Raw genomic sequence first — 57,671 nt, 5'->3', positions numbered from 1 at the left:
CGTTTTCTCGGCGACGCGTGGTTTCTCGGCAGCCTTGGTCACCTCGGCGAACCCGGGACGCCCGGTGCCGATGAAGGCGACCAGCCAGGACGCCACCGCGGCGAACCGGTTGCGGAAGCCGACCAGGTAGAACAGGTGCACGGCGAGCCACATGACCCAGGCGATCAGGCCGCGGAAGGTGATCTTGTCGTTCAGCTTGGTCACCGCGCTGAACCGGCTGATCACCGCCATGCTGCCCTTGTCCCAGTACTTGAACGCGGTGCCCGCCTGCTTCTTTCGGCGAATGATGTCCGCGGCGTGCCTGCCCTCCTGCATGGCCACCGGCGACTGGCCCGGGTAGCCGTTCAAGGAGGTCATGTCGCCGATGGCGTAGATGTCGGCGTAGCCGCCGACGGTCAGGTCCGGATTGATCAACAGCCTTCCGGCCCGGTCGGTCTCGACGCCGGTGGCCTCGGCGAGCACCTTCGCGAACCCGCCGACCTGCACGCCCGCCGACCAGACGATGGTCTCGGCCGCGATGCCGCGCTCGACGCCGCTCTTGTCCTTGACCGTGACCTTGCCCGCTTCGATGTCGGTGACGAAGGTGCCGAGCAGCACGTCGACGCCGGAACGGGTCAACGATTTCTTCGCGTACTCCGACAGCCCGCCGCCGAACGGGGGCAGCACCTCACCGGCGCCCTCGACCAGGGTGACCGAAACCTCTTGGTGGTAGTACCTTTTCGCGAGTTCCTTCAGCTGACCGGCCACCTCGACGCCGGTCGCGCCCGCGCCGACCACGACGAAGCTCAGCAGCCTGCGCCTGGTCTCCTCGTCGGCGCCCGCGGCCTCGGCGAAGACCCGCTGGATCTGTGCGCGCAGGAGTTTGGCGTCGTCGATGGTCTTGAGCGAGAAGGTCTTCTCGGCGAAATCGTCACGGCCGAAGTAGGACTGGCTGGCGCCGGTGGCGGCGATCAGCGAGCCGTACCGGATCCGGCGCTGCTCGCCGTCGTGCTCATAGGTGACGATCGCCTTGTCCGGATCGATGGCGACGACTTTGCCGAGGCGCACGTCCGCCTCGCGGTGGCGGCGCAGAATGGAGGCGATCGGCGGCGCGATCTCCTCCGATGCCAGCACACCGGTCGCTACCTGGTACAACAACGGTTGGAACAGGTGCTCCGGCGTGCTGGAGATCAGCACGTAATCGATACCCGACTTGGCAAGTTGCTTGGCGGCGGAAAGTCCGCCGAACCCCGATCCGACGATGACGACACCCGCGGTTTCGATTCCCGCATCCACGTACTGCATGACAGCCTCCTTCTCTCATTACCAACCGTCATCGGGAACGAAGATATTTCAGGAGTTAGGGCGCATAATTCAGATGACTCTTATCTCGATCCGTCATTAATCGGAGGCGCTGTGGAACTTCGGCAGCTCACCTACTTCGTGGCCGTCTGCGAGGAGCTCAGCTTCAGCGGAGCGGCCGCGAGGTGCTTTATCTCACAGTCCGCGATCAGCCATCAGATCTCCCGGCTCGAGCGTGATCTCGGCGTGCAGTTGTTCGAGCGCTCGACAAGATCGGTGGTGGCCACCGACGCCACCGCACGGCTACTTCCCCTTGCGAAACAGATGCTCAGCCTCGAGTCCGCCATCCGGGCGGCCGTGCGCACCGTCGGCCCGCGGATCCGGCTCGCCGCGAACATGTCCTTCGCGACCCGATCGCTGTCCGCGATCGCCGGCGCCCGCGCGACGCACCCCGAGGCGGAGATCGAGTTCGTGATCAAGCCGTTCCGGCAGCGGATCACCGCGGTGGCCGACGGCGACTGCGATCTCGCGCTCATCCGCGGCAGCGTCGATCAGCCCGGGCTGGAGGTGGAGCAGCTGTGGGTGGAGGATCTGGTGATCGCCACCTCCAGCGCCCACCCGCTGGCCACCAGGGAGACGGTGACGCTGTCGGATCTGAGCAGGTATCCGCTGCTGCTGCCGCCAGAGCAGGAACAGGTGTTGTTGCACACCGTGATTCGATCCGCGTTCGCCGAGCTGCCGACCGGGCCGACGTTCGGCCCGCCGATTCCGCCCGACCACACCGCGACCCTGGAGCTGATCAACCGGCCCGACGCGTGGACGGTGCTGTACGCGGAGAGTTCCACCGAGGGCCTGGTGGTGCTGAAACTGGCCGAGCAGAAGCTCCGCATTCCGGTCTCGGCGGTGCTGCGCAGCGATGTGCGCCGCTCGCCGATTCTCACCACGCTGCTCGCCGGGTTGCACCGGCCTTGATCGACAGCGAACGACCCCGAGCGTGAACTCGGGGTCGTTCGTCCTGAATCATGCGGTGTCCCTGCCGGTTCCGGTCAGGCGTTCTCCCTGGCGAAGCTGCGGGCGCCGATCACCATGAGCACCAGCGCAACCGCGACAGTGACGCCGGTGCCGAGGTAGACGTCGGTGCTGCCGAAGTCGCCGCGGAACAGCGCCCGCGCGGCATCCACGGTGTGCGAGAACGGGTTTGCCTTCGCGATGTAGCGCAGCCAGTTCGGTCCGACGGCCATCGGCAGCAGGATTCCGGACAGCAGCATGATCGGCAGGGTCAGGGTGTTGAGCACCGAGGCGAGCGTGCCCTCGTCCCTGGCCCACAGGCCCAGCGCGTAGGACGCGGCCGCGAGACCGGCGGCCATCACCGCGATCAGCAGCACCGACAGCACCAAACCCAGTGGGTCCGGCCGCAATCCGAAGGCCAGCACCGCCACCGCGACCAGGATCAGGGCCTGCACGATCAGCACCACCATGTCCTTGAGCACCCGGCCGAGCAACAGCGCTCCCCGGTCGGCGGGGGTAACCCGTTGCCGCTCCACGACACCCGCGCGCAACTCCGAGATGATCGCGAATCCGGCATACAGCGAACCCATCAGCCCGGTCTGGATGACCAGGGCCGGCGTGAGGATCTTCCATGGGTCGACGTCGGTCCCGAGCGCGGGCGCGACGCCCTTGATCAACGGGCCGAACAGCACCAGATACAGCACCGGCTGCGACAGGCCGATCAGCACCCACATCGGGTTGCGCAGATTGCTGCGCAGCTGAGACCAGAAGATCAGCCCGGTGTCGCGGGCGAACCTCATGACCGATTCCCTTCGCGCAGTGAACGTCCGGTGAGGGTGAGAAACACATCGTCGAGGCTCGGCCGCTTCACCGTGATCGCGCCCGGCGTGATCCCCCGCTCGTCCAATGCCCGCAGCAGGGGCACCACGGCGGCGTCGCCGCGCTCGACGGTCAGGTGCACCACCGTCGCGCCCGCGTCCTCGGCTCGAACCCCCGACCGGACGTCGAGCGCCGCTTCGGCCACCCGCAGCGCGAGATCGGCTTGCTCGCCGGCGATTTCGACGCTGACCACGTCGCCGGAGATGCGGCGCTTGAGTTCGTCGGGCGTGCCCTCGGCGACGATCTCGCCGTGATCCATCACCAGCAGCCAGTCACAGAGCGCGTCGGCCTCCTCCAGATAGTGCGTCGTGAGCACGATGGTGGTGCCCCGATCCCGCAGTCCCCGAATGTGTTCCCACAGATTGGCCCGGCTCTGCGGATCCAGTCCGCTGGTCGGCTCGTCCAGATAGATCAGCGTCGGGCCGTGCACCAGACCGAGCGCGATGTCCACCCGGCGACGCTGCCCGCCGGACAGCTGTGCGCACTTGCGCCCGCCGAGTCCGTCCAGGTCCAGCGCGGCGAGCAGCTCCTCGGCACTGCGCGCCGCCTGAGGCTTGCTCAGGCCGAAAAGCCTTGCCTGGAGGATCAATTCATCGATCACGAGTTCGAGATCGTTGGTCATGTTGCCCTGCGCGACATACCCGATCCGCGACCGCACCAGTCGCGCCTCGGTCCGTAGGTCCGCGCCGGAGACGCTCGCCTCGCCGGCGGTCGGCGCGATCAGCGTGCTGAGCATCCGCAGGGTGGTCGTCTTGCCCGCGCCGTTCGGGCCGAGGAGACCGAGGATTTCGCCGTCGCGCACGGCGAAATCGACCCCCTTGACCGCCTCGACGGGACCGGTTCCGGTGTTGAAGGTTCGGGCGAGCCCACGCACCTCGATGACCGCGGTACGTGTGCGGCCACGAACGGTGTCGATCGTTTCCACACCGCTTACGGTAGGAACGATCGACCAAATAGTCAAGCTTTACTATTCACGCTTGATCATGACAGCGGCGGTTCCCAGGTGCTCATCGCTGCGTTCCCCCCGCCCCACGCGTCGAGCTCACCGGTTTCGATGCGCTCCAACGTCTTTCGTGACCAGTTCAGGTCCGCCCGGATGTGGTCGGCGGACAGGCGCATCGCGTCGGCCACGTGGTGCGGCTCGGACTCCGCGGGATTGCCGCTGCCGGCCAGGATCCGCGCCACCTCCCGCTCGGTGAAGGCCAACTCGGCCTCGAACTTGAGAATCCGGCTGCTCAACGCGGCGATGACCTCGTCGCGCGGCGCGGCCGGAAAGAGTGCGACCGCGGCGAAGTACGGGTTCTTCGGCTGCTCGGCGGAGTACAACGACGCGCGCAGCATCTCGCCGAACTCCTTCTCCCCCTCGCTGGTGAGCCGATACGTGGTCCGCTCCGGGCGAGCGCCGTCCTGGGCGACCCCCTCGACCGCGATCAGCCCGTCGCGCTGCAGGGTGTTCAGCGCACCGTAGATCGACCCCGGCTTCACATTCGCCCAGTCGTCGGCATGCCAGGACAGCAACTCACGCCGAACGTCATACCCATGCACCGGTTGCAACAGCCGGACGATCGCGAGCACCAGCATCCGGGTGGTAGGAACAGCCATACTCGCAGGCTATCGCACCCGCGGCGGCCGATCGGAACGCCTTCCCGCACAGCATGTTCCGGATACACGAACGGCCCCCCGGGCCGAAGCCGGAGGGCCGTTCGATCGAGCTGTCGCGACTCAGCCCTTGTGGGCCTTGACCGCTTCGGTCAGCTGCGGGGCGACGTTGAACAGGTCACCCACGATGCCGTAGTCCGCGATCTCGAAGATCGGGGCCTCTTCGTCCTTGTTGACCGCGACGATGGTCTTCGAGGTCTGCATGCCCGCCCGGTGCTGGATGGCGCCGGAGATGCCGAGGGCGATGTAGAGCTGCGGCGAGACCGTCTTACCGGTCTGGCCGACCTGGAACTGACCCGGGTAGTAGCCCGAGTCGACCGCGGCGCGCGAGGCGCCGACGGCGGCACCGAGCGAGTCGGCCAGTTCCTCGACGACCGAGAACTTCTCGGCGGAACCGACACCGCGACCACCGGAGACGACGATGTTCGCCTCGGTGAGCTCGGGACGGTCGCCGGCGACGATCGGCTCGCGCGCGGTCACCTTGACCACGCCGTCTTCCTGCGCGGGCACCTCGACGGTGACCTTCTCGCCGGCGCCGGCCTGCGCGGAGGCCTCGATGGCGCCCGGGCGCACCGAGATCACCGGCACGTCGCCGGTGGCCTTCGCGTCGACGGTGAACGCGCCACCGAAGATGGAGTGCACGGCGGTGCCGTCCGACTTCACGTCGATCACGTCGACCAGCAGGCCGGAGCCGATGCGGGCGGCGAGGCGGCCCGACACCTCCTTGCCCTCGGCCGAGGCGGCGACGATGACGGCGGCCGGGGAGACCTGCTCGGTCAGCGCGGCGAGCACGTCGATCTTCGGGGTGAGCAGGTAGTTCTCCACGTCGTCGGACTCGGCGATGTAGATCTTCTCCGCACCGGCCGCGGCGAGCGCCTCGGCCAGCTTCTCGCCGGTACCCGCGGTGCCGAGCACCACGGCGGCCGGCTCGCCCAGGTTGCGGGCGGCGGTCAGGAGCTCGGTGCTGACCTTCTTGATCGCACCGTCCGCGTGCTCGATGAGCACAAGTACTTCAGCCATTTGTGTTCTCTCCTAAGCAGTCTCAGACCGGCGGGATCAGATGATCTTCTGACCGACGAGGTACTGGGCGATCTTGGTGCCGCCGTCGCCTTCGTCCGCGATCTTCTCGCCCGCGGTACGCGGCGGCTTCGGGGTGGCGCCGGTGACGGTGCTGCCCGCGTTCGCGACACCGACGGTCGACGGGTCGACGCCCAGGTCGGCCAGCGTGAAGGTCTGCACTTCCTTCTTCTTCGCGGCCATGATGCCCTTGAAGGAGGGGAAGCGCGGCTCGTTGATCTTCTCGGTCACGCTGACGATGGCCGGGAGGGTGGCCTCCAGCTTGAACACGCCATCGTCGGTCTCGCGCTCGCCGGTGACCTTGTCCCCGTCGACGGTGAGCTTGCGCAGGTGCGTGAGCTGGGGCAGGCCGAGGTATTCGGCGATGATCGCGGGGACCGCACCGGCGCGACCGTCGGTCGCCTCGTTGCCCGCGATGACCAGCTCGACACCTTCGACCTGGCCGAGCGCGCTCGCCAGCACCCACGCGGTCTGCACGGCGTCGGAGCCGTGGATCGCCGGGTCGTTGATGTGGATGGCCTTGTCGGCGCCCATGGACAGCGCCTTGCGGATGGCCTCGGTGGCCCGGTCCGGACCGGCGGCCAGGACGGTGACCTCGCCGCCCTGCGCCTCCTTGATCAGCAGCGCTTCCTCGACGGCGCGCTCGTTGATCTCGTCGAGGACGGCGTCGGCGGCTTCGCGATCGAGGGTGTAGTCACCATCGGTCAGCTTGCGCTCGGACCAGGTGTCGGGAACCTGCTTGATGAGTACGACGATGTTCGGCATCGGTCTTCGTCGACCTCCTGTTCTGGTTACACGTATGGAGTGGTCGCACAGGCGGCGCCGTACGTCCGTGTGAGTAGCTCAGGGCGTGACACTACCCTACGTTAAGTTACTCGTGGGTAACTTAACCGCTTCTCTCTCACAACGCCAGCCCCGGCGATATCGTGCCGGGCTGGAGCCCGCCCGCGCGGCCGCCGCGGAACGGCCCATCCACACTGGGTAGGGGCATCCCGGTGACCGGGTGCGGGTATCCCGCAAACCTTCAGTACCAGTAACGTCGGAATGATGAGCGAGGCTGTGATCCCTGCCGCAGTGGACGACCCGACGGGCATGACCGGCGCCCCGGCGACCACCATCGGCGCCGTCGAACCGCTGCCGTTGACCGGCGAACGGACCGTCCCCGGCATTGCCGAGGAGAACTACTGGTTCCGCAGACACGAGATCGCCTATGCCCGCCTGCTCGACCGCTGCGCCGGAAAGACCGTGCTGGAGGCCGGATCCGGCGAAGGCTACGGCGCGGACATGATCGCCTCGGTGGCCACCAAGGTCACCGGCGTGGACTACGACACCGGCGCGGTCGAGCACGTGCGCGCGCGGTACCCGAGGGTGGAGATGATCCAGGGCAACCTGGCCGCGCTGCCGCTGCCCGACGCCTCGGTCGACGTCGTGGTGAATTTCCAAGTGATCGAACACCTTTGGGATCAGGGCCAGTTCCTGCGCGAGTGCCTGCGGGTGCTGCGTCCCGGCGGCGAGCTGCTGATCAGCACGCCGAACCGGATCACCTTCTCCCCCGGCCGCGACACCCCGCTCAATCCGTTCCACACCCGTGAGCTGAACGCCGCCGAGCTGACCGAACTGCTGGTCGACGCGGGCTTCGAGGTCACGCAGATGACCGGCGTGCACCACGGCCCGAGCCTGAAGGCGTTGGACGCCAAGCACGGCGGTTCGTTCATCGACGCGCAGATCGAGCGCGCGCTGGCCGGCGAACCGTGGCCCGCCGACCTCACCGCCGACGTCGCCGCGGTCACCATCGATGACTTCACCCTGATCGCCGACGACATCGACGCGAGCCTCGACCTGGTCGCCATCGCGGTGAAGCCGTGAGCGAGGCGGTTCCCGGCCAGTTCAGCTTGGTCCTGCACTCCCATCTGCCCTGGTTCGCCCATCACGGCCGCTGGCCGGTCGGCGAGGAATGGCTCTACCAATCCTGGGCCGCGTCTTACCTTCCGGTCGCCGAGGTGCTGAGAACGCTTGCCGCCGAAGGACGTTCGCATCTGCTCAGTCTCGGCATCACGCCGGTGCTGGCGGCCCAGCTGGACGACCCGCACTGCCTGGCCGGCATGCATCACTGGCTCGGCAACTGGCAGCTGCGCGCCGACGAGGCGGCGATGGCCGGCAACCTCGCCCTCGGCCGGCACGAACATCGTTTGGCCACAGCGGCTTTGGCCGATTTCGAGGAACGCTGGCGGCACGGCGCCGCGCCGGTCTGGCGGGAGCTGATCGACGCCGAAACCATCGAGTTGCTCGGCGGCCCGCTGGCACACCCGTTCCAGCCGCTACTCGATCCGCGGCTGCGTCAGTTCCAGCTCACCGAGGGATTGAGCGACGCACGCCATCGCTGGGGCCACACGCCGACCGGCATCTGGGCACCGGAATGCGGCTACACGCCGGGCATGGAAATCGGTTACGCCGACGCCGGTGTGACCCATTTCATGGTCGACGGTCCCGCATTGCGCGGCGATACGACCCTCGGCCGCCCGGTGCGCGAGTCCGACGTGGTCGCGTTCGGCCGCGACCTGCAGGTGAGCTACCGGGTGTGGTCGCCGAAATCGGGCTACCCGGGGCAGAGCGCCTACCGTGACTTTCATCACTACGACCACGCGACGGGTCTCAAGCCGTCCCGGGTCACCGGCAAGACCGTGGCCGGTCCGGACAAGGCCCCGTACGACCCGGAACTCGCGGCCGCCGCGATCGGCCGCGACGTCGACGACTTCGTGCAGACCGTGCGCGAGCGACTGATCAGCGAATCCGCCCGGATCGGCAGGCCAGCGCTGGTGGTGGCCGCGTTCGACACCGAGCTGTTCGGTCACTGGTGGCACGAGGGCCCGCAGTGGTTGGCCCAGGTGTTGCGGGCACTGCCCGAGGCCGGCGTCGACGTTGGCACGCTGGCCGATGCGCGGGAGCGCGGATTCGTCGGGGAGCCGGTGCCATTGGCCGATTCGTCCTGGGGCTCGGGCAAGGACTGGCGGGTCTGGGCCGGGGATCAGGTGCGGGATCTGGTCGAACTCAACGACGACATCGTGCGGCTCACCCTGGACACGGTCGACAAGATGCGCCCGGCCGACGGCGGTGCGCCCGCGCTGCGCGACAACGTCGCCGATCAGTTGCTGCGCGAGGCCATTCTCACCGTGTCCAGCGACTGGGCGTTCATGGTCAGCAAGGACTCCGCCGCGGGGTACGCGCGCGACCGCGCGCACCGGCACGCGCATGCCGTGCGGGAGATCGCGGCCGCCGTCGGAGCGGGTCAACTCGCGAAAGCACAGCAGTTGGCGGCAGGATGGGGGTCGGCTGACGGACTCTTCCCCGGTGTGGACGCGCGACGACTCGGGAGCGCCGGGTCCGGAGGAAGCTTCGCCGCGGCTGCCGAGCACGCCGCGTCCAGCGCAGAAGGACATGCATGAAGATCTTGATGGTGTCGTGGGAGTACCCGCCGGTCGTGGTCGGCGGGTTGGGCAGGCATGTGCACCACCTGGCGACCGAGCTGGCCGTCGCCGGTCACGAGGTGGTCGTGCTGGCCCGCCGTCCCTCCGGCACCGACTCCTCGACCCATCCCACGCACTCGTTCATCGCCGAGGGTGTGCTGGTGGTCGCGGTCGCGGAGGACCCGCCGGTCTTCGATTTCGGCGAGGACATGCTGGCCTGGACGCTGGCCATGGGGCACGCGATGGTGCGGGCAGGCATCGCGCTGGGCAAGCCGGGCATCGGTGACGGCTGGGTGCCCGACGTGGTGCACGCGCACGACTGGCTGGTCGCGCACCCCGGCATCGCGCTGGCCGAGTACTACGACGTGCCGCTGGTGTCCACCATTCACGCCACCGAGGCCGGGCGGCACAGCGGCTGGGTCGCGGGCAAGGTCAACCGGCAGGTGCATTCGGTCGAGTGGTGGCTGGCCAACGAATCCGACGCGCTGATCACCTGCTCGACCTCGATGCAGGACGAGGTGGAACGTCTCTACGGCCCGGAGCGGGTGCCGATGACGGTGATCCGCAACGGAATCGACGTGGGCGCGTGGACCTTTCGGCCGCGCTCGCCGCGCACCGGACCGCCGCGGCTGCTCTATGTCGGCCGGCTCGAATACGAGAAGGGCGTGCAGGACGCGATCGCCGCGCTCCCGCGTATCCGCCGCGCCCACCCCGGCACCACGCTCACCATCGCGGGCATCGGCACCCAGTTCGAGTGGCTGCGCGAGCGCGCCCGGGTGCACCGGGTGGCCCGCGCGGTGAACTTCGCCGGCCAGCTCGACCACGCCCAGCTGCTGAGCTGGCTGCACGGCGCCGACGCCATTGTGCTGCCGAGCCGCTACGAACCCTTCGGCATCGTCGCGCTCGAGGCCGCCGCCGCGGGCACCCCGCTGATCACCTCGACCGCGGGCGGACTCGGCGAGGCGGTCATCGACGGCGTCACCGGCGCCTCGTTCGCGCCCGCCGACGTGGACGGCCTGGTCGACGCGGCCCGCGCAACCCTCGACGATCCGGTCGCCGCCCAGGACCGCGCCTATGCCGCCCGCGAACGCCTCACCGCCGATTTCGCCTGGGACGTCGTCGCCGCGGAAACCGCGCAGGTCTATCACTCGGCCAAGCGCCGCGTCCGCAATCCGCTCGGCCGGCCGAGCATCGTCGAACGCCCACTCCCCGAGCGCGACCCGAAGCCGCTCTAGGCGTCCATCTTCTTGATGATGCGCTGGATGGTGAGCCACGTGCGCGTGGTCAGGTGCTTGCCGTAGGTCTTTTCGAGCCAGCCCATGTATTCCGGGGTCTTGCCGGATTCGCGGTTGTCGATCACCGCGAGGAACGCGCCGCACGGTACGTCGTAACCGACGATCCGGGTGAGCGGGTCGAGCTGACCGGGCAGCTCGCCGGGCTTCAGCTCGCGGTCCTTGGCGAACGTGGCCACCAGGTAGGTGCCGCGCTCGTGGGTGAGGCCCGGGAACGGGTCGGTGTCGAGCAACGCTTGCAGCTCGTCGCGCGTGCGGATGATCGTGCCGCCGGCGATGCCGAGTTCGGCACTGAGCGCCTGCTGGATCCGGTCCTCGAGCGCGCCGACATCGGTCTCGGTGCTGCGGAACACGATATTGCCACTCGACAGCACCGACGCGACCCGGTCGAACCCGAGCCGCTCGAACACGCCACGCAACTTGTCGTTGGTCATGTTCGGGTTGCCCGGGCCGATCCCGCGCAGCAGGGCAGCGTAGCGGTTCACGCCGTCTTCGCGCCGTTCTTCTTGCGCTCGATATCTTCCAGCGCCGCAAGGTATTGCGCCCGCTCCTCGGCGCTCGCCTCCCAGGCGGCCTTGCGATTCTTGACCACCTTGGCGGGCGCGCCGACGGCGATGCTGTAGTCCGGGATATCCCCCTTGACCACCGCGTGCGCGCCGAGCACGCAGCCGCGGCCGACGCGCGTCTCGCGCAGCACCGTCACCTTGGCCGCGATCCAGGTGTCCGGGCCGATCCGGACAGGGCTCTTCACGATGCCCTGGTCCTTGATCGGCAGGGTGATGTCGTCCATCTTGTGGTCGAAATCGCAGATGTAGCACCAGTCCGCGACCAGCGTCGATTCGCCGATCTCGATGTCGAGGTAGGTGTTGACCACGTTGTCCTTGCCGAACACCACCTTGTCGCCGATGCGCAGCGAACCCTCGTGGCAGCGAATGGCATTGCCATCGCCGATGTGCACCCAGCGGCCGATCTCCATCCGGCCCAGCTCGGGCGTCGCGTGCACCTCGACCCGCTTGCCGAGGAAGACCATGCCGCGCAACACGATGTGCGGGTTGGACAGCCGGAACTTGAGCAGCCGGTAATAGCGCACCAGGTACCAGGGCGTGTACGCCCGGTTCGCGAGCACCCAGCGCAGCGACGCCACGGTCAGAAAGCGCGCCTGCTGCGGATCCCGGCGGCGCGATCCCCGCCAGCGCGAGCGCAGCGGTGCGCCCCACATGCTCGTCACGAACGGATCTCCTGTCGTGGTCCAACGGCTGGTCGCCACGTCAGCGGCGACGGGTAGAGCATAACGGGCGCGGTCCGGCCCGATCCGGCCACCGACCGGACCGCAACGGCAGGACTCGGAACACGCGCGCGAGCCGCTCCCGTACAGTGACTGCTGCGCCGAGGGCGGCGCCCCCCGAATCCACACGCGTACACCCGAACCGGGTCGCTCCAGAGTTGTGGGTCGGCACGCTTTAGTCTCGTGCGAGCGGAAACGACGACAGGAGTGCAGCAGGTGCGAAGCGGCGTACTGGCTAGTTCCAGGTGGCGGCCGTCCCGGGTGCGGGTTGTTGCGTCGCTGGCCGCGGTCGGTGCGCTGGCCCTGACCGGCTGCGGCACCGATGTCGACGACATCGCGGTCGGTCCGGGCAAGGGCTGGCCCGCCGCGTACCACGACGGCCGCAACGGCGGCAGCAGCCCGGTGACCGGCGCCAAGAAGATCGCGCTGAGCTGGACGCGCCCGATCGGCGGGCCGATCGCCGAGCCGGTCACCATCGGCCCCGACGGGCAGATGTTCCTGACCACGAACACGCCGACCTGCACCCTCTACTCCTTCCAGATGGCCACCGGCCGTAAGCGTTTCTGCAGCGGGCTCGGTCCCACGGCGATCGCGACACCGTCGGTGGTGGACGGCATGACGAACGTCTATGTCGGCGACGACAAGGACAACGTCGGCGCGGTGATCTCGTTCAACTACCTCGGCCAGCCGCGGTGGCGCACGACGGTGGCCGGGGCCCCGGTCTCGACCCAGTTCACCGGCGACGGAAACCTGTTGACCGTCACCCAATCCGGGCAGGTCGACGTGCTCTCCCGGCAGACCGGCCAGCGCGTCGTGTCCACCGTGCAGTTGCTCGGCCAGCCGGACTTCCTGAACAACCCGAACCTCGGCTGGCCCGCCGCCGGGCAGGGCCTCGACGAATGCCGGGTCGGCGAGCCGCAGTGCCCGGTCGCGAACATCTCCGCGGTCGACACCGCGACCGGCCGCTTCTTCGTCACGGTATGGAAGCCGGGCCAGCCGACCGCAGCGCTGGTCGCGCTTCGGTACGCGGACAACAAGATCCAGCAGGAATGGAGCGCCGACCTGCTCTTCGGCGGCAGCGCCACCAGCCCGACGCTGTCCGCCGACGGCAAGACGGTCTACGTGGGTGACAACACGAACCGGCTGATGGCGGTGAACGCGGCCGACGGGCGCACCAAGTGGGTGCAGCCGCTGGAATTCACTCCGCGCGGCGGCATTTCGGTGTCCAGTGACGGCCTGATCATTCCGTCCGGCGACGAGGGCTACCTGTTCGCCCTGCGGGACAAGGGTGACGCGGCCGAAGTCGCTTGGGAGCGCAAGGATCTCGATCTGCGCGGCACCCCGGTGCAGACCGCGGGCGGCACCGGCTACACCGCTGCGGCGATCGGTGCCGGACTGAACCTCATCACCTTCGACACCAAGACCGGCTCGACCATCGACTCCGATGTGCTCCCCGGCGCGCAGGGCAGCACCACCGGTACCTCGGTCGGCGCCAACGGCGAGGTCATCGTCGCCACCCGGATCGGCGAGCTGTTCGTGTTCAAGCCCGAGCGCTGACCGCACGCGGGGTCGCGGCGACGGCGGTACACAGGAAGGCCGTCGGGGTGCGCCCGATTCGGGTGATCACCAGGGTGAACGGCCGGGTGCCCTGGGGCTTGAGGGCGCGGCGGAGTTTGTCCGGGTCCACATCGACGCCGCGCACCAGGATTTCCAGGGGGCCGCAGTCGTGGCGGCGGAGTTCGGCGCGGAGGGTCTTCTCGCGGTAGTCGAGGCGATCGAGGACACGGAAGCCGCGGGTTCCCGGCGGGACGGCGTTGCCGGTGAGATAGGCGATACGTGGATCCAGTTGCCAGAGACCGTGTTTCGCCGCGTAGTGGCGGACGAGTCCGGCGCGGACGACGGCGCCGTCGGGATCGACGATCCAGTCGCCGGGCTCCTGGTCGGGGAGATCGTCCGGTTCCGCGTCGGTGAGGGTGAAAGATGTTCCGGCCGAGGCCGATACGGTCGCCCGGCGCGTGACCGCGGGGTCGGACAGGCCGGCCGACCAGAGGCAGGCCTCGCGCACCGCGCCGTCCAGGGAGACCACCTCGATCTCCCCGGACCAGTCGAGCCGGTCGAAATCCAGTCCGGGCGCGCACTTCACGGCGATATCACGGTCGGGGTAGGCGGCGAGCAGGTCCGGCAGCGGCGGTTGCAGCTTGGCCGGGTCGTGCGTGCGCTTCCCGTCCGCTCGCCGCGCGGGGTCGGCGATGACGACGGTGTCCCTGCTCACCGGCACGAGCGCGTCGGCCTTGGCGAGCAACACATTTCGGCGATCGGCCAGGTTGTGCGCGGCCATGGCCAACCGCGTGTCATCCAGATCGCTGCCGATGACCGCGGGACACACTCGGGCAAGTTCGGCCAGCTCCGCGCCGATCGAGCAGGTCACGTCGTGCACGGCCCGCCCGGCCAGCCGAACGGCCCGCTGCCGGGCGACCAGCGTCGGGGTCGCCTGCTGCAACGCGTCGTCGGTGAACAACCAGTCCCGCGCGTCGGCGAGCTTCACCCCCGCCTTGCGCCGCAGCCGCACCGTCTCGACCAGCGCGGCCGCCCGGTCACCGTACGCACGCCGCACCCACGCCAGATCGCGCAGGTGCGACGCCTGGGTCAGCTCCAGCCGATCCACCTCGGTCAGCGCGGCGATGCCCGCCGGACCGCCGAGGTAGGCGACATCCTCGCGGCTGAAGCCGTAGCCCACTTACTTGGCAGACGAGCCGGGCTTCACGCCGGTGATCATCGCGTTGTAGAAGAACTGACGCGGCACCACCCGGCGCATGACGTTCTCGTCCAGCCAGCTCAGGCGCAGCCACGCCTTGTACATGGCCAGGCGGTAGCCCATGGTCAGCTTCTCGTCCGGCACGGCCGCCTCGAAGGTGCGCACCGGCCAGCCCCACAGTGCCGCCGCGAACTCTTCGGTGGACGCCTTCACGTCGACCGCGCCCGCGGCGGCGGCCATCCGCTCCAGCTCGCTCGGGTCGAACGTGTGCAGGTCGACGACCGCCTCGAGCGCGGCGGCCCGGGAGGACTCGTCCAGCTCGGTCTGCGGCCGCCGCCAGCCGGACAGCTGCGGCAGCTTGGTGACGGTGGTGGTGGCCTTCCAGGTGATCCGGCCGAGCCAACGAGCGTAGAAGTTGCCCGCGGTGGTCGGCTCGCCGGCGAAGACGAAGCGGCCGCCGGGCTTGAGCACGCGCAGGCATTCCTTCAGCGCGAGTTCGACATCGGGGATGTGGTGCAGCACCGCGTGCCCGCACACGAGGTCGAAGGTGTCGTCCTCGTACGGGATGGTCTCGGCGTCGGCGACCCGGCCGTCCACGTCCAGGCCGAGGTGCTCGGCGTTGCGCAGCGCGACCTTCACCATGCCGGGCGACAGGTCGGTGACCGAGCCGGACTTGGCCACGCCGCCCTGCATCAGGTTCAGCAGGAAGAAGCCGGTGCCACAACCGAGTTCGAGCGCGCGCTCGTACGGCAGCGGCGCCGGGCCGACGGCCGCGTCGAACCGGCCGCGGGCGTAGTCGATGCAGCGTTCGTCATACGAAATCGACCATTTGTCGTCGTAGGTCTCGGCTTCCCAGTCGTGATAGAGCACCTGGGCGAGCTTCGTATCCTTGCGAGCTGCTTCGACCTCCGCCTCGGTGGCGTGCGGGTTAGGCGCGGGGTCGTCGGGACGTACCGTCATGGAGGCCAAGCCTACCCAAACCCGCTGGCCCGGCCTGCTGTCGGCCCATGGTTTCCGGTCACAGCTGGACCAGCGGCCAGATAGGAACCTGTTCCCATCAGGTGATCTTCGACAAACCGCTGCTCAGACCCGCACAAACCGGGCCGCGAAGATCACCGCCGGGACCGCTCAGCGACCGACGAAAGCCGCCGAGCCTGGGCCGTCGGCGAGGTAGGACCCGGTGCCGATCCGGCGGTCCTCGGTGCCGAACAGATCGGACCATTCGGTCTGCGCCCGGTCGAGCCCGTGCGGGCCTGCCTCGAACACCGCCTTCGCGGCGGCGAGGGCGCGCGCCGGGCCGTCGGTGAACCGCTGCGCCCAGTTCAACGCGGCGGTGTACACATCGTCGGGCGGCACGACCTCGTCCACCAGACCGAGCGTGCGCGCCTCCTCGGCCTCGACGAAGCGACCGCTGTAGACGAGGTCCCTGGCCGGTCCAGGACCGATCAGCAGCGACAGCCGCCGGATCCCGGCCAGCGGGATCAGCCCGGCCTTGATCTGCGGCAGGCCGAGCTTGACGTTGTCGCCGATGATCCGCCGATCCGCGCCGAGCGCGAGTTCGAGGCCGCCACCCAGGCAGTAGCCGGTGATCGCGGCGACGGTCGGCTGCGGCAGCCGGGCCAGGCAGCCCAGATCGCGTTGCAGATCCCCCGCCATCGCGCGGGCCTGGTCCGCGCTCAGCCCGGCCAGCTCGGTCAGGTCGTCGCCCGCCGAGAAGACGCGCTCGTCGCCGTAGAGCAGGACCGCGGCCACCGTCGGGTCCGCGGCCACCGTGTCCGCCGCTCGCGCCAGCTCCCGCACCAGCTGCGCGTTCACCAGGTTCATCGGCGGGCGAGCGATCCGGAGGACGGCGACGCGGCGCGCGGGAGCACCCTCGAGCAGATCCAGGGTCACGAATTCGGCCATGGGACGCCACGCTACCGGCCGGGCGCCGCCCTACTTGCGCACGGATCCCTTGAGCCTGCTCGCATCCGGGAGACCGGCGAAGTAGCGCTCACCATCCGGGAAACTGAGCATGCGCTCGCCGGTATCGGCCGACAGCACCGGCATGATCGGCTCGATGGCCGGCTCGGCGGCGAAAATCTCGGCGGTGGAACCGAATTCACCGAGCGCGTCCAATTGCGACCAGGTGGGCGGCAGCAGGATGTCGGTACCGGCCCGCCAGCGCCGCAGCGCCTCGGCCGGGGTGCGCCACTGCACCTCCGCCGCCTCGGAGGTGGCGCCGTCGGCCAGCTGCCCCTGCGGCAGCACGGCCACGAAGAACCTGGTGTCGTAGCGGCGCGGCTCGACCACCGGGGTGATCCAATTCGCCCACGGCCGAAGCAGATCCGCGCGCAGCACGAGGTGCTCCGCGGCCAGGAAACCGGCCAGGGACAGTTCGCGGCGCTCCAGCTTGCCCCGGGCGTCGCGGTAGCCGGTGGTGTCGGAGACGACGGTGTCGGCGGTCGGGCCGGCCAGCAGCACACCGCATTCCTCGAACGTCTCCCGCACGGCGGCGCAGACCAGCGCCTTGGCCCGCGGCTCGGTGGTGGCGAAACGCTCGGCCCACCAGGCGGGTTCGGGCCCGGCCCAGGCGATGTCGGCGGTGCCGTCGGCGGGGTCGACGCCGCCGCCGGGGAACACGGTCATCCCCGCCGCGAAGGCCATCGCGCCCACCCTGCGCTGCAGGAAGATCTCCGGACCGGATGCGCCGTCGCGCACCAGCATCACCGTCGACGCGTCCTTGGGCGACGGAGCCTGAGAGTCACCAGGCACTTTTGTCTCACTCACTCCTGCACCATAACGCGCGCCCGGTGAGCGCCGTCACGGGCAGCGGGTCAGCGGTGGCGGTGCTTTCCGGCGCGACGCGCGCGGCGGGCGAAGTAGCGGCCGTCCACCCGGTCGAGCGCGATCGCCTGACGGAAGGCGTCACTGAGGTTCTCCGAGGTGAGGACGTCGGTGAGCAAACCTTGCGCGATCACTTCGCCCTCGTTGAGCAACAGGCCGTGGGTGAAGCCCGGCGGGATCTCCTCGACGTGGTGGGTGACCAGCACGATGGCGGGGGCGTCCGGGTCGGCGGCGAGATCGCCGAGCCGTTCCACCAGTTCCTCGCGGCCGCCGAGGTCGAGACCGGCGGCGGGTTCGTCCAGCAGCAGCAGTTCCGGGTCGGTCATCAGCGCGCGGGCGATCATCACCCGCTTGCGCTCGCCCTCCGACAGCGTGCCGTAGGTGCGGTCCGAAAGGTGTTCGGCGCCTAGGCTTTCCAGCATGTTGATGGCACGGTCGGTGTCGACGTCGTCGTAGCGTTCGCGCCAGCGGCCGAGCACCGCGTAGCCGGCCGACACCACCAGGTCGCTGACCTTCTCGTCGCGCGGTACCCGCCCGGCCACCGCGGCGGAGGACAGGCCGATCCGCGGCCGCAGCTCGCTGATGTCCACCTTGCCGAGCACCTCACCGAGCAGATGGGCGATGCCCGAGGTCGGGTGCATCTCGGCGGCGGCCATGCGGAGCAGTGAGGTCTTGCCCGCGCCGTTGGGGCCGAGCACGACCCAGCGTTCGTCGAGCTCGACCTGCCAGGTGACCGGGCCGACGAGCGTGTGGCCCGAGCGGCGAACGGTGACGTCGGTGAAATCGATGAGCAGATCGGGATCCGGTTGCGGCACGCGGTCCATCTTGGCCCACCCGCCCGGCTACTCGCCAACGCGGGCGGGTGTGAAAAGCGTGTCGCCCGGGTCAGCGGCGACGGCCGAGCGCGAAGAACTCGCGAAGCCGCTGGTCGTCGGGTTGATCCGGATTATGTTGGCCCTCGTCGTCCGACTTGTGTAGCAGCCGGGCAACGATGAGTGCCAAGGGAACCGACAGGAGCACCCACAGGGCGAGAATCACCAGCAGCGTCGTCATAGCTGGTCCTTCCTTCGGTCGGCAAGGCCGCGATGCCGATAATCCAGCCTCCGCCCGGGTGGCTCGGCGGGGGTAGGGCACAACGTCCTCGGTGAAGTTGCATAGAGAGATACCCCGTTCGACCCCGCGCGACGCACTTTCGGCGCGGGTGTTTTCCAGCGGTTACCAGGATCGGGCCTGCGCCGCGATCACCGTCATCGAGCCGGGCGCCACCTCGGTGAACCCGGCGTCGCGCACCGCCACCGCCGTGCCGCGCGCGACCTCATCGGTCAACTCTTTCCATTGTCGCGCATCGGCTTCTCTTACGGAGCAACGGAATTCGAGTTCGGCCCAGTGCAGCGCCCGCTCCGCGCTCAGCGCACCCGCCAGCAACATGCTGGCGTGCCCCACCTGGGCGGCCGCCTTGCCCAGCGTCATGCCCAGTCGCGAATCAACCCACAGCACCGGCGATTCCGGGTCGGCGGGCCCCGGATCGTCGTGCTCGAGGTCGGTGCCGCCGATCTGCAACCGCCGGATCCGCGGGTCGACGTCGCCCACCGGTCCGGGCACGAACGCGCGCGCCTGCGCACCGTCGACCTCGACCGTGACGCCGTCCACCTCGTTCGCCGCGAGCCACTGGGCACCCCGCGCCCGCCGGCTCACCTTGCGGATGCGCGAACGCTTCCAGGCCAGGTAGCGCTCGGCCCATTCGCCGCCGGGACCGACCCGCGGGTCCAGGCACAGCGCGACCGACGCGGTGGCCGCCGCGGCGAGCAGCGCGCTGCGCGGCGGCGGATCGACCTTGGGCAGGTGCAGCACGATCTGCATCGCCTGCACCAGGGCCGGGTCGTCGGGGTCACCCGCCCCGCCGTAGCCCTGCGCGAGTTCCGCGTGCCGGACACGGAACCCCGCCGCATCGAATCGCACCGGCTGCTCAGGGTTTTCCAGGGCATCCCGGACTCCGGCACCACATTCCGGGATGCTCGACATCACTCCACCTTGATCGTCATCGAAAACTTTTGCGCCGGTTCGATTCCCTGCTCCCACGGCCGCAGATAATCCATGGAGAGCTTGGTGCTGCCCGCGGCCTTACCGACGAAGGTCCATACCGAACCACCGCCGGAACCGGGCGCCACCGGCACGTTCGGGTCCGGCTTGAACCCCGGATCGCCCTGCGCCTGAAGCAGATTCGCGTCCAGCTCGGTGATCTGCCACAGGTATCCGGTCGACGGATTCGCGGGCAGCGTCACCACCAGCGACTGGCCGACGGCGAGCGTTCGCTCCTGCCCGTTGTCGGCCTCGGTGACCGTGACCGCGGCGGGCCCGGGCGCCGACGTCGGCGCGGCCGTGGCACTCGCCCCCGAGTCGGTCGAATCGTTCTTGCCGCACCCGACAACAGCCAATCCGAGCAGCAGCACAAGCAGAGATTTCCGCAACGCACCCTCCGATTTCGCCCGACGATCCTGGTCCGCGCCAGCCTACCGACGGCGACCGGCGAACCAGGCCATCGACACCGGCGCACCCGGCGGCGTCGCGGTCACTGGTCGAGCGGCACGCGACGGATCAGTCCGTCGCGCGCGTCCGCGGCCTCCACCTCGTGCCGGGTGACGCCGAGGATGTACAGCACGGCATCCAGGTAGGGATGCGACAGCGCGGTATCGGCGATCTCGCGCAGCGCGGGCTTGGCATTGAACGCCACGCCGAGCCCGGCCGCGTTGAGCATGTCGATGTCGTTGGCGCCGTCGCCGACCGCGACCGTCTGCTCCATCGGCACGCCCGCCTCGGCCGCGAACTTGCGCAACGCGGTGGCCTTCGCGGCACGGTCGACGATCTCGCCGACCACCCGTCCGGTCAGCTTGCCGCCCTTGATCTCCAGGGTGTTGGCCTGCACGAAGTCCAGCTCGAGTTCGTGCGCCAGCGGCTCGATCACCTGCCGGAAACCACCCGACACCACACCGCAGCGGAAGCCGAGCCTGCGCAAGGTGCGAATGGTGGTGCGCGCGCCGGGCGTCAGTTCGATCTGGTCGGCCACCTCCTCGATCACCGACTCGTCCAGCCCCGCGAGCGTCGCGACCCGCTGCCGCAGCGATTCGCCGAAGTCGATCTCGCCGCGCATGGCGGATTCGGTGACCTTGCGGACCTCCTCCTCCACGCCCGCGTGCGCGGCGAGCATCTCGATCACCTCACCCTGGATGAGCGTCGAGTCGACGTCGAACACGATGAGCCGCTTGGCCCGACGGGCCAGCCCGGCCCGCTCCACCGCGATGTCCACCTGTTCGGCGACCGCGACCTCGGCCAGCGCCGTGCGCAGCCGCGAGTCGGTGTCCGCACCGGTGTCGGTCGCAGTGACCAGCAGCTCCATGCCGGTGACCGGGTAGTCCGCGATGCCGCGGATGGTGTCGATATTGGCGCCGAGCGTGGCCAGCTGCCGCGACACCGCGCTGAACGCGTGTGCGGTCACCGGGGCGCCGAGGATGACCACCGCGTGGGTGGACATGGGCTCGCGGCCGATCGCCGCGTCCACCTCCACGTCGACGTGCACGCCGACGGTGTTCATCGCCTCTTCGAGCTCGTCCTGCAACGACTCCGGATCACCCGGACAGGTGACCAGCACGCCAAGGGTCAGCCGCCCCCGAATGACGACCTGCTCGACATCCAGCAGGCTCACGTGGTGCCGCGACATCGCCGCGAGCAGCACGGACGTCACACCGGGACGGTCGGGTCCGGTGACGGTGACGAGAACGGTGGTGTCGGCCAACTGATCCACTCCAGGCTAGAAGTTGCGCTTGACCTCGTTGTCACGTCGCTCCGGTACTGCACAAACGAGTGTGCACCCGCTGTCACCAGCAGGTGCACACTCGTGGGGGTAACTGAAATTCCTACTTGGTGGCCACGGCGCCTTCGTGGACGTCCGTGGCGTGCTTGCCCGAGCCCCAGCCGACGTGCGCCTCGGCGCGCATCCGCTCGACCATGTGCGGGTAGTGCAGCTCGAACGCAGGCCGCTCGGACCGGATCCGTGGCAGCTCGTAGAAGTTGTGCCGCGGCGGCGGGCAGGTGGTCGCCCATTCGAGCGAGTTGCCGTAACCCCACGGGTCGTCCACGGTGACCACCTCGCCGTAGCGGAAGCTCTTGAAGACGTTCCAGATGAACGGCAGCATCGAGGCGCCCAGGATGAACGCGCCGATGGTGGAGATCGTGTTCAGCGTGGTGAAACCGTCGCTGGGCAGGTAGTCGGCGTAGCGACGCGGCATGCCCTCGGCACCCAGCCAGTGCTGCACCAGGAACGTGGTGTGGAAGCCGACGAACGTGGTCCAGAAGTGCCACTTGCCCAGGCGCTCGTCCATCATCCGGCCGGTGATCTTCGGGAACCAGAAGTAGATGCCGGCGAAGGTGGCGAACACGATGGTGCCGAAGAGCACGTAGTGGAAGTGCGCGACGACGAAGTACGAGTCGGTGACGTGGAAGTCCAGCGGCGGGCTGGCCAGGATGACGCCGGACAGACCACCGAAGAGGAAGGTCACCAGGAAGCCGATCGACCACAGCATCGGCGTCTCGAAGGTCAACTGCCCGCGCCACATGGTGCCGATCCAGTTGAAGAACTTCACCCCGGTCGGCACCGCGATCAGGAACGTCATGAACGAGAAGTACGGCAGCAGCACGGCGCCGGTGGCGTACATGTGGTGCGCCCACACCGCGATCGACAGCGCGGCGATGCCGAGCGTCGCGTAGACCAGCGTGGTGTACCCGAAGATCGGCTTGCGCGAGAACACCGGGAAGATCTCGGACACGATGCCGAAGAACGGCAGCGCGATGATGTACACCTCGGGATGTCCGAAGAACCAGAACAGGTGCTGGTAGAGCAGCACGCCGCCGGTGGCCGGGTCGTAGATGTGGCCACCGAGGTGCCGGTCATAGGCGAGGCCGAACAGCGCGGCGGTCAGCAGCGGGAAGGCAAGCAGGACAAGCACGCTGGTGACGGCGATGTTCCAGGTGAAGATCGGCAGCCGGAACATGGTCATGCCGGGGGCACGCAGGCAGACCACGGTGGTCAGCATGTTGACGCCGCCGAGGATGGTGCCGAGACCGGACACGGCCAGGCCGAGGATCCAGAGGTCGGCGCCGACGCCCGGCGAGTGCAGGATGTCGGTCAGCGGGGTGTAGGCGGTCCAGCCGAAGTCGGCGGCGCCACCCGGGGTGATGAAGCCCGCGGTCGCCATCGTGCCGCCGAACAGGTACAGCCAGTAGCTGAACGCGTTCAGTCGCGGGAAAGCGACGTCGGGGGCGCCGATCTGCAACGGCAGCACGATGTTCGCGAACCCGAACACGATCGCGGTCGCGTAGAACAGCAGCATGATCGTGCCGTGCATGGTGAACAGCTGGTTGAACTGCTCGGGCGAGAGGAACTGCAGGCCGGGACGGGCCAGCTCGGCGCGCATCATCAGCGCCATCAGGCCACCGACGAGGAAGAAGCTCATCGCGGTCACCAGGTACATGACCCCGAGCACCTTGGGGTCGGTGGTGGTGACCATCTTGTAGAGATACGAACCCTTGGGCCCGGTCCGTGCCGGATACGGCCGAGTCGCTTCCAACTGCTGGACTGGCTGGGGCTCTACCGCAGTCACTGATCCTCCTGAAGGTGCCTTTAGGTTCGCTCCGCAGGCTCCGCTGCTTGCATCCATCCCCGTGTCGGAACAGACGACAGTTCGCTTGCGCTCCTGGAATCGTAAACCGTGCTGCCGCAGCAATCCGCACGGGTCCTACTCTGTGTCGTATTTCGTTGGTCCGGAGGTACCGACGGCAGCGATGAGTTTCGTTCGCGGCAGGCGTCTCTATCGGTGACCAGTGTTCCATCCCTGTCCAGGAGACCAGCGATGACCGACCAGAACCAGCCCAAGCCCGGCGATCCCTGTTGGATCGACCTCTACACCTCCGACCTCGACCGCAGCATCGCCTTCTATGGCGAGCTGTTCGGCTGGACCGCCGAGCGCGCCGAGGAGTTCGGCGGCTACGTCACCTTCCGGCAGGACGGCCGCGCGGTCGCGGGAGCCATGGGGCACACCGAGGGTGACGCCGAGGCGCCCGAGCAGTGGACCATCTATCTCGCCAGCACCGACATCCAGGCGACCACGGATCGGGCGGTCGCGCGCGGCGGCAGCGTGGTGGTGCCGCCGATGCCGGTGGGTGAGCTCGGCAGCATGGCCGTGCTCGGCGACGCGGGCGGGGTGGGCGTCGGCGTCTGGCAGGCGGGCACGTTCCACGGCATCGAGACCAATGCCATGGTCACGGGCGGAAAATGGGGCGACAACGAGGGCGTTCCGTCCTGGTTCGAGCTGCACACCGGCGCCTACGCCACCGCGCTGGACTTCTACCGCGACGTCTTCGGCTGGCAGGACCCGTTCACCATCTCCGACGCCGACGAGTTCCGCTACACCACTATTCATTCGGACAGCCCGATGCTGGGTGGCGTGCTCGACGCGTCGGCGTTCCTGCCCGCGGGCGTGCCGGGCGCCTGGACCGTGTACTTCGGCGCGAACGATGTGGACAAGACGGTCGCCAAGGTGGTCGAGCTGGGCGGCGCGGTCGTGCGGCCGCCCGAGGACAGTGAATTCGGCAGGCTGGCGACAGTAACCGATGTCACCGGTGCGCGGTTCAGCATCGGCGGGGACCGGGCCTGAACCGGCGGCCGCGCGGATCTCCCTGTCCGACAGCAGGTTTCCGCGCGGCCGGGTACGCGGATCGGCACGGACCCCCGGTCGTGGCGCGCGGCGGCACTGACCTGTCCCGCTCCGCCGCCGCTCACGCATGTACCCTCACCCGCATGCCGCTGAGCGCCTTCGTTCGCACCCGAAACCGCACAGCTTCACCCCGGTCCGGCACCGCCCGCGTGGCGCGCCGGACGGTCGCCGTCGCCGCGTTGTGCGCGACCGTGGTCGCGGCGGGCTGCTCCAGCAAGCCCGACGACGCGAGCAGCATCGTGCGCACCACCACGAACATCGCCGGCGCGGGCGTCATCGGGCTCGAGCGGGACACCACCAAGGCCTGCGCCCTGCCGAGCGCGCCCGACCCGGCCGCAGGCAGCACCCGCACGGTCACCCACGCCGCCGGGGTCTCCGAGGTGCCCGCCGACCCGCAGCGCATCGTCGTGCTCACCACCTCCGCGCTGGACGCGGTGTGCGCGGTCGGCCTGTGGGAGCGCGTGGTCGGCGCGGTCACCCTCGACGGACCGGACCCGCAGCCCGCCTACCTCGGCACCGGCGTGCTGAAGATCCCCGGCGTCGGCACCGCCGCCCAGCCCGATCCCGCGCTGATCGCCGACCTGCACCCCGATCTCATCCTCGGCGATATCCCCACCGCCACAACGAGTTACGAGGCGCTCCGGGCGATCGCCCCCACCGTGCTGGTCGGCGCGAACAATAGCTGGCAGGCCGAATTCACCGCGCTCGCAGCGGGATTGGGCCGCAAGACGGCCGCGGACACCGCGCTGGAGAACTACCGCACCGAGGCGACCGACATCGGCAACGCGATCTCCGCCAATCAGACCCAGGCCTCGCTGCTGCGATTCACCGCCGATACCAACGAGGTTCAGGGCAGCGACAGCTTCGCGGGCCAGGTCGTCGGCGATGTCGGCGTGCAACGGCCGACCGCGCAGCGCGGACCGTCGTTCACGGTCGAACCGGACCAGTTCGCCACCAAGGTGGAGGGTGACCTGATCTACGTGATCCTCGCCGGTGCGGCGGGCAAGGAGCACGGCGAGAAGGTCATGCGCACCGACGATTTCAAGGATCTCGGCGCGGCGACCGACAAGCGCGTCTTCGCCGTCGAGGACACCGTCTGGCACGGCAACGGCCTGGTCGCCGCCCGCGCGCTGCTCACCGATCTGAACGGCACGCTCAACGGGTTCGTCACCGATTAGCTCCGCAGTACCCCCTGGGGTGAAATTTCCCCACCCTGGGAGGTACCAGCACCAGCGCTTGGGTTGCTGTCGAAGTTTCCCCTCGTAGACGAGATTTAGAGGTACGCAAGAGAACCTCTTCACCGAGACTTCGAGGGATAACCACCATGCACACGCTGACCGATACGCTCGCCGACAACATCCGCCACCTGCCGCTCGCGCGGCCCGTCGCCGAGGTCGATCCGAACGCGGTCGTGGTTTCCACCGGCGACTGTGCCCTCACCTACGCCGAGCTGGATCGCTGGTCGAACCGGCTGGCCCGGCTGCTGCTCGGCCTCGGCGCGACCGCGAGCACCCGGGTCGCGATCGCCATCGACGACGAGATCGAATCCGTGGTCGCCGAGCGCGCCATCGTCAAGCTCGGCGGCCTGCCGGTGCCTGCCGCCGCGGACGGCACGTTCCTGCTCGGCAGCACCGTCGGCGTGACCACCAAGGCGCGGCGCGGCGCGCTCACCGACGCCGTCTCCTGGCTGGTGCTCGACGATCGCTCGACCCTGCAGCGCTACCTGGCCGGCTCCGACGCACCGCTCACCGCGGCCGATCAGCTGCCCATGTCCGCCTGACCCCTCGGCGCACCCGACGCCGTTCGGGCGCGCCCCAGCGGCATGTTTGCCGCACATGTCGGCAATCGGCATCGGTGCACACGTCATCGGTTCAGAATGAATCCTGTCGCGAGCTGTGCGGCGGGGTACTACCACTACCGCAGTGGCTACGCGGCGGTTACTCCGCGGCAGCTGCGGGCGGTAAGAACGTAGGACTATTCATGCAACAGCCTCTCCCCTCGCCCCTCGAGACCGGCGGAGCTCTGCCCGAAGGCGCCTTCGCGCTGTCGGCGGCCCAGCGCGGCATCTGGTTCGCCCAGCACATCGCCGGCGACACCCCGATCTCCATCGCCCAGTACGTCGAGCTGAGCGGCCCGATCGACCTCGACCTGCTCGCCGACGCGGCCCGGCAGGCGGGGCGCGAGTTCGGCACCGGATACCTGCGGCTGCTCGAGGTGGACGGCCAGCCGTTCCAGTTCGTCGACACCACCCTCGACGACAGCCTGCTCACCCTGGACCTGCGCGGCGAGCGCGACCCGGAGGCCGCCGCGCGCGCGTGGATGCGCGCGGAGTACGACGCGCCGCTGGACCTGACCAGGGACCGGCTGGTGCGCGTCGCGATGCTGCGACTCGGCGAGGATCGCTGGTACTGGTATTCGCGGATTCACCACATCGTGCTGGACGGCATGGGCGCGCTGACCATGGTGCAGCGCACCGGGGAGCTGTACAACGCGGCGGTCGAGGGCAAGCAGCCGCCCGCCGCGAAGGCCGAGGATCTGCGCAAGATCGTCGAGGCGGATCTGGCGTACCGCAATTCGGATCGGTTCGGGGCCGATCGGGAGCACTGGCTCGAGCATCTCGACGGAATGGCGGACCCGGTGAGTCTGGCCGGCCGGACGGCCGAGGTGGACGCGCATCCGAGCCGGGTCGCGGGTGCGTTGCCGCGGGCGACCGCGCAGCTGCTCGACTCGGTCGCGAAGGCCGCGTCCTCTGGCGTCGCGCCGACCGTGGTCGCGGCGTTCGGCGCGTATCTCGCCGCGATGACCGGCGCGCCGGAAGTTGTGCTGAGCCTGCCGGTTTCGGCGCGGACGACGGCGATCCTGCGGCGTTCCGGCGGAATGATCGCCAATGTCGTTCCGCTGCGGCTGCGGTTGACCCCGAGCACGACGGTCGGCGAGGTGATCCGGGCGGCGCAGGGCGAGCTGACCGGGGCGCTGCGGCGGCAGCGGTATCGCCAGGAGGACATCTTCCGCGATCTCGGCTGGCCGATGGACGAGGCGGCGTCGTTCGGTCCCTCGGTGAATCTGATGATGGTGGACACCAGGATTCAGCTCGGCGCGGTGACCGGGCGACTGCATGTGCTCACCTCCGGGCTGATCGATGATCTGTTCGTCAACGTGTATCCCGGCGTGGGCGGCGAGAGTACCCACATCGATTTCCAGGGCAACGGAAACCTCTACAGCGACACCGAATTGGCGGCTCAGCATGCCCGGTTCCTGTCGTTCCTGCACGCGTTCCTCGCCGCGGGGCCGGAGGCGGCGCTGTCGACGGTGCCGGTGGTGTCCGCCGCCGAGCAGGCCGAGTTGGTGCCCGCCCGCGGGCCCGCGGGTGTCACCCCGCGCACGTTGCCCGAAATCCTCTCGGCCGGTGCGGCACTCGACCCCGATGCGGTGGCGATCCGGGCGGGGGCGAGCGCGTTCACCTATCGGCAGGTCGATGCGCACACGAACCGTCTGGCCAGGGTGCTGATCGCGGCCGGCGCGGGACCCGAACGGACCGTGGCGATCTCGATTCCGCGGTCGGCCGAGTCGGTGCTCGCGACGATCGCGGTGGCCAAGACCGGTGCGGCGTTCGTGCCGATCGATCCGACCTATCCCGCCGACCGGATCGAGCACATGGTCGGCGACAGCGGCGTGGTCGCGGGGGTGACCGTCGCGGCGGCGCGGAAATCGCTGCCGGACCGGGTGAACTGGTTGATCCTCGATGACGAGACGACCGCGCGCAGCGTGCGCGAACAGGACGCGACGGTTGTCACCGTCGCGTCGGCGCACCTCGATCAGATCGCGTACATCATCTACACCTCGGGCTCGACCGGATTGCCGAAGGGCGTGCTGGTCTCGCATCGCGGCCTGGCGAACCTGGCGAGCGGCTCGGCCGCGGGCTTCGGCGTGACCGCGGATTCCGTGGTGGCGCACGCGGTCTCGCCGAGCTTCGACATCTCCGTCGAGGAGATCCTGGTGACCATGGCCAGCGGGGCCACCCTCGCCGTGGTGCCGCCCTCGGCCTACGCCGGCGAGGAGATGGCCGAGGTGCTGCGCGCGCATCGCGTCACGCACCTCAATGTCACGCCGACGGTGGTGGGTTCCCTCGATCCGGCCACGCTGCCGGACCTGCGCACGGTGATCGTGGGCGGCGACGCGTGCCCGCCCGAACTGGTGGCCGAGTGGGCCGGGCGCACGCTGCTGAACGGGTACGGACCCACCGAGACCACGGTGACCGCGACGTTGAGCCGAGCGCTCGTGCCCGCCGCGCCGGTGACCATCGGCGGTCTGGTCCGCGGCGTCCGCGCGGTCGTGCTCGACCCGTGGTTGCGACCGGTACCGCCCGGCACCATCGGCGAGCTGTATCTCGCGGGCGCCGGGCTAGCGCGGGGCTACCACCGGCGCAATGGGCTCACCGCGGGGCGCTTCGTCGCCAATCCGTACGAGGCCGGTGCGCGGATGTACCGCACCGGCGACCTGGTGCGCTGGACCACGCGCGGGGGCCGGCTCGAGCTGGAATACCAGGGGCGCAGCGATTTCCAGGTGAAGGTTCGCGGTTTCCGGATCGAGCTGGGCGAGATCGATGCCGCGCTGCACCGGCAGCCGGAGATCGACTTCGCGATCACCCTTGGCGCGCAGACCGCCTCCGGGACAACCGCATTGGTGTCTTACGTGCTGCCCAAGCCGGGTGCCGCGGTGCACCCCGAGGCGCTGAAGGCCGCCGCCGGCGAGACCCTGCCCGCGTACATGGTGCCGTCCGTCGTGATGGTGCTCGAGCACATCCCGCTCACTCCGCTGGGCAAGGTGGACCGTAAGGCATTGCCCGCACCGGATTTCGGGGCGCGGACGGTCGCCGGCCGGGCGCCGTCCACGCCGCGCGAGGAGGCCTTGGCGGCGCTGTTCGCCGAGGTGCTCGGGCTGGAGACGGTCGGGGTCGACGAGAGCTTCTTCGCGCTCGGCGGGGACAGCATCGTGTCCATCCAGTTGGTGTCGCGGGCGAAGGCCGCGGGCATCGGGCTCAGCGCGCGGGATGTGTTCGAGCGCAAGACCGTTGCCGCGCTGGCCGCCGTCGCCACCGAGGTGCGGGCGCAGGTGGTGCACGAATTGCCCGGCGGCGGGGTCGGTGCGGTCGAGCTGACGCCGATCGTGCACGCCATGCTGGATCAGGGTGACAGCTGGCAGCGGTTCAGTCAGGCCGTGCTGGTCGGCCTGCCCACCGGCTTCGAGCGGGGCCGGCTCGTCGCGGCGGTGCAGGCCTTGCTCGACCATCATGATCTGCTGCGTTCGTCGCTGCGGCGCGGTACCGGAGGCTGGGAATGGACGGTGGCCGAGCGCGGCGCCGTCGACGCCGAATCGCTGGTGGAGACCGTCGCGGCGGGTGCGGACCGCGAGCAGACGCGGGAGCGCGCACTGCAGCGCGCCGCGGACCTGCTCGATCCGGCGGCCGGGGTGGTCGCGCGATTCGTGCTCATCGAGGAGGCCGAGCCGGTCCTGTGGCTGGTGCTGCATCACCTGGTGACCGATGGCGTCTCCTGGCGCATCCTGCTGCCGGATCTGGCCACCGCCGCCATGGGTGCGGCGCTCCCCCCGGTCGGCACGTCGTTCCGGCGTTGGGCGCACGGACAGGCGGCGCAGGCACGTCTGCGGGCCGGCGAATTGCCGCTCTGGCAAAGCATTGTGGCCACACCCGATCCGCCGCTCGGCACCGAACTTCCCGATCCGGCCGTCGACGTCGTCGCGACCATGGCGCACCACCGGACGGTCATCGATCCGGCGATCGCGGAGGCCGTGCTCAGCACCGCGCCCGATCGATTCCATTGCGGCGCGGACGATGTGCTGCTCGCCGCGCTCGCGCTGGCGGTCGGGCGGTGGCGCGGGCGGACCGCGACGCTGTTCACCCTCGAGGGTCACGGACGCGCGGAGGAGATCCTGCCCGGCGCCGATGTCGCGCGCACCGTGGGCTGGTTCACCAGCGTCTATCCGGTGGCGGTCGATCTGACCGGCATAGATCTCGGCGACGCGTTCGCCGGCGGCGCCACGGCGGGTATCGCCATCAAGACCACGAAGGAACAGCTGCGGCAGGTGCCGGACAAGGGCATCGGCTTCGGCATGCTGCGTTACCTCGACGCCGAATCCGCCGCGGCACTGGCCGACCGCCCGGTCCCCCAGATCAGCTTCAACTACCTGGGCCGCGCGAACACCGGCGCGGAGGCGGGACCCTGGCTGCCGCAACGCTTTACCGCGACGCAGCACGACCGGGCGCCGCTGGCGGCGGTCGTCGACATCAACGCCGTCCGCACCGACGCGGGCCTCGACGTCACCTGGGCCTACGCGGGCAGGCTGCTCGACGCGGACGACGTCGCGCGGCTCGCCGGGCTCTGGGCCGAGGCGCTGCGGTCCCTCGCCGCGCACGCGGAGTCCGCGGGCTCGGGCGGGCGCACACCGTCGGACTTCGACCTCGTCCCGGTGACTCAGCCGCAGATCGACACGTGGGAGCGGGATTATCCGAAGCTCGCCGATGTCTGGCCGCTTTCGCCGCTGCAATACGGTCTGTTCTTCCACGCGCTGTACGACTCCGATACGGCCGACGGGTACACCGTGCAGTCGCTGCTCACCCTGGCGGGCACCGTCGACGCGGACCGATTGCGCACCGCCGCACAGGCCTTGGTGGACCGGCACGAGAACCTGCGCGTCGCCTTCGTCGAAACCGACGACGGCCCGCGCCAGCTGGTGCTGGCCGAGGCCGAAATCCACTGGCAGGACGTGGATCTGACCGGCATCACCGATTCCGAGGCGCGGCAACGGGAACTGGACCGGCTGATCGCGCTGGACGCCCGCACCCGCTTCGAGCTCACCAGGCCGCCGCTGGTGCGCTTCACCCTGATCCGCACCGCGGCCGACGCGTACCGGTTCGTGCTCACCAATCACCATCTGGTGCTGGACGGCTGGTCGACGCCGCTGCTGGTGCGCGAACTGCTCGCGCTCTACGTCACCTCCGGCGACGCGTCCGCGCTGCCGCCCGCGCACTCCTATCGCGAGTTCCTGTCCTGGCTGAACGACCGGGACGACGCCGAATCCCTTGCCGCGTGGGCACAATCGCTGGCCGGGATCGATACCCCGACCCGCGCCGTGCCGACGCTGGCGGGCATCGAGTCCACCGAGACCGGGATGCTGTCCATCGATCTGTCCGCCGACACCGTCGGCCGGTTGGAATCGACCGCCCGCGAAGCCGGCGCCACGGTCAACACGCTCGTGCAGGCGAGCTGGGCGATGCTACTCGCCATGCGCACCGGGCGCACCGATGTGGTGTTCGGCGGCACCGTCTCCGGCCGGCCGCCGGAGCTGGCCGGCGTCGAAGAGATGGTCGGGCTGTTCATCAACACCCTGCCGGTGCGGGTGCGGCTCGACCCGGCGGAGAAGGTGGTCGACCTGCTCGCCCGCGTGCAGGCCGAGCAGGCCCGGCTGCTGGATCACCAGCACGTCGGGCTGGCCGCGATCCACCAGGCGGTCGGGCTCGCCGAATTGTTCGACACCCTCACCGTTTTCGAGTCCTATCCGATCGACCGCGAGGCGCTCTCGCAGGCCCTGGATATCGCTGGCATGCGGGTGCTCGACGTCGAGGGCACCGACGCGACGCCGTATCCGTTGAACCTCATGGTCATTCCGCTGCGCGGCGCCGACGGGCACGACACCCTGCGGGTCAGCTTGAAGTTCATGGCCGATCAGCTCGACCCCGCGGCGGCGCGACCGCTGCTGGATCGCTTCGTCCGGCTGCTCACCCAGCTCGCGGACAATCCGCGGGCCCTGGTCTCGCAGTTGCAGTACTGCGACGAGACCGAACGCGCCGCGCTGCTGCCGGTTCGGGGTCCGGAGTCGCTGCCCGTGCGCACCCTGCCGGGGATCCTGGCCGCCGGTGCGGCGATCGACGGCGACGCCATCGCGGTCAGCGCGGGTGAGCTCACCATGTCCTACGGCGAACTCGACGCCTGGTCGAATCGCTTCGCGCGGCTGCTGCTGCGCCGGGGTGTCGGGCGCGAGGTGTTCGTCGTGCTCGCGCTGACCCGGTCGCTGGAATCGGTGGTCGCGGTGTGGGCGCTGGCCAAGTCCGGCGCCGCGTTCGCGCCGCTGGACCCCAACTATCCGGTCGAGCGGATCGAGCACATGCTCACCGACTCGAAGGCGCCCATCGGGGTGACGGTCACCGCGACCGGCGAGACACTGCCGGGCAGCATCGACTGGCTGCTGCTCGACGACCTCAACACCATCCGCCGGGTCATGACGGTCTCCCCCGACCCGATCACCGACGAGGAACGCGGCGGTCCGATCGATATCGACCAGACGGCGTACCTGATCTACACCTCGGGTTCGACCGGCAAGCCGAAGGCCGTGCTGCTCAGCCATCGCGGCATCGCGAATCTGGTCGCCACCCAGCGGGATTCGCTGGATCTGGATCCGAGCGCCAGCGCGCTGCAGGTGGCGTCGCCGAGCTTCGACGCCTCGGTCTTCGAGTTGCTGACCGCGCACGGGTCCGGCGGCCGGCTCGTGGTCTCGCCGCCGGATGTCTACGGCGGCACCGAATTGGAACGACTGCTGCGCGCCGAACGGGTGACGCACGCGGTGATCACGCCGTCCGCGCTGGCCACCATGGAACCGGACGATCTCGAGCACCTGCGCGTGCTCTCGGTCGCCGGTGAGGCGGCGACGCCGGAGTTGATCGAGCGCTGGTCGGCCGGTCGGCGCATGGTGAATCTATACGGCCCCACCGAGTTCAGCATCTGGGCGACCGGGCCCGCCGAACTCGTCGCGGGCGAACCGATCACCATCGGCGGACCGATCCGCGGAGCGGCGAACCTGGTGCTGGACACCTGGTTGCGTCCGGTGCCGGTCGGTGTCGCCGGTGAGCTGTACCTGGCCGGGCCCGCGCTCGCCCGCGGCTACTTCAACCGCTTCGCGATGACGGCGAGCCGATTCGTGGCCGACCCGTTCGGTGCGCCCGGCGAGCGGATGTACCGGACCGGCGACATGGTGCGCTGGGTCGAGGGCAGCGCCGGTTTCGAGCTGGAGTATCTGGGCCGCAGCGACTTCCAGGTCAAGATTCGCGGCCTGCGCATCGAGCTCGGCGAGATCGATGCGGTGCTCGCGCGCGACGAGCAGGTCGAGTACGCGGTGACGATCGGCCGGGCCGGGCCGGCCGGGGCGACCGTGCTGGTGTCGTATGTGCTGCCCGTGGAGGGGGCCGAGCTGGATACCGAGCGGCTGCGCGTGCGGATCGCGGGCGAGCTGCCCGGGTACATGGTGCCGGGATACCTCGTTGTGCTGGAGTCGATTCCGCTGACCCCGGTCGGCAAGCTGGACCGTGCGGCCCTGCCGGTGCCGGACTTCTCGGACACCGATCGGCCCTACCTTGCGCCGCGTACCTCGGTGGAGCGGGCGGTGGCCACGGTGTTCGGCGAGGTACTCGGCAGCGAGCGGGTCAGCGTCGATCAGTCGTTCTTCGAACTCGGCGGCAATTCGCTCAGCGCGACCAAGGTGGTCGCCCGGGTCAATTCGGCCCTCGGCTCGCGGATCGCGCTGCGCGACCTGTTCGACGCGCCGACCGTCGCGCAACTGTCCACGCGGGTGGTTCCGGCCGGCGGCGGGCAGCCCGGCCGGTTCGCGCTCGCACCGCGGATCCGGCCGGATCGCATCCCGCTGTCGCCCGCACAGCAGCGCATGTGGGTGCTGAACCGGCTCGATCCCGGCTCACCCGCGTACAACATCGCGGTCGCGCTGCGGTTGACCGGTGCACTCGATGTCGAGGCGATGCGCCTGGCCCTGACCGACGTGGTCGAGCGGCACGAGAGCCTGCGCACGATCTATCCGGCCGACGCGGAGGGTCCGCGTCAGGTGATCATGGGCACCGAGACGGCCGCGCCCGCGCTGCCCGTGGTGGACACCGAAGACGGCGCGCCACTGCGGGATCGGATCAACGCGCTGGCGGGCACGGGATTCGACATCGCCAAGGAGCCGCCGCTGCGGGTGGGGTTGTTCCGGATCGCGGCGGGTCCCGACTCCGCACCCGCCGACGCGGCAGGCCCCGACCTGCCGGGCGCGCGCACGGCGGGTACCGGCCCGGTGTCGTCCGGGCCGTTCGGCGGCGTCGCGGCGGTCTCCTCCGGTCCATCGGCCGGTCTGGCCGCCGTCTCGTCCGGACATTCCGTGACTTCGGATGCCGACCATCTGACCACCGACGCCGGTGCGGTCCACGTGGTCGTGCTGGTGGTGCATCACATCAGCGCGGACGGGGCGTCGATGGCGCCGCTGGCCGCCGACCTGGTCGCCGCGTACGCGGAGCGGTCGACCGGTGCGGAGCCGACGAGAGTGCCGCTGGCCGTGCAGTATGCCGACTTCGCGCTGTGGCATCGCGAGGTACTCGGCAGCGAGGACGATCCGGAATCGCTGGCGACGCAGCAGGTTCGGTTCTGGACCGACGCGCTCGCCGACGCGCCGGACGTGCTGGAGCTGCCCGCCGATCGGCCGCGCCCCGCCGTGCAGTCGATGCGCAGCGCCGACGTCGAATTCGCCGTCGATGCCGAATTGCACAGTGATCTGATCGAATTCGCCGCGACCCACAACGTCAGCGTGTTCATGGTCGTGCACGCGGCACTCGCGCTGCTGCTGGCCCGGCTCGGCGGTACCGACGATGTGGTCGTCGGCACCCCGGTGGCGGGACGCGGCGAGCAGGAGCTCGATGAGCTGGTCGGCATGTTCGTCAACACCCTGGCTTTGCGCACGCGGGTCGATCCGGACGCCGGATTCCTGGACTTCCTCACCGCGGTCCGTTCGGCGGATCTCGACGCGTTCGCCAACACCGACGTGGCCTTCGAACGTCTGGTGCAGGCGTTGAATCCGGACCGGTCGACGGCGCATCACCCGCTGTTCCAGGTGTCGCTGTCGCTACAGAATTTCGTCGAGCCGGTGCTGGAACTGCCCGGACTGCGGTTCGAGGTGGAGGACTTCGACCGGCGCGCTTCGCAATTCGATCTGACGCTGGACCTGCGTGAACGTTTCGACGAGTCGGGTCCGGCCGGGCTGGCCGGCGTGCTGACCTACGCCACCGACCTGTTCGACGCCGCCACGGTGTCCGCGTTCGCCGCTCGCTGGCGGCGGGTGCTGGCCACCGTGCTGGCCGAGCCGGGCGTGCGTCTCGCCGATATCGACATCCTCGACGACGCCGAGCGCTCGGCGCTGGTGCCGGTGCGCGGGTTCGAAAGCCTCGGCACGACAACACTTCCCGAACTGCTCGCCGCGACCGTCGCGCGGCATCCGGACCATCCCGCCGTGGTCGCCAACGGCGATACGACGACCTATCGCGAGCTCGACGCGTACGCCAATCGGCTGGCCCGGCTCCTGCTCGCGGCGGGGGCAGGCCCGGAAACCGTGGTCGCGCTCGGCCTTCCGCGCTCGGCCGATCTGCTCACGGCGGTCTGGGCGGTGGCAAAGATCGGCGCGGCGTTCCTGCCGGTCGACCCGAAGCATCCGCTCGACCGGATCGATCACATGCTCACCGACTCCGGTGCGCGGGTCGGCCTCACCACGACCGCCTACCGATCGACGCTGCCGGACAGCACCAAGTGGCTCGTGCTCGACGACCTGCGGTTCGTGCAACGCTGGTCGGCCGCGAGCCCCCACCCGCTGCGGGACGGCGAGCTGCCACGGCCGGTTCGGCTGGACAACCCGGCCTGGCTGATCTACACCTCCGGGTCCACCGGCACGCCGAAGGGCGTCTCGGTGTCGCATCGCGGCATCGCCGACTTCGTTGCGGCACAGGGCGATCTGCTCGAGCTGGACGAGTTCTCCCGGGTGCTGCACGTCGCCTCACCGAGTTTCGACGCGTCGATCCTGGAGGCGCTGATGGCATTCGGGTGGGGCGGCGCCTCGGTCGTCGCGCCCGCCGAGGTGTTCGGCGGCAGCGCGCTCGCCGAATTGATCGACGCGGAGCGGGTCACACACGTGATGATCACGCCGTCCGCGCTCGCCACCATCGACCCCGCGGAGGTTTCGGGGGTGCAGGTGCTGGCGGTGGGCGGCGAGGCGGTGAGTGCCGAGCTGATCGAGCGTTGGTGCGGCACCGGGGCCACCGATCAGCACGGCGCCGTGGTGCGTCGTCGCGGTGCCCAGCGCCGAAGGCTGGTCAACCTGTACGGGCCGACCGAGTTCACGGTCGTGGCAACGGGTTCCGCGCTCGACCCCGGGGCTCCGGTCACCCTCGGACCGCCGATTCGCGGTGCGGCGGCGATGGTGCTCGACGGCCGGTTGCAGCCGGTTCCGGTCGGCGTCGCCGGTGAGCTGTATCTCGCGGGGCACGCGCTGGCCCGCGGCTACCACGCCAGGCCGGGACTGACCGCGGGGCGCTTCATCACCAATCCCTATGGCGCACCGGGTGAACGCATGTACCGCACCGGCGACCTGGTGCGGTGGGTGCGCGGTGCGGCCGGCGCCTTGACGCTGGAATACCTGGGCCGCACCGATTTCCAGGTCAAGGTCCGCGGTCAGCGGATCGAACTCGGTGAGATCGACGCGGTGCTCGGCCGGGTGGACGGTGTCGACTTCGCACTCACCCTCGGTGTCGCCGGCCCGTCCGGATCGACCGCGCTGGCGGCCTATCTGGTGCGAAAGCCGGACGTACGGCTCGATATCGCGCAGATCCGGGCGCAGGCCGCCGACCGCCTGCCCGGCTACATGGTGCCGTCCGCCTTCGTCGTCCTCGACGAGATACCGCTCACCGCGGTCGGAAAGCTCGATCGGAAAGCGTTGCCCGCACCGGAATTCGGCGCCGACGAGACCGCGTACCGCGCTCCCCGCACGCCGACGGAGGAGGCGCTGGCGCAGATCGTCGCCGAGCTGCTCGGTCGCGACCAGGTCGGGGCCGACGATTCGTTCTTCGACCTCGGCGGCGACAGCATCCTCGCGATCCAGCTGGTGACCAGGGCCAAACAGCGGGGCATCGACTGCACGCCGCTGCAGGTCTTCGAGCATCGCACGGTGGCCGCGCTGGCCGCGGCGGTGGACGCCGACGGAGTGGTCGCGGCGCTGCCCGAGCTGCCCGGTGGCGGGGTCGGCGAGCTGCCGCTCACGCCGCGGATGCGCTACCTGATCGAGCACGGCGGACCGCCGCGTTCGGCGCGGACGGCGGTGCTCGAGCTTCCGGTCGGCATCGAACGGGCCCAGCTCGTGGCCACGCTCGCGGCCGTGGTGGACCGGCACGACATGCTGCGCGCGCAGCTGACCGACGACGCACGGTTGCTGGTGCGCGAGCCGGGATCGGTCGAGGTCGACGCCCTGGTGCAGCGTATCGAGTTCGATGCTGCCGCCGATCCGGTCGATCTGCGCGAATACGTGGTCGCGGAACTGAATTCCGAGCCGAGCCGGTTGGACCCGGCGAACGGCATTGTGCTGCGGTGCATCTGGCTCGATCCGCTGGGCGACGCGGGAACCCGGACCACGGCGGGGCGGCTCATCGTGCTGCTGCCCCGCCTGCTGGTCGATGACGCTTCCTGGGGCATCCTGCTGCCGGACCTGGTGGCGGCCTGGGCGCAGGTTTCGGTCGGCAGCACCCCGGTGCTCGCCGAGACCGGTACCTCGATGCGCCGGTGGGCGCACGCGCTCGCGGACGAAGCACGCACGGCCGGGCGAGTTTTCGAACTCGGATACTGGCAGGGTGTGCTGGCCGGCGCGGATCCGCTGCTCGGTGCTCGCGCGCTGGACCCGGCTGTCGATCAGGCACGCGCCCTGCGCACTGTGCGGTGCGAGGTGTCGGAGGCGGTCACCGAGGCGGTCCTGACCACCCTGCCCGCCCAGTTCGCGGGCGATGCCGACGACATCCTGCTGGCCGCGCTCACGCTGGCGCTGCTGCGCTGGCGCGCCCGCCGATCCGGCGAGGACGGCACGGACGTGCTGCTCCGGCTCGAAAGCGACGGCAGGCAGGCGATTCCCGGCGCCGCGCCGGTCCGCACGATCGGCTCGTTCGGCGCCGTTTATCCGATGCGGCTCGAGCTGGCCGAGGTCGACCTCGAGGAGGCGTTCGCGGGCGGTGCGGCGATGGGCGCGGCGATCCGCGCGGTGAAGCGTCAACTGCGGTCGGTCCCAGACGGCGGGATCGGGTTCGGACTGCTGCGCTACCTCAACCCGGATACGGCCACGGAACTGGGCGCTGACCTGCCCGGGCAGGTCGGCTTCGCCCACCGGGCCCGCAGCACCGCGGGGGACGTCCCGGCCGGGCTGCACGGCCTGGGCTGGACGCTGACCGACGAGTTCGGCGACCTGCCGGCCGTCGAAGATCCCGGGGCTCCGGCGCTTTCGGCGCTCGAGCTGAACACGGCGGTGATCGGTGGTCGATTGCGGGCCGACTTCACCTTCCCCAAGACCCTGCTCGATCGCGGCGACGTCGCCGAGCTGGCCGGTCTGTGGGTCGATGTGCTCCGCGCGGCAGCGGATTTCGCGGGCACTCCGGCGGCGGCCGCGGCCGCCGCCGAGGAGGCCGCGGCGCTCGCGGCGAGCCGACCGGCGCTCGCGGCCACCCTCGGACTGGACGTGGTGCTGCCCATCCGATCCGACGGCACCGAACCGGCGCTGTTCTGCATCCACCCGTCCTCCGGAATCTCCTGGAGTTACTTGGGATTCGCGCAGACGCTGCGGCCGGGCCGGCCGATCTACGCCTTGCAGGCCCCGGACCTCAGCGGCCGCGAACCGTCGTTGCGTTCGATCGAGGAGTTCGCCGACCGGTATGTGCGCGAGATCCGCGCCATCCAGCCGGACGGGCCGTACCACCTGCTCGGGTGGTCGTTCGGCGGGGTGATCGCGCACGCGATCGCGGCGCGGTTGCAGGCGTCGGGCGGCCGCGTCGGTCTTGTCGCGCTGCTGGATTCCGATACCGCCGAGGTCGACGGTGACGACGTCGAACAGCTCACCGCCGGCGCGTTCGTGAACAGTTTCGGCGCGATCTTCGGGATCCACGATGTGCCCGCCGACGCCACCGCGAGCGCGGCGGCCGAGCTCATCCGCGACCGGCTCGGCGGCCTGGCGGTCGTCGACGCGGACATGATCGAGCGCCTGGCCGAGTCGTACAACGCGGCGGCGCGCGCCCGAGCGGGTTACCAGCGCCCGGTATTCGACGGTGACCTGCTGTATTTCAGCGCCACCGTGGACAGCTCCGACGTCGTCGGCCCGGACGGCTGGCGGCCGTACGCGACCGGCGCGGTCGTCAACTACGACGTCGAGGTCACGCACAACGAGCTGACCGCACCGCACGTGCTGCCGATCATCGCGCGCGTACTCGATGAACACTTGAAGGGACAGGCATGAATTCCGAACAGGGCGTTGTCGTCGAAGGGGTCGAGAAGTCATTCGGCACCGTAAAAGCTTTGCGCGGAGTCGATTTCGTCGCGGCGCCGGGCGAGATCCTCGGCATTCTCGGGCCGAACGGCGCGGGCAAGACCACCATGGTGAACGTCTTGTCCACGCTCATCTCGCCGGACCGGGGCCGGGCGCTGGTGGCCGGGCACGACGTGGTCGCCGATCCGGCGGCGGTGCGCAAATCCATCATGCTGACCGGGCAGTACGCGGCGCTCGACGACATGCTCAGCGGTTACGAGAATCTCGTGATGTTCGGCCGGTTGATGGGGTTGCGCAAGCGGGCGGCCAGGGCCAGGGCGGACGAGTTGATCGCCGAGTTCGATCTCGTCGGTGCGGCGGGGCGCCGGGTCGGCACCTATTCGGGGGGTATGCGACGGCGCATCGACATCGCCTGCGGTCTCGTCGTCCGGCCGGATGTGGTGTTCCTCGACGAGCCGACCACCGGGCTGGATCCGCGCAGCAGGCAGGGGGTCTGGGATCTGGTGCGCAGCTTCAAGAAGGCGGGCATCACCACCCTGCTCACCACCCAGTATCTGGAAGAGGCGGACGCGCTGAGCGATCGGATCATCGTCATCGACCACGGGGTGGTGATCGCGCAGGGCACCGCGGACGAACTCAAGTCACGGACCGGCGGCAGCTATTGCGAAGTGGTTCCGCTGGATCTGAAGGATCTGGACGTCATCGCCGCCGCGCTCGGATCGCTGCTGCCGGAGGACAATCGCGCCGCGCTGACACCGGACTCCGACCGCATCACCATTCCGGCGCCGGACGGGGCGAAGACCCTGGCCGAGGCGTTGCGGCGGTTGGACGGGGCGGCCGTCGAACTGGTCGACATCGCGCTGCGCCGGCCGTCGCTCGACGATGTGTTCCTTCAGCTGACCGGGCATCTCGCCACCGCCGACGGCGCCGAGGCGAAAGCCGTTGACGTGGCGGTGGTCTCGTGACCGCGGGCGCTTGGCTGGCCGACGTCCGGGCCACACCGGACCAGGCGCGGCAGTGGTGGGTGCTCACCGCGCGACTGATCGTTCCCTCGATCAAGACCGGTGAGGTACTGACCTCGCTGCTGGCTCCGGCGACCTTCACGGCCGGCTTCTATATTCCGCTGAAGACGGTGATGACGTTCGCGGGCACCGGGTTCAGCAGCTACGCGCAGTTCATGATGCCGCTCGTGGTGTTGCAGGCGGCCGCGTTCACCGCCATCTCAGCGGCGTTCCGTGCGGCCACCGACTCGGTGGCGGGGCTCAATCGGCGGTTCGGATCGATGCCGGTCGGGCGGCTCGTGCCCGCGGCGGCGCGCATGTCCGGCAATGTCTTCCGGCTGGCGCTGTCGCTGTGTTCGGCCATTGCCTGTGGTTATGTGATCGGGTTCCGGTTCTATCTGGATACCGCGCACACCATCGGGTTCCTGCTGTTGTCGATGTTCATCGGGACCGCGTTGACGCTCGGCGCGGACGTGATCGGCACGGTGTCGCGCAGTCCGGAGGCGGTCACGCAGGCACTCGTGTTGCCGCCCTTGATCTTCGGCATGCTGTCCGCGGGTCTGGCGCCGGCGCATCAGTTTCCGGCGTGGGTGCAGCCGTTCGTGCGTAACCAACCGGTGTCGCAGTTCGTGCTCGCACTGCGCGCGCTGGCGGGCGACACGCTCGGCAACGCGGGACAGGTCACGTGGTCGCTGATGGGGCCGCCGCTGGCCTGGGCCGCGGCCATCCTCATCGTCTGTGTGCCGCTGACCATTCGGCTGAGTTCGGGGAGGGCGTAATGGCACTGCTGGCCGATCGCACCGACGCTGTTCGTACCGTTTCCGAGGTGTCGCCCGCATCGCTGGTGCGGCACACGCTGATTCAGACCCAACGCCTGTTGCTGCGCTGGGTGCGCAACCCGATCACCCTGCTGGAGGCCCTGATCATTCCGTGCCTGCTGCTGGTCATGCTGGAAACGGTGGTGGGCGGGCAGATTCGGAAGTTCACCGGCGAGAGCGCGCTCTACGGTTCCGTGCCGATGGTCACCATCACCGGTGCCGTCTCCGGCGCCATCTCCTGCGGGGTCCTGCTCGGCCGCGAGCGGGAGGCCGGTCTGCTCGCCCGCTTCTGGGTGCTGCCGGTGCACCGTGCCTCCGGCCTCGCCTCCCGCATCCTCGCCGAAGGCTGCCGCATCTGCGCGGGCACCCTGGCCATCATCCTGGTCGGCTACCTGCTCGGCTTCCGCTTCCACCAGGGCCTGCTCGCCACCCTCCTGTTCCTGTCCATCCCGGTGCTGTTCGGCCTGGCCTTCGCCACCGTGGTCACCTCGGTAGCCGTCTTCACCGCCAAAGCCGCCCTGGTGGAAGGCATCACCATCCTCACCTCCCTGATGATGTTCTTCAGCACCGGCTTCGTCCCCCTGGCCGCCTACCCCCGATGGATCCAGCCCGTAGTCCGCAACCAACCCATGTCGGTAGCGGTAGACGCGATGAAAGCCCTGGCCCTGGAAGGCCCCCTGACCCGCCCACTGACCCTCACCCTCACCTGGTCCCTCGGCGCCATCATCCTCTTCGCCATCCCCGCAACCCTCGGCTACCGCCGAGCCAGCAGAAGGTAGGAACGCCTGGTATCGGGCAAACATTGGGCGATCTCGGGCGGCGCGCCAGTGCCGATGTGGCCGTTCGGGCGATCGTGGCGCAGAATGGGGGCCGCACGCGGTGGCTCCCGGCGTTTCTCGCCTCGGTGACATGCATCGCTGCGACACAAGGTGTTGTGCTGCACGGACTTGTCACCCCCAAGGAGTAGTGTCCCGGGGAGAGAAGATCCGTCACGGCAGCGGGCTCGGGAAAGGTGTGGAGGCAGGATGAAACTGATCGATCGGGTATCGGCCATCAACTGGAATCGGGTGCCCGACGAGAAGGATGCCGAGGTCTGGGACCGGCTGACCGGCAACTTCTGGCTGCCCGAGAAGGTTCCGGTGTCCAACGATATCCCCTCGTGGGGCACGTTGACCGCCGACGAGAAGCAGCTGACCATGCGGGTCTTCACCGGCCTGACGCTGCTGGACACCATCCAGGGCACGGTCGGCGCGGTGAGCCTGATCCCGGACGCGCTGACCCCGCACGAGGAGGCGGTGTACACCAACATCGCGTTCATGGAGTCGGTGCACGCGAAGAGCTACAGCTCGATCTTCTCCACCCTGTGCTCGACCAGGGAGATCGACGACGCGTTCCGCTGGTCGGAGGAGAACCGCAACCTGCAGCGCAAGGCCGAGATCGTGCTGGACTACTACAACGGCGACGATCCGCTCAAGCGCAAGGTGGCCTCGACGCTGCTGGAGAGCTTCCTCTTCTACTCCGGCTTCTACCTGCCGATGTACTGGTCCTCGCGGGCCAAGCTCACCAACACCGCCGACCTGATCCGGCTGATCATCCGCGACGAGGCCGTGCACGGCTACTACATCGGCTACAAGTACCAGAAGGGCCTGGAGCTGGTCAGCGACGCCGAGCGCGAGGAGCTGAAGAACTACACCTTCGAGCTGCTGTTCGAGCTGTACGACAACGAGGTCGAATACACCCAGGACCTCTACGACGAGGTCGGCCTCACCGAGGACGTCAAGAAGTTCCTGCGCTACAACGCGAACAAGGCGCTGATGAACCTCGGCTACGAGGGCCTGTTCCCGAAGGACGAGACCGAGGTGAATCCGGCCATCCTGTCGGCGCTTTCGCCGAACGCGGACGAGAACCACGACTTCTTCTCCGGTTCGGGTTCGAGCTACGTGATCGGCAAGGCCGTGAACACCGAAGACGAAGACTGGGAGTTCTGAGCGAACCTCTCGGCTGAGACGGCGGCGGATTCTTCCGCCGCCGTCTTGCGTTGACACCGGCGACAACGTTTAGCGTGGCCGTGACGGTCGCTCGGAGGAGGTCGGATGCTGATCGGTGAGCTGGCGCAGCGGGCCGGCACGAGTACCCGCACCCTGCGGTACTACGAGCAGCACGGACTGGTGCGGGCGAGCCGCTCCACCAACGGGTACCGCGTCTACGACGCGACGGAACTGCCGGTGGTGCGCAAGATTCGGACGTTGCTCGAGGACGGCTTCGCCCTCGACGACATCCGCCCCTTCATCACCTGCCTGCGGGCCGGCCACAGCTCCGGCGATGGCTGCCCGGACTCGGTCGCGGTGCTGCGGCGCAAGCTCGACGAGGTGGACGACGCGCTCACCCGGCTGACCGCGCTGCGCGGGCAGTTGCAGGACCGGATCGCGGGCGCCGCGCAGCCACCCGCCTGCCAGTTCTCCTGACCTCCTGTCCGGCAGCCGGTCTCGATGGATCGGTTGTGCGATCGTCGCTGCCCACGTCAGCCGAGGAACACCGATGAAGTTTGCGATCAGTTACAGCACACCGTTTTACGGAGCCGACCCGGACCGGATCATCGCCTTCGCGCGGCACGCGGAGGCCTGCGGATTCGAGGGGCTGTATCTCCCGGATCACATCGCGCTGTATCCGGGTGCGCGGGTCGGGAACTTCGAGATGCCCGCCACACTCCCCTATCCCGATCCGCTGGACTGCCTGAGTTTCGTCGCCGCGGCAACCCAGCGGCTCCTGCTCGGCACCGGCGTGCTGCTGCTGCCGTACCGGCATCCGGTGGTGCTGGCCAAGCGTCTCGCGACCATCGATGTGCTGTCCCGCGGGCGTATGCGGTTGCTGACCGTCGGGTTGGGTGCGCTGCCGGGCGAGGCCACCGCGACGGGCGTCGACTTCGCCACCCGAGGCAGGCGCACCGACGAGGCGATCGACGTGCTGCGGCTGCTGTGGTCCGGCGGCGCCGAGGGCGTCAGCTTCGACGGCGAGTTCTTCGCCTTCGACTCGCTGGTCAGCTTCCCGAAACCCGTTGGCGTGCCGCAGCTGCCGATCCATGTCGGCGGTTCCAGCCGGGCCGCCGCCCGCCGGGCAGGCCGACGCGGCGACGGCTACTTTCCGGGCGGGCTGCTCGGCCCCGCCGAACGCGCCGTTCAACTCGACCTCGCTCGATCGGAAGCCGTTGCCGCAGGCCGTGATCCCCACGCGTTCGAGTACACGCGCTGGGGATCGATCGACCTGCCCGCTGACCGCGTCGACGGGCTGGCGGCCGAGGGAGTGACCCGGATCGTCATCGGCGGTATCGATCCCGAGGACCACTTCGACGAGATGTCTCGCTTCGCCGATCGATTCGGCCTCCGCGGCTGACCCGACGCCGGCCCCGGCACTCCCCTCTCGTGCCGGGGCCGACCGGCACCCGCCCGCCTGCCGAATCACAACTCGCCGAACACCTTTCGGAGCAGGCGCAGCACCTCCCCGCTGTCGGCCGCGAGTCCGCCCAGATCGAACCGGACGGCGCCGACCACTCGCTCCAGCGAGCGCAGTCGCTCATCGATCGTCCGCGCCCGATCCGCGAGCACCGACAGCCCGAACTCCAGGTGGGCATCTCGATTCGCCATGGCGTCCAGCCGGCATTTCACATCGTCGTCCATTTTCAATAACACCCTTCCGAAAAGGGAACTCCATTCTGGAATGTTCCGGTTATGGCGCATTTCTGAGCAATTCGGTCAATCGGCGAACTTCCATTACAGTCAGCTGGTTGTATGTCCCCGGAAGCCGATTCGGTTCGGCTGCCCAGACATACAAGTGCACCATCGCAGCCACACTGACGGAACCCTTCCTGGGCGGAGCCGGGCAAATATTAGGGAAGGTTCCAGAGTTGCTGCCATACAGAGGTTCCAGAATGAACTCATCGTTAGCGACCTTCGGAGATGCAGCCATGACAACTGGTTCGACCCTTCCCCGCAGGCTACTGGCCCGCGAGCTCCGCCGAGCCCGCGAAGCGGCGAGTGTGAGCGCGGAAGCCGCACGCAGCGCGATCGGCGTCAGCAAACAGACCTTCTGGCGGATGGAGAACGGGATCCCGATCAGATTGAACCCGTTGTTCATCAAGCGGCTGTGCGAGATCTATGACGCGTCGACAGAACTCACGCAGGTGCTGTTGACGCTCACCGAGGAGACGAAGTCGAAAGGGTGGTGGCATGCGTTCGACAGCGCGATACCTAAAAGCTTCGGATTGTTCGTCAGCCTGGAAGATGCTGCTCACCACGTGGTTTCGTACCAAACAGCGCTCATCCCGGGCCTGTTGCAGACCGCCGAATACCGCCGAGCACTGATCTGGACCGCATACCCGACCATGTCACCAGAAGAAGTCGAGACCGCAGTACAAATTGGAACCCAACGGCAAGCTCGACTGACCGGCAGCAAACCGATCACGCTCGATGCATTCATCGACGAGTCCGTGCTGCGTCGCCGAACCGGTGGCGCAGACATCATGGCAGACCAGTTGCATCAATTGGCCGAGGTCACGCAACTCGCGAATGTCTCGGTGCGAGTGGTTCCCGCGACGGCTGGCTTCTACCAAGGTCTACTGGTTGGAATGTTCGTCATTTTGGAGTTCCCGCCGCACCCAACGGCATATCTCACCGAGCCACCCGTGGTCTACGTACAAGGATTCACCGGAGATATGTATTTGGAGCGCTCAGAGGAAATCATCGCGTATCGTAATGCTTGTACGGATATCAAGCGCCTGGCGCTTGCCGACAGGGAGAGCCAGGCACTCATTCTCAATATTGCAAAGGAGTACTCCAATGAACGTTGATCTGACCAATGCACGGTGGTTCAAGAGCACGCGCAGTAGCGGCACGAAAGACTGTGTCGAGGTAGCCCATCTCGACGGCGGCATGGTCGGAGTCCGCGACTCCAAGAACCCCACCGGCCCAGCTCTGGTCTTCACCCCCGGAGAATGGGACGCCTTCACCGCAGGCGTCACCGACGGTGAGTTCAACCGCTCCTAGCACCCATTGAATACGTGAGACCCCCACTACCCGTGGGGGTCTCACTTTTCTCTGTACCCGGCTGCACTCCGAGCGGTTATCCGTTCAGGAACCTCAGCAGTTCGTCGGTGACGAATTGAGGATTCTCCTCGACCAGCCAGTGCCCCGCGTGTGGAACATCCACGGCGCGGACGATATTGGTCATCCGCGGGGCGGCGGTGGCCTGGATCGCGGCGACCTGCCCCTGCGCGGCCATGAGCAGCGTCGGGACGGATGACGGGGTGGCCGCGATGGTGTCGGTGACGTCTTTGCCGAGGGTGCGGTAGAGGTTGAAGCCGCCGGTGAGGGCCTCGGGGCGACCGTAGGTGCGGGCGTACTCGGATATCTCGGTGTCGGTGAACGGGGAACGGTCCGAGGTGCCGCCGAAAGCTGTTCCGCCGTAGGAGACCTGGGGGTAGAACAGGGCCAGGTACTCGCGGACGTCGTCGCTGACCACCGCCTCGGGGACCCGTGGCTGAGCGTGGAAGGCGATGTGCCAGCTCAGGGTTCGATAGGTGGACGCGTCGATCGCCGGGCCGGGCAGGGGCAGATCCAGGTACCCGAGGCGTGCCGTATCGGCGGAGAACTGGGCGGCATACTGGAAGGCCACCGCCGCGCCGAAGTCGTGCCCGACGACGCGGGCATCGCGGATGCCGAGACGGTCGGCGATCAAGGTGTGCACGTAGCGCGCCAGCGTGGCCTTGTCGTAGCCGGTCGGCGAGCCGGTGCTGTCGCCGAGACCAGGGAGATCTACGGCGTAGACGGTGTGCCGCTCGGCGAGCGCGGGCATGATCGGCCACCAGCCGAACCAGGTCTGCGGCCAGCCGTGGATCAGCACCACCGGCGTGCCGGTGCCGCCCTGCACGTAATGCATACGGACACCGTCGACATCGGCGAACTCGTGCTCGAAAGTGTTCTCGAACTTCGGGTCACCCTGCGTGGCGGCGGCGTAGGCGGGAACCTCGGCGGCGGTCGTCGTGGCGCAGGCGCCGGTGCCGACCGCGAGCAGGAGGGTGAGCGCGACGGTCGCCGCCGCCTGCGCGGATCGGCGAAAGCGGCGCGGCTGGACTACGGTGATCATGGACTTCTTTCGTGGCGAGGGTGATTGGTTCAGCGCCCGGTCGCGCCGTCGATCAGCTCACGGATGATGTCGGCGTGACCGGCGTGCCGGCCGGTCTCCTCGATCATGTGGGCGAGCGCCCAGCGGACGCTGGGCGCGGGACGGCCAGGCCGCGGGATGGGTGCGGTGAGATCGGTGCAGCCGTCGAGGACCTCGTTCGCGCGCTCGACCGTTTCGCGGTAGCGGGCGACGACGTCGGCCACGGCGTCCGTCGGCGCGGCCTGGAACGTCGCCTGCCAGTCGGTCACGGTGTCCCCCAGGAACATCGAGCGCTCGACGCACGTCAGGTGGTTCAGCAGTCCGAGCAGATTCGTGCCCGACGGCACTGCCGCGGTGCGCACCTGCGGTTCGGGCGCACCGTCGACCTTCGCCGCGATCGACGCCCGGAGGTAGTCGAGAAAGCCACGGAGAGTGTCGAACTCACCGCTCCCGGTCCGCGGCGGCGGTGCATCGCGGCGCTTACGACGCGAGGTGGTCGGCATGGTCACCTCCGCTGACGCGGCGAATGAGCAGAACATGGTCGGTGACCTCGGCGGTACGCCCATCCGGCCCGGTCGCGATCCGGCGGGGCGCGTCGGCCCGCTCGACCAGCCACTCCGACGGATCCAGCTGGAGACCCGCGGCGATCTCCTGAGGACTCGGGTAGCGCACGTCGGGATCCTGGTTCCACGACCACGGCGCGGTCGAACCGTGGTCCACGACCAGCAGCCGCCCGCCCGGCCGCAGCGCGTGCGCGGCCGCACGCAGGACGGTCGCCCGGTCCAGATCGAACGAGGTGTGCAGGTAGTGGGCGCTGACCAGGTCGAACTTGCCCTGCGGGAACGACTCGCGCAGGTCATGCCGCTCGGCGACGACCCGGTCACCCAGGCCCCGGGCGGCGGCGAGACCGGTGAGCCGCTCGACGGCGACGGCCGAGATATCGACGGCGGTCACCTTCCACCCCCGACCGGCCAGCCACAGCGCGTCACCGCCGTCACCGCACCCGAGATCCAGCGCAACACCGGTCGGCAGACCCGAAACCAGCTCAGCGAGAATGACATTCGGCCGCGGATCGGTGGCGGCCTGGCGGCCTGCGTAGACACCGTCCCAGAACGCGACCGCATCGGTGGTGCTCATCGTGACTCCTAACTGTCGGGACACGTTCAGTCTCGCCAGCGGCACCTCGATCTGGCACGAAAAATTGCGGTTCCGGCAAGATGGTCTGATGGACCGGGAAACCGAAGACGTGCTCGACGTGGTCGGACCGCGGCTGCGCGCGCTGCGGCGCGAGCGCGGCATCACCCTCGCCGACCTCGCCGCGACGACCGGGGTGTCGGAGAGCACCCTCTCCCGACTGGAGAGCGGGCAACGCCGGGCGACCCTGGAGCTGCTGCTGCCGCTGGCCCGCACCTACAACGTCCCGCTGGACGAGCTCGTCGGCGCCCCGCGCACCGGCGACCCGCGGATCCACCTGAAACCGATCCGCCGCTACGGGATGGTCTTCGTCCCGCTGTCCCGGCGGCCGGGCGGCACCCAGGCGTTCAAGATGATCATCCCGGCGGTGCCGGAACCGCTCGAACCGACGCCGCAGACCCACGACGGCTTCGAATGGCTGTACGTGCTCAACGGCCGCCTGCGGCTGGTCCTCGGCGAGCGCGACCTGATCCTGCCGCCCGGCGAGGCCGCCGAATTCGACACCTCCCTGCCGCACTGGCTCGGCAGCGCCGACGGCAAGGCCGTCGAACTACTCATCCTGTTCGGCCTGCAGGGCGTCCGTTCCCACGTGCACCCGACCAAGTCCTGACCACGACTGTGCCGCCGCACCCGAGCGGAGATGCGGCGGCACAGCGGCGGTCTCAGTGGCCGACGACCACCAGCACGAACTGCTGCGTCGGGTTGTTCTGCGCTGGGCGGCTCACCACGCCGTAGTCCTTCGCGTCGTACTCGTGCGCGTCCACGTACCGATTGTTGGACGCCTGCTGAATCGTGTACTTCCCACCGCCGAGCGAAGTGAAGTGCCACACCTGTGTGGGGTTGTTCTGCGCAGGCCGGGTGACCAGGTGGTAGTCGAGGGATTCGATCTCGTGCGCGTCCAGATAGCGGTTGCTGCTCACCTGCTGCACCGTCCCGGTCCCGGTGCCGCTGTCGTCCCAGTGGATGCGCCACTGCTGGCTGGTGTCGCCCTGCTTCGGCCGGGTGACCACGTTGTAATCATGCGTCCCGTCGTTCCAGGCGTCGAGGTAGCGACCACTCGACACCTGCTGGATCGTGACGATGTCGTCCGGCTGCGCGGCGTTCGCGGTGGCGGGAACGACGGCGACGGCGGTGAGAACGCCGAAGAACAATCCCGCTGCGGTGCGGCTGATGAAGTGTGTCAAGGTCGGATCTCTCTGGTGGAAGGGTGCCTGCCGAACCAATGTTCGAGCAAACGCGACCGGCCAGATAGACACCCTGAGGAGGCCGGACGGCCGCCGAGGGGTGCGGAAATCACCCCATAGGGTCGCCAATTCTCACGCCTTCAGTGCCCGTTCCAAGCCGGCGGCGACCCGGTCCAACGGATCGGTGTTCCCCTCGGTCCGGCACAGGACGAGGGCGCCCTCCAGACCGGCGATCAGCAGGGTGGCCAGATTCTCGGCGGCCGCCTCGTCGATTCCGTTGCGCTGCAAGCATTCTCGGAACGGGCGCACCCATCGCCGGAAGATCGCGCCCGCGGCCGCGAGCAGGTCGGCGTCGTCGGGGCCCGCGCCGAGCGCGACGGCCGCGACGGGGCAACCCGGCGGATAGCCGCCGCCGGTCATGGCCAGCTTCGCGCCGCCGAGGATCGCGTGCATGGCGGGGATGGGCGCCTGGGTCGCGCACACCGCTTCGATGGCCGGACCGACCGTCCCGTCGATGAACGCCAGGACCTCCTCGGCCAGCTCGGTCTTGCCGCGGGGGAAGTGGTGATAGATGACGCCGCGGTGGGTGCCCGCCTTCGCCACCACCTCGCGGAAGCCGGTGGCCGCGTAGCCCTGCCCGCGAAACAGCAGGGTCGCGTGGCGGATCATCCGCGCCCGTGTGTCCTTCGCCACTCTCCGCCTCCCGACCAGGTCATTGACTAAGACAGTAGTCCTAGAACATACTCACAACCACTTTCTAGGACGACTGGCTTAGAAACGCGGGCGTGCGCGGCACTCCCGGACACCCGACAGAGAGGAACGCCTCCGTGTCGTTCGCCGCCTTCCGCCTGCTGGTCCTGCGCTACGTCACCGCCGTGCTGGACACCCCGTTGCAGTTCTTCGTCTTCCTGACCGGGGTGTGGTTCACCGCCAACGGCGTGATCGCCTTCGGCATCTACCCGGACATGGCGTTCGGGGGCGGCATGCATTCGTGCACGATCCAGTTCCTCGGCTTCATCCCGGTCACCGTCAACGGCTGGCACGCGCTGTTCCATCTGCTCACCGGCCTGGCCGGGCTGGCCGTCGCGACCGTGCGCACCCGCGCCTTCGCCTACACCTGGACGTGCGGCCCGTTCTACCTGCTCGTCGCCGCGCTGGGCTTCGCCGGCGGCGATCATGTGCTGCACATGATGGCGGTCGACACGTTCGGCAATATCGTGCACACCGTCGAGGGCACGCTCATCCTGATCGCCGGCGGTGCGGCCGCGCTCGCCGCACGCGCGAACGCCCGACCCGACTGACTCGGCGCGGCCGCGGTGATCGCACCGCGCGGCGCCGTCAAGCGTGCGCGACAGGTTCCGCCCGGACTCCCGGCTTGGTCGCGAGGGTGACGGTATTTCCCCTGCGCCGCACCGTAACTCGCGCCTCACCACCGCGCCGGTCGCGGGCAGCGCGCCGGATCTGCTGCGGTGTCGCGCCGAACCAGCGGCGCACGGCGCGGGTGAACGCGGATTGTTCGCGCAGGCCGATCAGGGTGGTGATCTGGGACAACGGCATGTCGGTCTCGCACAGCAGCCGCTGGGCGACGTCGCGGCGCGCGCCATCGAGGATGGCGGTGAAGGTGGTCCCCTCGGCGGCGAGCGCGCGCTGCAGCGTGCGCTCGTGCATCGAGAGAGCGCGAGCGATCATGTCCATATCGAGCCCGGCGCGGGTGATCAGCCCGTCGATCACGACCCGGACCCTGGTCGCCATGGAACTGTCCAGCGCCGAATAGTTGTCGGCGAGCAAGTCCACCGCCATCGAATGCACGGTCGCGCTGCGGCCCGCGATCGGCCGCGAGAGCAGCGCCTGCGGGATCCGCAGCAGCGTCGTGGCGGAGTCGAATCGCACTTCGGCGCCGAAGAATTCGGCATAGCGCGCGGCGGGCGCGAGCGGCGGGTGCGGCAGGTGGACCGAGCGCAGGCCGTAGTCGCCGTCGACGGCCCGCAGTAAACCGCGGTGGATGGTTCCGGCGGCCAGATCGATGCTCTGGGCGAACCCGTTGGACTCGGCGGGGTCACGGAAGTTGATCGCGACCATGCCCGCACGCGGATCATCGACCAGCGCGATCGAGACCCCGGTGTGCTGGGTGGACAAGAAGCGCGACGCGCAGGCGATGGCCGCGCCCACCGTCGCGGCGGTGGTGACCGCGACCGCGAGCGGTCCGACAACGCCGCCGGCCTGACGACCGGCGAGCCGCAGACCGAAATCGGGGCAGTCGAGCTCGGCCGCGGCGATCTCCAGCGCCCACCCGACCGCTTCGCTCGGCACCACGGCGTCGTCGCGGTCGACGGCCGTGCCCTCGATGCCGAGCCGACCGAGCAGAGCCGCGCCGTCGCCGCCGAGTTCGTCGACGAGCGCCCGGTATCCGCGCAGCACCGCGGCCCGGGTCATCACCACCACCATCGCCGACTCCTCGGTTCGCTCGCGCCGTCCCGCCCCGGCCCGCGGCAGGCCGACGCCGATTGCTGGAGCGTAGCGGAGCCGACGCGGGGCCCGGAAGAGAGAACTTTGTCGCCTCAGAGCAATTCCGCACCTCGCCGGCCCGGACATACTCAGGCGGCTCGAGATCGGGTCCACTACGCGCGACCTCGCAGAACACCGATCCGGCACCTGATTCAGCGTCGACTTGGAACGGATCGAGATGAGCTTGCGAGCACGAACGACATGGTTCGGCCTACCCGCGACGGTGATCGTCGCGGTCATCGCCTGCGTGCCCTTCGGCATGCCGCCGGCCACGGCCGAGCCACCGGACGGGTTCACCGATATCGACGGCGGCCAGTACGCGCCGGCCTGGACCGCCGCGGTCGACGGACCACAGCCGTACGCCGAGATCTTCTCCGATCTCGCGATACCGGTCACCATGAGCGACGGCACCGTGATCAAGCTCGACGTCCAGCGGCCCGGCAACGGCGGCCGGGCCACCGACGAAAAGCTGCCGACCATCGTCGAATTCGAGACCTACAACAAAATGGCGGTCAACCTGGCCTCCGCGCTCTTGCAGATCCCCGGCATCGAGGATGTGCTCCTGCCCGCGCTGGCCTCGGTCGGCGCACCACCGGGCTCCGGGCTGGAGGGTCTGACCGATTTCACCAGGCAACTCGATGCCGGCCTGCTCCAGACCGCCGCGCACAACTTCGACCTGGTCAAGGGCGGCTACAACCTGGTGCACGTCGACATTCGCGGCACCGGCAGCTCCGAGGGCAAGTGGCAGCTGTTCGGCGGCAAGGAACGCGACGACGCGGCCGAGGTGATCGACTGGATCACCCGGCAGCCGTGGAGCGACGGGACCGTCGGGGTGAAAGGCACCTCGGCCACCGGCATCGCCGCGCTGCGCGCCGCCGACCGCGGCAACCCCGCGATCAAGGCCGTATTCAGCTACCTCGCCAGCGGCGACCTGGTCGACGACATCGTGATTCCCGGCGGCGCGGTCGGATTCGGCTTCGCCGCGTTCTGGCCGCTGGCGGTGAATCTGGCCAAGTTCGCGCCGGACGTCGAGGCGATCATCGCAGGCCGGTTCGACCCGGCACAGCAGCTGCGCTGGCTGCAGGACCGGCTGGCCGACCCGCTCACCTTCATGGACGTGGTCGCCAACGCGTTCACCGCGATGGACACCGGCCAGCTCATGCCGAAGACTCGCGACCTCCTCGATCCGGACTCGGACCGACGAAACGGGTTGCAGGCGAACATGAACCAGATCGCCGCGCCGACCTTCATGGTCAGCGCGTGGTGGGATGTCTTCGGCAGCACACCGACCGAAACGTACAACGAGCTCGCGCAGACCACGGACCGCAAGAAGCTGATCGTCGGCGAGGGGTTCCACTCGGGCGGCGGCCTCGCCGGATTCGGGCACAGCGGCATGCCGCCGCGCCTGGATGTGTTGCAGCGGGCCTGGTTCGACAGGTGGCTCAAGGGAATCGACAACGGCATCGACAAGTTCAACCCGATCACCCTGAAACAGCAAGGCGGTCAGTGGACTTCGGCACCGTCGTTTCCACGGGCGCAGAGCACGCACCGGCGGATGTATCTCGATGATCGCCATTCCGGCACCACCAACGCGCAATACGACGGCAGCCTGTCGGCGACTCCCGCACAGAACGGCGTCACCGACCTGACCGTCGCGCCCGGCCTGCTGAGCCTGTGCTCGCGCGACACCTCCCGGATCTGGGCGGGAATTCCGTCCGTCATCATGGCCTGCGACCAGGACTCGCGGATCTGGGAACTCAACGGGCTCACCTTCACCAGCAACCCGGTGACCGAACCGACGGTGATCTCCGGGCCGATCAACGCCCACCTCAACACCGTGCTCGACCACCCGGACGGCTACTGGGTGGTCACCGTCAACGATGTCTTCCCCGACGGCCGCTCGCGCGAAATCAGTGCCGGACAGCTCGTTTCGTCGCTGCGCCAGATCGACGACGCCAAGAGCACCCGGTCGCCCAACGGCGACTACATCGATCCCGAGTACTACCTCGACCTCGACCGCCGCGAACTCGTCACGCCCGGACAGCCGCTCGCGCTCGACATCGGCGTCGATCCGACCGACGCGGTGCTGCAACCCGGTCACCGGCTCCGCGTCGACGTCTACGCCAGCAATCTCCCGAAGGGGTTGCCGCCCTTGCCGATTCTGTCCGACAGCCAACTCGCGCCGCAGCACCTTCGGCTCGATCCCGAGCGACCGAGCTGGGTGAACATTCCGCTCAGCGTCGCCATCCCGGACTGACGGTCCCGATCGCCGCGCCGCCGTCGGCCACGAATCAGCCGATGGCGGCGAGGTATTCGCCGTAGAACAGCATCAGGCCGACCGCCGAGGAGATCCCCGCCAGCAACCAGAAGCGGATGATGACGGTGGTCTCGGCCCACTTGCTGAGTTCGAAATGATGGTGGAAGGGCGCCATTCTGAACAGCCGGTTGCGGGTGGTGCGGAAGACGACGATCTGCAGCAGCACCGAGAGGATCTCGGCGAAGAACAGCGCGCCGACCACCGCGGTGAGCAGTTCGGTGCGGGTGGTGACCGACAACCCGGCGAGCAGTCCACCCAGCGCCAGTGAGCCGGTGTCGCCCATGAAGATCTTGGCCGGCGCCGCGTTCCACCAGAGGAATCCGATGCAGGCGCCCGCGCCGGAGGCACAGACCACCGCCAGGTCGAGCGGGTCGCGGACGTCGTAGCAGCCGGCGCCGGGGGTCACCGCGCAGGCGTTGGTGTACTGCCAGAAGGTGATGATCACGTACGCGCCGAGCGCGAAACTCATCGATCCGGCGGCGAGTCCGTCGAGGCCGTCGGTGATGTTCACCGCGTTCGACCAGGCCACCACCAGGAAGCTGACCACCAGCAGGAACCCGATCAGCCCGAACGAGACGGTCTCCACGTCCCGGACGTAGGACATGTGCCTGCTGGCCGGCGTCAGCCCGGTGCTGGACGGGAACCGCAGGGCGAGGATGCCGAAGACGATCGCGGCGGCGAGCTGGCCGATGTACTTGCCGGTCGCGGTCAGGCCGAGGTTGCGCCGCTTGCGGATCTTGATGAAGTCGTCGAGGAAGCCGACGATGCCCAGCGCCGTGGCCAAGCCGAGGACGAGCAGCCCGGACGCGGACACCCCCTCCGCGTCGTGCCGGATACGGAGCAGGTGCGCGCCCAGATATCCGGCCCACATGCCGACCAGGATCGCGATGCCGCCCATCGTGGGTGTGCCGCGCTTGGCCTGGTGGCTGACCGGTCCGTCGGATCGGATCTCCTGCCCGACCTTGCGCCTGGTGAACAGCTTGATCAGCAGCGGTGTCAGGGTGATGGAGACCACCAGCGCGATCATCGCCGAGAACAGGATCTGTCTCATTCGCCCCTCACGCGGCCGTCATCGAAAAGTCGGGTAATTGAAACATCAACGCACAGGCACCTTTTCACCGCCCGGGTCGATCCGTTCCCGACGTCTGTCCGCACCGCTGCCCATCCACCAACCCACTGTCGTCCACGCGAATTGCCCCGACGTTAGCAAGCCGAATGGATTCATGCGGTGTCGTGTAGCTCCGCTTAACCGCACTGCCGCGGCCGTCCACGCAGGACGGCCGCGGCAGTGGTGTCGGTTCAGATGCCGAGAACCAGCTTGGCGGTGGTGAAGTAGATGATCAGCCCGGTGGCGTCCACCAGCGTGGTGACCATCGGCGCGGACACGACCGCGGGGTCGATCCGGAGCTTCTTGGCGAGCAACGGCATGGTGCCGCCGATGGTGGCGGCCCAGCCGCAGATCAGCACCAGGGTGATGCCGACGACGACCGCGACGCGCGGCCCGACGAACAGTCCGCCGATCACCAATCCCGCTGCGGCGAGCATGGATCCGAGCACCAGGCCGACCCGGCACTCGCGCCAGATCACCTTGAACAGGTCGGTGACCCGCACCTCGCCGACGGCGAGCGCCCGCACGCAGGAGGTCGCCGCCTGCGCCCCCGCGTTGCCGCCCGCGCCGATGAGCAACGGGATGAACAGCGCGAGATGCGCGGCCTGTTGCAGCGTCGCCTCGAACATGTCGGTGACGCTGACCGTGAGCGTCGCGGCAAACAGCAACAGCAGCAACCACATTGCGCGATACCGGGCCAGCTGGAACACGCCTGCGGCCATGTAGTGGCCCGCCCACGGCGCCGAGCCCGCCTGCCTGGCCACGTCCTCGCTGTCCGCGGCCTCGATCACCTCGACCGCGTCGTCGATGGTGAGCAGGCCGACGAGCCGGTTCTCGCTGTCCACCACGGGCATGTTGAGGTCGTTGGTCTCGCGCATCAGCCGGGCCGCCTTCTCGGCGGAGTCGGTGGCGCGGGCGCAGACCGGCTCGGTGACGACCAGTTCGGCGATCATCGTGTCCGGCTTGCTGAGCACCAGCTCGCGCAGCTCGACGATGCCGGTCAGCCGCCGGCCCGCGTCGACGACGGGCAGCGTGTAGACGGTTTCGGCGTTGGCGCCCTTGGCCCGCACCGTGGCCAGCGCCTCGGCGACGGTCAGGTTCTGCGGCAGCGCGACCACCTCGGGGGTCATGTACTGACCCGCCGAGCCCTCCGGGTAGCCGAGCAGCGCGGCGGTCATCCGCCGTTCGCGCGGGCTCAGGCCGGCGAGCACCTTCTTGGCGACCTTCGCGGGCGCCTCCCGCAGCATGCGGGCGCGATCGTCGGGCGCCATGCCCTCGATCAGGTCGCGGAAGCTCTGGTCCCGCAGGCCCTGCAGGATCTGCTGCTGGTCCACCGGTTCGAGTTCCTCGAAGACCGCCAGCGCCAGGTCCTTGTCCAGCAGCCGGAACGCCATCCCGGCCTGGACGGCGTCCATCCGGGCGAGCTGGTCGGCGATGACGTGCGGCGGGTGGTTGTCGAGCCAGGCGAGCGCGGCGTCGACGCGGTGGCAGTCGGCGATGTCCTGCAGGGATTCGGACAGCGACGGACGTACTTCGATGATCTGCGACATGGGATGTCCTCAGCAAATACGCGTGCGTGAATGGGAGCGCGAGAATTCACACCGCGGGCGCCGGCCCCCACCGTCGCTGATTGCTCAGGAATACGAAGGGGCGACGCCGCGCGGCCTTCGACTGGGAGGTTCGCTGCGCATGGCAACCCCAC

At 69.0% G+C, this 57,671-nt stretch carries 47 protein-coding genes (1 of these 47 only partly in view); 20 read left to right on the top strand and 27 right to left on the bottom strand.

What is annotated here, in order from left to right; all coding sequences use genetic code 11:
• Positions 1–1,284, bottom strand: partial view of an NAD(P)/FAD-dependent oxidoreductase gene (locus ACFQ9K_RS04805; RefSeq protein ID WP_378718966.1) — the 5' portion only. It extends 9 nt beyond the left edge of the window; 1,284 of the gene's 1,293 nt are visible here — the first part of the coding sequence; the start codon lies at positions 1,282–1,284; its stop codon lies beyond the left edge, outside the window.
• 111 nt (positions 1,285–1,395) lie between these two features.
• Between ACFQ9K_RS04805 and ACFQ9K_RS04800 the strand changes: the two genes are divergently transcribed.
• A complete protein-coding gene (locus tag ACFQ9K_RS04800) occupies positions 1,396–2,253 on the top strand; it encodes a LysR family transcriptional regulator (RefSeq protein WP_150405406.1) in 858 nt (285 codons plus the stop codon).
• A 74-nt stretch (positions 2,254–2,327) separates the two neighbouring features.
• Here the strand turns inward: ACFQ9K_RS04800 and ACFQ9K_RS04795 are convergent, their stop codons facing one another.
• From ACFQ9K_RS04795 to ACFQ9K_RS04775, 5 genes are all read right to left on the bottom strand, one after another.
• Positions 2,328–3,089, bottom strand: coding sequence for an ABC transporter permease (locus ACFQ9K_RS04795; RefSeq protein ID WP_378718969.1), 762 nt, complete (start codon positions 3,087–3,089; stop codon positions 2,328–2,330).
• Positions 3,086–4,093: an ATP-binding cassette domain-containing protein gene (locus ACFQ9K_RS04790; RefSeq protein ID WP_378718971.1), complete on the bottom strand. Its 1,008-nt coding sequence runs from the start codon at positions 4,091–4,093 to the stop codon at positions 3,086–3,088. Before ACFQ9K_RS04790 ends, ACFQ9K_RS04795 begins: the two co-directional genes overlap by 4 nt.
• Positions 4,094–4,149: 56 nt before the next feature.
• Positions 4,150–4,770: a PadR family transcriptional regulator gene (locus ACFQ9K_RS04785; RefSeq protein ID WP_378718973.1), complete on the bottom strand. Its 621-nt coding sequence runs from the start codon at positions 4,768–4,770 to the stop codon at positions 4,150–4,152.
• A 120-nt stretch (positions 4,771–4,890) separates the two neighbouring features.
• The gene (locus tag ACFQ9K_RS04780) at positions 4,891–5,847 is read right to left on the bottom strand and encodes an electron transfer flavoprotein subunit alpha/FixB family protein (RefSeq protein WP_378718974.1); all 957 of its coding nucleotides are present in this window, start codon (positions 5,845–5,847) and stop codon (positions 4,891–4,893) included.
• Positions 5,848–5,883: 36 nt separating this feature from the next.
• Complete coding sequence (locus tag ACFQ9K_RS04775; protein WP_378718976.1) at positions 5,884–6,669, bottom strand: electron transfer flavoprotein subunit beta/FixA family protein; 786 nt, start codon at positions 6,667–6,669, stop codon at positions 5,884–5,886.
• 327 nt (positions 6,670–6,996) lie between these two features.
• On the opposite strand from ACFQ9K_RS04775, the gene ACFQ9K_RS04770 reads away from it, so the two are divergent.
• From ACFQ9K_RS04770 to ACFQ9K_RS04760, 3 genes are read left to right on the top strand one after another with little or no spacing between them, the layout of a single operon-like run.
• Positions 6,997–7,770: a class I SAM-dependent methyltransferase gene (locus ACFQ9K_RS04770; RefSeq protein WP_378719016.1), complete on the top strand. Its 774-nt coding sequence runs from the start codon at positions 6,997–6,999 to the stop codon at positions 7,768–7,770.
• Complete coding sequence (locus ACFQ9K_RS04765; RefSeq protein ID WP_378718978.1) at positions 7,767–9,347, top strand: 1,4-alpha-glucan branching protein domain-containing protein; 1,581 nt, start codon at positions 7,767–7,769, stop codon at positions 9,345–9,347. Before ACFQ9K_RS04770 ends, ACFQ9K_RS04765 begins: the two co-directional genes overlap by 4 nt.
• A complete protein-coding gene (locus ACFQ9K_RS04760) occupies positions 9,344–10,603 on the top strand; it encodes a glycosyltransferase family 4 protein (RefSeq protein WP_378718979.1) in 1,260 nt (419 codons plus the stop codon). The genes ACFQ9K_RS04765 and ACFQ9K_RS04760 overlap by 4 nt, the downstream gene beginning before the upstream one ends.
• Here the strand turns inward: ACFQ9K_RS04760 and ACFQ9K_RS04755 are convergent.
• Both ACFQ9K_RS04755 and ACFQ9K_RS04750 read right to left on the bottom strand, forming a co-directional pair.
• Complete coding sequence (locus tag ACFQ9K_RS04755) at positions 10,600–11,145, bottom strand: DUF1697 domain-containing protein (protein ID WP_378718980.1); 546 nt, start codon at positions 11,143–11,145, stop codon at positions 10,600–10,602. The two genes, ACFQ9K_RS04760 and ACFQ9K_RS04755, sit on opposite strands and share 4 nt — an antisense overlap.
• A complete protein-coding gene (locus ACFQ9K_RS04750) occupies positions 11,142–11,888 on the bottom strand; it encodes an acyltransferase (protein WP_378718982.1) in 747 nt (248 codons plus the stop codon). The genes ACFQ9K_RS04755 and ACFQ9K_RS04750 overlap by 4 nt, the downstream gene beginning before the upstream one ends.
• Before the next feature lie 318 nt (positions 11,889–12,206).
• On the opposite strand from ACFQ9K_RS04750, the gene ACFQ9K_RS04745 reads away from it, so the two are divergent.
• On the top strand, positions 12,207–13,502 hold the full coding sequence (locus ACFQ9K_RS04745; protein ID WP_378718984.1) for a PQQ-binding-like beta-propeller repeat protein: 1,296 nt from the start codon (positions 12,207–12,209) through the stop codon (positions 13,500–13,502).
• On the opposite strand, the gene ACFQ9K_RS04740 is transcribed toward ACFQ9K_RS04745, so the two are convergent.
• From ACFQ9K_RS04740 to ctaD, 10 genes are all read right to left on the bottom strand, one after another.
• A complete protein-coding gene (locus ACFQ9K_RS04740; protein ID WP_378718986.1) occupies positions 13,486–14,682 on the bottom strand; it encodes a class I SAM-dependent methyltransferase in 1,197 nt (398 codons plus the stop codon). The two genes, ACFQ9K_RS04745 and ACFQ9K_RS04740, sit on opposite strands and share 17 nt — an antisense overlap.
• Positions 14,683–15,660, bottom strand: coding sequence for a class I SAM-dependent methyltransferase (locus ACFQ9K_RS04735; protein ID WP_378718988.1), 978 nt, complete (start codon positions 15,658–15,660; stop codon positions 14,683–14,685).
• 168 nt (positions 15,661–15,828) lie between these two features.
• Positions 15,829–16,605 (bottom strand): enoyl-CoA hydratase-related protein, encoded by a 777-nt coding sequence (locus tag ACFQ9K_RS04730; RefSeq protein ID WP_378718990.1) that lies wholly within the window; start codon positions 16,603–16,605, stop codon positions 15,829–15,831.
• A 30-nt stretch (positions 16,606–16,635) separates the two neighbouring features.
• Positions 16,636–17,406 carry an NUDIX hydrolase gene (locus tag ACFQ9K_RS04725; protein WP_378719017.1) on the bottom strand — a complete coding sequence of 257 codons (771 nt, stop codon included), beginning with the start codon at positions 17,404–17,406 and terminating at the stop codon, positions 16,636–16,638.
• Between the two features lie 110 nt (positions 17,407–17,516).
• Positions 17,517–18,350 carry an ABC transporter ATP-binding protein gene (locus ACFQ9K_RS04720; protein ID WP_378718993.1) on the bottom strand — a complete coding sequence of 278 codons (834 nt, stop codon included), beginning with the start codon at positions 18,348–18,350 and terminating at the stop codon, positions 17,517–17,519.
• Positions 18,351–18,411: 61 nt separating this feature from the next.
• On the bottom strand, positions 18,412–18,579 hold the full coding sequence (locus tag ACFQ9K_RS04715; RefSeq protein WP_378718994.1) for a hypothetical protein: 168 nt from the start codon (positions 18,577–18,579) through the stop codon (positions 18,412–18,414).
• 162 nt (positions 18,580–18,741) lie between these two features.
• Positions 18,742–19,548: a peptidyl-tRNA hydrolase gene (locus tag ACFQ9K_RS04710; protein ID WP_378718996.1), complete on the bottom strand. Its 807-nt coding sequence runs from the start codon at positions 19,546–19,548 to the stop codon at positions 18,742–18,744.
• Positions 19,548–19,994 carry a protease inhibitor I42 family protein gene (locus ACFQ9K_RS04705; RefSeq protein WP_378718999.1) on the bottom strand — a complete coding sequence of 149 codons (447 nt, stop codon included), beginning with the start codon at positions 19,992–19,994 and terminating at the stop codon, positions 19,548–19,550. Before ACFQ9K_RS04705 ends, ACFQ9K_RS04710 begins: the two co-directional genes overlap by 1 nt.
• A gap of 101 nt (positions 19,995–20,095) precedes the next feature.
• Positions 20,096–21,316 carry a phosphoserine phosphatase SerB gene (serB, locus tag ACFQ9K_RS04700; RefSeq protein WP_378719001.1) on the bottom strand — a complete coding sequence of 407 codons (1,221 nt, stop codon included), beginning with the start codon at positions 21,314–21,316 and terminating at the stop codon, positions 20,096–20,098.
• A gap of 121 nt (positions 21,317–21,437) precedes the next feature.
• Entirely contained in the window at positions 21,438–23,180 is a 1,743-nt protein-coding gene (ctaD, locus tag ACFQ9K_RS04695; protein ID WP_150405386.1) for a cytochrome c oxidase subunit I, read from the bottom strand.
• A 249-nt stretch (positions 23,181–23,429) separates the two neighbouring features.
• Between ctaD and ACFQ9K_RS04690 the strand changes: the two genes are divergently transcribed.
• The 10 genes from ACFQ9K_RS04690 (at position 23,430) to ACFQ9K_RS04645 (ending at position 44,895) form a co-directional block, all read left to right on the top strand.
• Entirely contained in the window at positions 23,430–24,233 is an 804-nt protein-coding gene (locus ACFQ9K_RS04690; protein WP_378719004.1) for a VOC family protein, read from the top strand.
• A 143-nt stretch (positions 24,234–24,376) separates the two neighbouring features.
• Entirely contained in the window at positions 24,377–25,471 is a 1,095-nt protein-coding gene (locus ACFQ9K_RS04685) for an ABC transporter substrate-binding protein (protein WP_378719005.1), read from the top strand.
• Between the two features lie 146 nt (positions 25,472–25,617).
• Positions 25,618–26,073, top strand: a complete 456-nt coding sequence (locus ACFQ9K_RS04680) for an AMP-binding protein (protein WP_378719008.1) — start codon at positions 25,618–25,620, stop codon at positions 26,071–26,073.
• Positions 26,074–26,273: 200 nt separating this feature from the next.
• Complete coding sequence (locus ACFQ9K_RS04675) at positions 26,274–39,656, top strand: amino acid adenylation domain-containing protein (protein WP_378719010.1); 13,383 nt, start codon at positions 26,274–26,276, stop codon at positions 39,654–39,656.
• Positions 39,653–40,651: an ATP-binding cassette domain-containing protein gene (locus tag ACFQ9K_RS04670; protein WP_378719012.1), complete on the top strand. Its 999-nt coding sequence runs from the start codon at positions 39,653–39,655 to the stop codon at positions 40,649–40,651. The genes ACFQ9K_RS04675 and ACFQ9K_RS04670 overlap by 4 nt, the downstream gene beginning before the upstream one ends.
• Positions 40,648–41,466 (top strand): antibiotic transporter, encoded by an 819-nt coding sequence (locus ACFQ9K_RS04665; RefSeq protein WP_378719013.1) that lies wholly within the window; start codon positions 40,648–40,650, stop codon positions 41,464–41,466. Before ACFQ9K_RS04670 ends, ACFQ9K_RS04665 begins: the two co-directional genes overlap by 4 nt.
• Positions 41,466–42,284, top strand: coding sequence for an ABC transporter permease (locus ACFQ9K_RS04660; RefSeq protein ID WP_378719014.1), 819 nt, complete (start codon positions 41,466–41,468; stop codon positions 42,282–42,284). The genes ACFQ9K_RS04665 and ACFQ9K_RS04660 overlap by 1 nt, the downstream gene beginning before the upstream one ends.
• 246 nt (positions 42,285–42,530) lie before the next feature.
• The gene (gene nrdF, locus ACFQ9K_RS04655) at positions 42,531–43,493 is read left to right on the top strand and encodes a class 1b ribonucleoside-diphosphate reductase subunit beta (RefSeq protein ID WP_378719015.1); all 963 of its coding nucleotides are present in this window, start codon (positions 42,531–42,533) and stop codon (positions 43,491–43,493) included.
• A 105-nt stretch (positions 43,494–43,598) separates the two neighbouring features.
• A complete protein-coding gene (locus ACFQ9K_RS04650) occupies positions 43,599–43,970 on the top strand; it encodes a MerR family transcriptional regulator (RefSeq protein ID WP_378726950.1) in 372 nt (123 codons plus the stop codon).
• A 73-nt stretch (positions 43,971–44,043) separates the two neighbouring features.
• On the top strand, positions 44,044–44,895 hold the full coding sequence (locus ACFQ9K_RS04645; RefSeq protein ID WP_378726948.1) for a TIGR03619 family F420-dependent LLM class oxidoreductase: 852 nt from the start codon (positions 44,044–44,046) through the stop codon (positions 44,893–44,895).
• A 65-nt stretch (positions 44,896–44,960) separates the two neighbouring features.
• Here ACFQ9K_RS04645 and ACFQ9K_RS04640 read toward each other — a convergent pair whose 3' ends face one another.
• Complete coding sequence (locus tag ACFQ9K_RS04640) at positions 44,961–45,179, bottom strand: hypothetical protein (protein WP_378726946.1); 219 nt, start codon at positions 45,177–45,179, stop codon at positions 44,961–44,963.
• Between the two features lie 287 nt (positions 45,180–45,466).
• Between ACFQ9K_RS04640 and ACFQ9K_RS04635 the strand changes: the two genes are divergently transcribed.
• On the top strand, positions 45,467–46,348 hold the full coding sequence (locus ACFQ9K_RS04635; protein ID WP_378982817.1) for a DUF5753 domain-containing protein: 882 nt from the start codon (positions 45,467–45,469) through the stop codon (positions 46,346–46,348).
• On the top strand, positions 46,338–46,544 hold the full coding sequence (locus ACFQ9K_RS04630; RefSeq protein ID WP_378726942.1) for a DUF397 domain-containing protein: 207 nt from the start codon (positions 46,338–46,340) through the stop codon (positions 46,542–46,544). The genes ACFQ9K_RS04635 and ACFQ9K_RS04630 overlap by 11 nt, the downstream gene beginning before the upstream one ends.
• Before the next feature lie 76 nt (positions 46,545–46,620).
• On the opposite strand, the gene ACFQ9K_RS04625 is transcribed toward ACFQ9K_RS04630, so the two are convergent.
• From ACFQ9K_RS04625 to ACFQ9K_RS04615, 3 genes are read right to left on the bottom strand one after another with little or no spacing between them, the layout of a single operon-like run.
• Positions 46,621–47,643, bottom strand: a complete 1,023-nt coding sequence (locus ACFQ9K_RS04625; RefSeq protein ID WP_378726940.1) for an alpha/beta fold hydrolase — start codon at positions 47,641–47,643, stop codon at positions 46,621–46,623.
• Positions 47,644–47,672: 29 nt separating this feature from the next.
• Positions 47,673–48,164: a DinB family protein gene (locus ACFQ9K_RS04620; protein WP_378982814.1), complete on the bottom strand. Its 492-nt coding sequence runs from the start codon at positions 48,162–48,164 to the stop codon at positions 47,673–47,675.
• The gene (locus tag ACFQ9K_RS04615) at positions 48,142–48,798 is read right to left on the bottom strand and encodes an SAM-dependent methyltransferase (RefSeq protein ID WP_378726256.1); all 657 of its coding nucleotides are present in this window, start codon (positions 48,796–48,798) and stop codon (positions 48,142–48,144) included. The genes ACFQ9K_RS04620 and ACFQ9K_RS04615 overlap by 23 nt, the downstream gene beginning before the upstream one ends.
• 88 nt (positions 48,799–48,886) lie before the next feature.
• Between ACFQ9K_RS04615 and ACFQ9K_RS04610 the strand changes: the two genes are divergently transcribed.
• Positions 48,887–49,465 carry a helix-turn-helix domain-containing protein gene (locus ACFQ9K_RS04610; RefSeq protein WP_378726258.1) on the top strand — a complete coding sequence of 193 codons (579 nt, stop codon included), beginning with the start codon at positions 48,887–48,889 and terminating at the stop codon, positions 49,463–49,465.
• 52 nt (positions 49,466–49,517) lie between these two features.
• On the opposite strand, the gene ACFQ9K_RS04605 is transcribed toward ACFQ9K_RS04610, so the two are convergent.
• Positions 49,518–50,039: an RICIN domain-containing protein gene (locus ACFQ9K_RS04605; protein ID WP_378726260.1), complete on the bottom strand. Its 522-nt coding sequence runs from the start codon at positions 50,037–50,039 to the stop codon at positions 49,518–49,520.
• A 132-nt stretch (positions 50,040–50,171) separates the two neighbouring features.
• Complete coding sequence (locus ACFQ9K_RS04600) at positions 50,172–50,732, bottom strand: TetR/AcrR family transcriptional regulator (RefSeq protein ID WP_378726262.1); 561 nt, start codon at positions 50,730–50,732, stop codon at positions 50,172–50,174.
• A gap of 134 nt (positions 50,733–50,866) precedes the next feature.
• On the opposite strand from ACFQ9K_RS04600, the gene ACFQ9K_RS04595 reads away from it, so the two are divergent.
• On the top strand, positions 50,867–51,340 hold the full coding sequence (locus ACFQ9K_RS04595) for a DUF4383 domain-containing protein (protein WP_378726264.1): 474 nt from the start codon (positions 50,867–50,869) through the stop codon (positions 51,338–51,340).
• Between the two features lie 37 nt (positions 51,341–51,377).
• On the opposite strand, the gene ACFQ9K_RS04590 is transcribed toward ACFQ9K_RS04595, so the two are convergent.
• On the bottom strand, positions 51,378–52,484 hold the full coding sequence (locus ACFQ9K_RS04590) for an AraC family transcriptional regulator ligand-binding domain-containing protein (protein ID WP_378726266.1): 1,107 nt from the start codon (positions 52,482–52,484) through the stop codon (positions 51,378–51,380).
• A gap of 238 nt (positions 52,485–52,722) precedes the next feature.
• On the opposite strand from ACFQ9K_RS04590, the gene ACFQ9K_RS04585 reads away from it, so the two are divergent.
• Positions 52,723–54,801 (top strand): CocE/NonD family hydrolase, encoded by a 2,079-nt coding sequence (locus tag ACFQ9K_RS04585; protein WP_378726268.1) that lies wholly within the window; start codon positions 52,723–52,725, stop codon positions 54,799–54,801.
• A 34-nt stretch (positions 54,802–54,835) separates the two neighbouring features.
• Here the strand turns inward: ACFQ9K_RS04585 and mraY are convergent, their stop codons facing one another.
• Both mraY and mgtE read right to left on the bottom strand, forming a co-directional pair.
• Positions 54,836–55,912, bottom strand: a complete 1,077-nt coding sequence (mraY, locus tag ACFQ9K_RS04580) for a phospho-N-acetylmuramoyl-pentapeptide-transferase (RefSeq protein WP_378726269.1) — start codon at positions 55,910–55,912, stop codon at positions 54,836–54,838.
• Between the two features lie 248 nt (positions 55,913–56,160).
• Positions 56,161–57,519: a magnesium transporter gene (gene mgtE / locus ACFQ9K_RS04575; protein WP_378725141.1), complete on the bottom strand. Its 1,359-nt coding sequence runs from the start codon at positions 57,517–57,519 to the stop codon at positions 56,161–56,163.
• Positions 57,520–57,671 lie beyond the last annotated feature (152 nt).

This window comes from Nocardia sp. NPDC056564 (assembly GCF_042793755.1).
GTDB lineage: Bacteria > Actinomycetota > Actinomycetes > Mycobacteriales > Mycobacteriaceae > Nocardia.
The sequence above is the reverse complement of the archived record's forward strand: the minus strand, read 5'-3'. Positions and strand labels throughout refer to the sequence as shown.

Coding starts and splice junctions, on each gene's coding strand:
- ACFQ9K_RS04795 (WP_378718969.1), bottom strand. CDS start 3,089: ATGAGGTTCGCCCGCGACACCGGGCTGATCTTCTGGTCTCAGCTGCGC.
- ACFQ9K_RS04785 (WP_378718973.1), bottom strand. CDS start 4,770: ATGGCTGTTCCTACCACCCGGATGCTGGTGCTCGCGATCGTCCGGCTG.
- ACFQ9K_RS04780 (WP_378718974.1), bottom strand. CDS start 5,847: ATGGCTGAAGTACTTGTGCTCATCGAGCACGCGGACGGTGCGATCAAG.
- ACFQ9K_RS04775 (WP_378718976.1), bottom strand. CDS start 6,669: ATGCCGAACATCGTCGTACTCATCAAGCAGGTTCCCGACACCTGGTCC.
- ACFQ9K_RS04770 (WP_378719016.1), top strand. CDS start 6,997: ATGACCGGCGCCCCGGCGACCACCATCGGCGCCGTCGAACCGCTGCCG.
- ACFQ9K_RS04760 (WP_378718979.1), top strand. CDS start 9,344: ATGAAGATCTTGATGGTGTCGTGGGAGTACCCGCCGGTCGTGGTCGGC.
- ACFQ9K_RS04735 (WP_378718988.1), bottom strand. CDS start 15,660: ATGACGGTACGTCCCGACGACCCCGCGCCTAACCCGCACGCCACCGAG.
- ACFQ9K_RS04730 (WP_378718990.1), bottom strand. CDS start 16,605: ATGGCCGAATTCGTGACCCTGGATCTGCTCGAGGGTGCTCCCGCGCGC.
- ACFQ9K_RS04725 (WP_378719017.1), bottom strand. CDS start 17,406: ATGCTGGTGCGCGACGGCGCATCCGGTCCGGAGATCTTCCTGCAGCGC.
- ACFQ9K_RS04720 (WP_378718993.1), bottom strand. CDS start 18,350: ATGGACCGCGTGCCGCAACCGGATCCCGATCTGCTCATCGATTTCACC.
- ACFQ9K_RS04715 (WP_378718994.1), bottom strand. CDS start 18,579: ATGACGACGCTGCTGGTGATTCTCGCCCTGTGGGTGCTCCTGTCGGTT.
- ACFQ9K_RS04710 (WP_378718996.1), bottom strand. CDS start 19,548: ATGTCGAGCATCCCGGAATGTGGTGCCGGAGTCCGGGATGCCCTGGAA.
- ACFQ9K_RS04690 (WP_378719004.1), top strand. CDS start 23,430: ATGACCGACCAGAACCAGCCCAAGCCCGGCGATCCCTGTTGGATCGAC.
- ACFQ9K_RS04685 (WP_378719005.1), top strand. CDS start 24,377: ATGCCGCTGAGCGCCTTCGTTCGCACCCGAAACCGCACAGCTTCACCC.
- ACFQ9K_RS04680 (WP_378719008.1), top strand. CDS start 25,618: ATGCACACGCTGACCGATACGCTCGCCGACAACATCCGCCACCTGCCG.
- ACFQ9K_RS04675 (WP_378719010.1), top strand. CDS start 26,274: ATGCAACAGCCTCTCCCCTCGCCCCTCGAGACCGGCGGAGCTCTGCCC.
- ACFQ9K_RS04670 (WP_378719012.1), top strand. CDS start 39,653: ATGAATTCCGAACAGGGCGTTGTCGTCGAAGGGGTCGAGAAGTCATTC.
- ACFQ9K_RS04660 (WP_378719014.1), top strand. CDS start 41,466: ATGGCACTGCTGGCCGATCGCACCGACGCTGTTCGTACCGTTTCCGAG.
- nrdF (WP_378719015.1), top strand. CDS start 42,531: ATGAAACTGATCGATCGGGTATCGGCCATCAACTGGAATCGGGTGCCC.
- ACFQ9K_RS04650 (WP_378726950.1), top strand. CDS start 43,599: ATGCTGATCGGTGAGCTGGCGCAGCGGGCCGGCACGAGTACCCGCACC.
- ACFQ9K_RS04645 (WP_378726948.1), top strand. CDS start 44,044: ATGAAGTTTGCGATCAGTTACAGCACACCGTTTTACGGAGCCGACCCG.
- ACFQ9K_RS04640 (WP_378726946.1), bottom strand. CDS start 45,179: ATGGACGACGATGTGAAATGCCGGCTGGACGCCATGGCGAATCGAGAT.
- ACFQ9K_RS04635 (WP_378982817.1), top strand. CDS start 45,467: ATGACAACTGGTTCGACCCTTCCCCGCAGGCTACTGGCCCGCGAGCTC.
- ACFQ9K_RS04630 (WP_378726942.1), top strand. CDS start 46,338: ATGAACGTTGATCTGACCAATGCACGGTGGTTCAAGAGCACGCGCAGT.
- ACFQ9K_RS04625 (WP_378726940.1), bottom strand. CDS start 47,643: ATGATCACCGTAGTCCAGCCGCGCCGCTTTCGCCGATCCGCGCAGGCG.
- ACFQ9K_RS04620 (WP_378982814.1), bottom strand. CDS start 48,164: ATGCCGACCACCTCGCGTCGTAAGCGCCGCGATGCACCGCCGCCGCGG.
- ACFQ9K_RS04615 (WP_378726256.1), bottom strand. CDS start 48,798: ATGAGCACCACCGATGCGGTCGCGTTCTGGGACGGTGTCTACGCAGGC.
- ACFQ9K_RS04610 (WP_378726258.1), top strand. CDS start 48,887: ATGGACCGGGAAACCGAAGACGTGCTCGACGTGGTCGGACCGCGGCTG.
- ACFQ9K_RS04590 (WP_378726266.1), bottom strand. CDS start 52,484: ATGGTGGTGGTGATGACCCGGGCCGCGGTGCTGCGCGGATACCGGGCG.
- ACFQ9K_RS04585 (WP_378726268.1), top strand. CDS start 52,723: ATGAGCTTGCGAGCACGAACGACATGGTTCGGCCTACCCGCGACGGTG.
- mraY (WP_378726269.1), bottom strand. CDS start 55,912: ATGAGACAGATCCTGTTCTCGGCGATGATCGCGCTGGTGGTCTCCATC.
- mgtE (WP_378725141.1), bottom strand. CDS start 57,519: ATGTCGCAGATCATCGAAGTACGTCCGTCGCTGTCCGAATCCCTGCAG.